The sequence below is a fragment of the Nocardioides pakistanensis genome (genome assembly GCF_054781215.1).
In genome coordinates this window covers 1-55,864 of sequence record NZ_BAAGUV010000015.1, presented here as the reverse complement: position 1 = coordinate 55,864, position 55,864 = coordinate 1, and the positions used below count along the sequence as shown (strand labels likewise).

At 71.1% G+C, this 55,864-nt stretch carries 54 protein-coding genes and 1 pseudogene (1 of these 55 cut by a window edge); 37 read left to right on the top strand and 18 right to left on the bottom strand.

Annotation, left to right across the window (positions count from 1 at the left end):
• Window positions 1–419, bottom strand: partial view of a DUF3093 domain-containing protein gene (locus tag ACYVIH_RS07265; RefSeq protein ID WP_460867660.1) — the 5' portion only. The gene continues 46 nt to the left of window position 1, outside the view; the window shows 419 of its 465 coding nt (coding positions 1–419); it begins with the start codon at window positions 417–419; its stop codon lies off the left edge, out of view.
• Between the two features lie 98 nt (window positions 420–517).
• On the opposite strand from ACYVIH_RS07265, the gene dut reads away from it, so the two are divergent.
• From dut to ACYVIH_RS07245, 4 genes are read left to right on the top strand one after another with little or no spacing between them, the layout of a single operon-like run.
• Complete coding sequence (gene dut, locus ACYVIH_RS07260; RefSeq protein WP_460867659.1) at window positions 518–1,000, top strand: dUTP diphosphatase; 483 nt, start codon at window positions 518–520, stop codon at window positions 998–1,000.
• Complete coding sequence (locus ACYVIH_RS07255; protein ID WP_460867657.1) at window positions 997–1,665, top strand: DUF3710 domain-containing protein; 669 nt, start codon at window positions 997–999, stop codon at window positions 1,663–1,665. Before dut ends, ACYVIH_RS07255 begins: the two co-directional genes overlap by 4 nt.
• An 18-nt stretch (window positions 1,666–1,683) precedes the next feature.
• Window positions 1,684–2,049 (top strand): OB-fold nucleic acid binding domain-containing protein, encoded by a 366-nt coding sequence (locus ACYVIH_RS07250; RefSeq protein WP_460867656.1) that lies wholly within the window; start codon window positions 1,684–1,686, stop codon window positions 2,047–2,049.
• A gap of 4 nt (window positions 2,050–2,053) precedes the next feature.
• On the top strand, window positions 2,054–2,758 hold the full coding sequence (locus tag ACYVIH_RS07245; protein WP_460867654.1) for a DUF3159 domain-containing protein: 705 nt from the start codon (window positions 2,054–2,056) through the stop codon (window positions 2,756–2,758).
• Here the strand turns inward: ACYVIH_RS07245 and ACYVIH_RS07240 are convergent.
• Both ACYVIH_RS07240 and ACYVIH_RS07235 read right to left on the bottom strand, forming a co-directional pair.
• Window positions 2,749–3,426 carry a potassium channel family protein gene (locus ACYVIH_RS07240; protein ID WP_460867652.1) on the bottom strand — a complete coding sequence of 226 codons (678 nt, stop codon included), beginning with the start codon at window positions 3,424–3,426 and terminating at the stop codon, window positions 2,749–2,751. The two genes, ACYVIH_RS07245 and ACYVIH_RS07240, sit on opposite strands and share 10 nt — an antisense overlap.
• Entirely contained in the window at window positions 3,426–4,088 is a 663-nt protein-coding gene (locus ACYVIH_RS07235; RefSeq protein WP_460867651.1) for a potassium channel family protein, read from the bottom strand. Before ACYVIH_RS07235 ends, ACYVIH_RS07240 begins: the two co-directional genes overlap by 1 nt.
• Before the next feature lie 71 nt (window positions 4,089–4,159).
• Here ACYVIH_RS07235 and ACYVIH_RS07230 point away from each other — a divergent pair, with 71 nt between their 5' ends.
• The 6 genes from ACYVIH_RS07230 to ACYVIH_RS07205 all read left to right on the top strand — a co-directional run bounded on the left by ACYVIH_RS07230 (window position 4,160) and on the right by ACYVIH_RS07205 (window position 12,730).
• Window positions 4,160–6,181 carry an APC family permease gene (locus ACYVIH_RS07230; protein WP_460867649.1) on the top strand — a complete coding sequence of 674 codons (2,022 nt, stop codon included), beginning with the start codon at window positions 4,160–4,162 and terminating at the stop codon, window positions 6,179–6,181.
• Window positions 6,178–7,404, top strand: coding sequence for a class I SAM-dependent RNA methyltransferase (locus tag ACYVIH_RS07225; protein ID WP_460867647.1), 1,227 nt, complete (start codon window positions 6,178–6,180; stop codon window positions 7,402–7,404). The genes ACYVIH_RS07230 and ACYVIH_RS07225 overlap by 4 nt, the downstream gene beginning before the upstream one ends.
• Window positions 7,405–7,472: 68 nt before the next feature.
• Window positions 7,473–8,447: an ERCC4 domain-containing protein gene (locus ACYVIH_RS07220; RefSeq protein WP_460867645.1), complete on the top strand. Its 975-nt coding sequence runs from the start codon at window positions 7,473–7,475 to the stop codon at window positions 8,445–8,447.
• Between the two features lie 145 nt (window positions 8,448–8,592).
• Window positions 8,593–11,472: an aconitate hydratase gene (locus ACYVIH_RS07215; RefSeq protein ID WP_460867644.1), complete on the top strand. Its 2,880-nt coding sequence runs from the start codon at window positions 8,593–8,595 to the stop codon at window positions 11,470–11,472.
• A 35-nt stretch (window positions 11,473–11,507) separates the two neighbouring features.
• The gene (locus ACYVIH_RS07210) at window positions 11,508–12,206 is read left to right on the top strand and encodes a TSUP family transporter (protein ID WP_460867642.1); all 699 of its coding nucleotides are present in this window, start codon (window positions 11,508–11,510) and stop codon (window positions 12,204–12,206) included.
• A 119-nt stretch (window positions 12,207–12,325) separates the two neighbouring features.
• On the top strand, window positions 12,326–12,730 hold the full coding sequence (locus tag ACYVIH_RS07205) for a secondary thiamine-phosphate synthase enzyme YjbQ (protein ID WP_460867640.1): 405 nt from the start codon (window positions 12,326–12,328) through the stop codon (window positions 12,728–12,730).
• Here the strand turns inward: ACYVIH_RS07205 and ACYVIH_RS07200 are convergent.
• Window positions 12,727–13,107, bottom strand: a pseudogene (locus tag ACYVIH_RS07200) (2'-5' RNA ligase family protein); the annotation flags it as partial. The gene ACYVIH_RS07205 and the pseudogene ACYVIH_RS07200 overlap by 4 nt on opposite strands.
• A gap of 72 nt (window positions 13,108–13,179) precedes the next feature.
• Complete coding sequence (locus tag ACYVIH_RS07195; protein ID WP_460867639.1) at window positions 13,180–13,377, bottom strand: hypothetical protein; 198 nt, start codon at window positions 13,375–13,377, stop codon at window positions 13,180–13,182.
• A 35-nt stretch (window positions 13,378–13,412) separates the two neighbouring features.
• Here ACYVIH_RS07195 and ACYVIH_RS07190 point away from each other — a divergent pair, with 35 nt between their 5' ends.
• The 3 genes from ACYVIH_RS07190 (at window position 13,413) to ACYVIH_RS07180 (ending at window position 17,398) form a co-directional block, all read left to right on the top strand.
• Window positions 13,413–14,348, top strand: coding sequence for an SMP-30/gluconolactonase/LRE family protein (locus ACYVIH_RS07190; protein WP_460867637.1), 936 nt, complete (start codon window positions 13,413–13,415; stop codon window positions 14,346–14,348).
• Between the two features lie 98 nt (window positions 14,349–14,446).
• Window positions 14,447–16,603 (top strand): MMPL family transporter, encoded by a 2,157-nt coding sequence (locus ACYVIH_RS07185; RefSeq protein ID WP_460867635.1) that lies wholly within the window; start codon window positions 14,447–14,449, stop codon window positions 16,601–16,603.
• 69 nt (window positions 16,604–16,672) lie between these two features.
• Entirely contained in the window at window positions 16,673–17,398 is a 726-nt protein-coding gene (locus ACYVIH_RS07180; RefSeq protein WP_460867632.1) for a hemerythrin domain-containing protein, read from the top strand.
• Here ACYVIH_RS07180 and ACYVIH_RS07175 read toward each other — a convergent pair.
• Entirely contained in the window at window positions 17,395–20,775 is a 3,381-nt protein-coding gene (locus ACYVIH_RS07175; RefSeq protein ID WP_460867630.1) for a BTAD domain-containing putative transcriptional regulator, read from the bottom strand. The two genes, ACYVIH_RS07180 and ACYVIH_RS07175, sit on opposite strands and share 4 nt — an antisense overlap.
• Before the next feature lie 94 nt (window positions 20,776–20,869).
• Here ACYVIH_RS07175 and ACYVIH_RS07170 point away from each other — a divergent pair, with 94 nt between their 5' ends.
• Both ACYVIH_RS07170 and dxs read left to right on the top strand, forming a co-directional pair.
• The gene (locus ACYVIH_RS07170) at window positions 20,870–21,241 is read left to right on the top strand and encodes a hypothetical protein (RefSeq protein ID WP_460867628.1); all 372 of its coding nucleotides are present in this window, start codon (window positions 20,870–20,872) and stop codon (window positions 21,239–21,241) included.
• A 92-nt stretch (window positions 21,242–21,333) separates the two neighbouring features.
• Entirely contained in the window at window positions 21,334–23,241 is a 1,908-nt protein-coding gene (gene dxs / locus ACYVIH_RS07165) for a 1-deoxy-D-xylulose-5-phosphate synthase (protein ID WP_460867625.1), read from the top strand.
• A gap of 109 nt (window positions 23,242–23,350) precedes the next feature.
• Here dxs and ACYVIH_RS07160 read toward each other — a convergent pair whose 3' ends face one another.
• The 3 genes from ACYVIH_RS07160 to ACYVIH_RS07150 form a co-directional block, all read right to left on the bottom strand.
• Window positions 23,351–25,456, bottom strand: coding sequence for a 3-hydroxyacyl-CoA dehydrogenase NAD-binding domain-containing protein (locus ACYVIH_RS07160; protein ID WP_460867623.1), 2,106 nt, complete (start codon window positions 25,454–25,456; stop codon window positions 23,351–23,353).
• The gene (locus tag ACYVIH_RS07155; protein ID WP_460867621.1) at window positions 25,456–26,682 is read right to left on the bottom strand and encodes a thiolase family protein; all 1,227 of its coding nucleotides are present in this window, start codon (window positions 26,680–26,682) and stop codon (window positions 25,456–25,458) included. The genes ACYVIH_RS07160 and ACYVIH_RS07155 overlap by 1 nt, the downstream gene beginning before the upstream one ends.
• Before the next feature lie 118 nt (window positions 26,683–26,800).
• A complete protein-coding gene (locus ACYVIH_RS07150; protein WP_460867618.1) occupies window positions 26,801–27,514 on the bottom strand; it encodes a DNA alkylation repair protein in 714 nt (237 codons plus the stop codon).
• Between the two features lie 98 nt (window positions 27,515–27,612).
• Here ACYVIH_RS07150 and ACYVIH_RS07145 point away from each other — a divergent pair, with 98 nt between their 5' ends.
• The 3 genes from ACYVIH_RS07145 (at window position 27,613) to ACYVIH_RS07135 (ending at window position 30,890) form a co-directional block, all read left to right on the top strand.
• Complete coding sequence (locus ACYVIH_RS07145; protein ID WP_460867615.1) at window positions 27,613–28,548, top strand: proteasome assembly chaperone family protein; 936 nt, start codon at window positions 27,613–27,615, stop codon at window positions 28,546–28,548.
• A gap of 8 nt (window positions 28,549–28,556) precedes the next feature.
• Entirely contained in the window at window positions 28,557–29,417 is an 861-nt protein-coding gene (locus tag ACYVIH_RS07140) for an acyl-CoA thioesterase (protein WP_460867613.1), read from the top strand.
• 156 nt (window positions 29,418–29,573) lie between these two features.
• A complete protein-coding gene (locus ACYVIH_RS07135; protein ID WP_460867611.1) occupies window positions 29,574–30,890 on the top strand; it encodes a peptidoglycan DD-metalloendopeptidase family protein in 1,317 nt (438 codons plus the stop codon).
• Window positions 30,891–30,915: 25 nt separating this feature from the next.
• Here the strand turns inward: ACYVIH_RS07135 and ACYVIH_RS07130 are convergent, their stop codons facing one another.
• Genes ACYVIH_RS07130 through ACYVIH_RS07120 form a run of 3 tightly spaced genes read right to left on the bottom strand, consistent with a single transcriptional unit; the run spans window position 30,916 to window position 35,004 of the window.
• Complete coding sequence (locus tag ACYVIH_RS07130) at window positions 30,916–32,739, bottom strand: CocE/NonD family hydrolase (RefSeq protein WP_460867609.1); 1,824 nt, start codon at window positions 32,737–32,739, stop codon at window positions 30,916–30,918.
• A gap of 17 nt (window positions 32,740–32,756) precedes the next feature.
• Entirely contained in the window at window positions 32,757–33,662 is a 906-nt protein-coding gene (locus tag ACYVIH_RS07125; protein ID WP_460867607.1) for a MaoC family dehydratase, read from the bottom strand.
• Window position 33,663: 1 nt separating this feature from the next.
• Entirely contained in the window at window positions 33,664–35,004 is a 1,341-nt protein-coding gene (locus ACYVIH_RS07120; RefSeq protein ID WP_460867605.1) for a 3-oxoacyl-ACP reductase, read from the bottom strand.
• 234 nt (window positions 35,005–35,238) lie between these two features.
• Between ACYVIH_RS07120 and ACYVIH_RS07115 the strand changes: the two genes are divergently transcribed.
• Entirely contained in the window at window positions 35,239–36,525 is a 1,287-nt protein-coding gene (locus tag ACYVIH_RS07115; RefSeq protein WP_460867602.1) for an acetyl-CoA C-acetyltransferase, read from the top strand.
• Between the two features lie 3 nt (window positions 36,526–36,528).
• Here the strand turns inward: ACYVIH_RS07115 and ACYVIH_RS07110 are convergent, their stop codons facing one another.
• Together ACYVIH_RS07110 and ACYVIH_RS07105 are read right to left on the bottom strand one after the other, a co-directional pair.
• Window positions 36,529–37,224 carry a TetR/AcrR family transcriptional regulator gene (locus tag ACYVIH_RS07110; protein ID WP_460867600.1) on the bottom strand — a complete coding sequence of 232 codons (696 nt, stop codon included), beginning with the start codon at window positions 37,222–37,224 and terminating at the stop codon, window positions 36,529–36,531.
• A gap of 45 nt (window positions 37,225–37,269) precedes the next feature.
• Complete coding sequence (locus ACYVIH_RS07105) at window positions 37,270–37,722, bottom strand: ATP dependent DNA ligase (RefSeq protein WP_460867598.1); 453 nt, start codon at window positions 37,720–37,722, stop codon at window positions 37,270–37,272.
• Here ACYVIH_RS07105 and ACYVIH_RS07100 point away from each other — a divergent pair.
• The 13 genes from ACYVIH_RS07100 to ACYVIH_RS07040 all read left to right on the top strand — a co-directional run bounded on the left by ACYVIH_RS07100 (window position 37,630) and on the right by ACYVIH_RS07040 (window position 46,621).
• Window positions 37,630–38,757 carry a recombinase family protein gene (locus ACYVIH_RS07100; RefSeq protein WP_460867596.1) on the top strand — a complete coding sequence of 376 codons (1,128 nt, stop codon included), beginning with the start codon at window positions 37,630–37,632 and terminating at the stop codon, window positions 38,755–38,757. The genes ACYVIH_RS07105 and ACYVIH_RS07100 overlap by 93 nt on opposite strands.
• 539 nt (window positions 38,758–39,296) lie before the next feature.
• Complete coding sequence (locus tag ACYVIH_RS07095) at window positions 39,297–39,668, top strand: hypothetical protein (RefSeq protein ID WP_460867593.1); 372 nt, start codon at window positions 39,297–39,299, stop codon at window positions 39,666–39,668.
• Window positions 39,665–40,417: a hypothetical protein gene (locus tag ACYVIH_RS07090; RefSeq protein ID WP_460867591.1), complete on the top strand. Its 753-nt coding sequence runs from the start codon at window positions 39,665–39,667 to the stop codon at window positions 40,415–40,417. Before ACYVIH_RS07095 ends, ACYVIH_RS07090 begins: the two co-directional genes overlap by 4 nt.
• A gap of 67 nt (window positions 40,418–40,484) precedes the next feature.
• Window positions 40,485–40,658, top strand: a complete 174-nt coding sequence (locus ACYVIH_RS07085; protein WP_460867589.1) for a hypothetical protein — start codon at window positions 40,485–40,487, stop codon at window positions 40,656–40,658.
• Between the two features lie 193 nt (window positions 40,659–40,851).
• On the top strand, window positions 40,852–41,136 hold the full coding sequence (locus ACYVIH_RS07080; protein ID WP_460867586.1) for an HNH endonuclease: 285 nt from the start codon (window positions 40,852–40,854) through the stop codon (window positions 41,134–41,136).
• Between the two features lie 34 nt (window positions 41,137–41,170).
• Window positions 41,171–41,758 carry a hypothetical protein gene (locus ACYVIH_RS07075; protein ID WP_460867584.1) on the top strand — a complete coding sequence of 196 codons (588 nt, stop codon included), beginning with the start codon at window positions 41,171–41,173 and terminating at the stop codon, window positions 41,756–41,758.
• Window positions 41,755–42,198, top strand: coding sequence for a hypothetical protein (locus ACYVIH_RS07070; RefSeq protein ID WP_460867582.1), 444 nt, complete (start codon window positions 41,755–41,757; stop codon window positions 42,196–42,198). The genes ACYVIH_RS07075 and ACYVIH_RS07070 overlap by 4 nt, the downstream gene beginning before the upstream one ends.
• Window positions 42,195–42,455, top strand: a complete 261-nt coding sequence (locus tag ACYVIH_RS07065; protein WP_460867580.1) for a hypothetical protein — start codon at window positions 42,195–42,197, stop codon at window positions 42,453–42,455. Before ACYVIH_RS07070 ends, ACYVIH_RS07065 begins: the two co-directional genes overlap by 4 nt.
• Before the next feature lie 489 nt (window positions 42,456–42,944).
• Window positions 42,945–43,478 (top strand): GNAT family N-acetyltransferase, encoded by a 534-nt coding sequence (locus tag ACYVIH_RS07060; protein WP_460867578.1) that lies wholly within the window; start codon window positions 42,945–42,947, stop codon window positions 43,476–43,478.
• Between the two features lie 70 nt (window positions 43,479–43,548).
• On the top strand, window positions 43,549–44,367 hold the full coding sequence (locus ACYVIH_RS07055; RefSeq protein ID WP_460867576.1) for a hypothetical protein: 819 nt from the start codon (window positions 43,549–43,551) through the stop codon (window positions 44,365–44,367).
• Complete coding sequence (locus tag ACYVIH_RS07050; RefSeq protein WP_460867575.1) at window positions 44,360–44,887, top strand: PIN domain-containing protein; 528 nt, start codon at window positions 44,360–44,362, stop codon at window positions 44,885–44,887. Before ACYVIH_RS07055 ends, ACYVIH_RS07050 begins: the two co-directional genes overlap by 8 nt.
• A 47-nt stretch (window positions 44,888–44,934) precedes the next feature.
• The gene (locus ACYVIH_RS07045; protein WP_460867572.1) at window positions 44,935–45,687 is read left to right on the top strand and encodes an AbiV family abortive infection protein; all 753 of its coding nucleotides are present in this window, start codon (window positions 44,935–44,937) and stop codon (window positions 45,685–45,687) included.
• A 10-nt stretch (window positions 45,688–45,697) separates the two neighbouring features.
• Complete coding sequence (locus ACYVIH_RS07040) at window positions 45,698–46,621, top strand: restriction endonuclease (RefSeq protein WP_460867570.1); 924 nt, start codon at window positions 45,698–45,700, stop codon at window positions 46,619–46,621.
• On the opposite strand, the gene ACYVIH_RS07035 is transcribed toward ACYVIH_RS07040, so the two are convergent.
• Window positions 46,618–47,025 carry a hypothetical protein gene (locus ACYVIH_RS07035; RefSeq protein ID WP_460867568.1) on the bottom strand — a complete coding sequence of 136 codons (408 nt, stop codon included), beginning with the start codon at window positions 47,023–47,025 and terminating at the stop codon, window positions 46,618–46,620. The two genes, ACYVIH_RS07040 and ACYVIH_RS07035, sit on opposite strands and share 4 nt — an antisense overlap.
• A 9-nt stretch (window positions 47,026–47,034) precedes the next feature.
• On the bottom strand, window positions 47,035–48,633 hold the full coding sequence (locus ACYVIH_RS07030) for an ATP-dependent DNA ligase (RefSeq protein WP_460867566.1): 1,599 nt from the start codon (window positions 48,631–48,633) through the stop codon (window positions 47,035–47,037).
• A 49-nt stretch (window positions 48,634–48,682) separates the two neighbouring features.
• Between ACYVIH_RS07030 and ACYVIH_RS07025 the strand changes: the two genes are divergently transcribed.
• The 3 genes from ACYVIH_RS07025 to ACYVIH_RS07015 all read left to right on the top strand — a co-directional run bounded on the left by ACYVIH_RS07025 (window position 48,683) and on the right by ACYVIH_RS07015 (window position 50,873).
• On the top strand, window positions 48,683–49,642 hold the full coding sequence (locus ACYVIH_RS07025; RefSeq protein WP_460867564.1) for a DNA-3-methyladenine glycosylase family protein: 960 nt from the start codon (window positions 48,683–48,685) through the stop codon (window positions 49,640–49,642).
• 80 nt (window positions 49,643–49,722) lie between these two features.
• Window positions 49,723–50,691, top strand: a complete 969-nt coding sequence (locus tag ACYVIH_RS07020) for an SCP2 sterol-binding domain-containing protein (protein WP_460867562.1) — start codon at window positions 49,723–49,725, stop codon at window positions 50,689–50,691.
• Between the two features lie 44 nt (window positions 50,692–50,735).
• Complete coding sequence (locus ACYVIH_RS07015; protein ID WP_460867560.1) at window positions 50,736–50,873, top strand: hypothetical protein; 138 nt, start codon at window positions 50,736–50,738, stop codon at window positions 50,871–50,873.
• A 6-nt stretch (window positions 50,874–50,879) separates the two neighbouring features.
• On the opposite strand, the gene ACYVIH_RS07010 is transcribed toward ACYVIH_RS07015, so the two are convergent.
• Window positions 50,880–52,034 carry a phospholipase D-like domain-containing protein gene (locus ACYVIH_RS07010; RefSeq protein ID WP_460867673.1) on the bottom strand — a complete coding sequence of 385 codons (1,155 nt, stop codon included), beginning with the start codon at window positions 52,032–52,034 and terminating at the stop codon, window positions 50,880–50,882.
• Window positions 52,035–52,197: 163 nt separating this feature from the next.
• A complete protein-coding gene (locus ACYVIH_RS07005; RefSeq protein ID WP_460867558.1) occupies window positions 52,198–53,031 on the bottom strand; it encodes an META domain-containing protein in 834 nt (277 codons plus the stop codon).
• Between the two features lie 137 nt (window positions 53,032–53,168).
• Between ACYVIH_RS07005 and uvrB the strand changes: the two genes are divergently transcribed.
• Complete coding sequence (uvrB, locus tag ACYVIH_RS07000) at window positions 53,169–55,283, top strand: excinuclease ABC subunit UvrB (RefSeq protein WP_460867556.1); 2,115 nt, start codon at window positions 53,169–53,171, stop codon at window positions 55,281–55,283.
• Complete coding sequence (locus tag ACYVIH_RS06995) at window positions 55,283–55,729, top strand: VOC family protein (protein ID WP_460867554.1); 447 nt, start codon at window positions 55,283–55,285, stop codon at window positions 55,727–55,729. The genes uvrB and ACYVIH_RS06995 overlap by 1 nt, the downstream gene beginning before the upstream one ends.
• The last annotated feature ends 135 nt before the right edge of the window (window positions 55,730–55,864 follow it).

Below are 55,864 nucleotides of genomic sequence, written 5' to 3'. Positions count from 1 at the left end.
TGTCGCGTCGAGACCATCCAGTACGGCGTCGGGTCCATCGGGTCGGTGACGGTGACCCGCACCGCGCGCTTCAGGTACGGACGCAGCAGCAGGTAGGCGTGGACGTTCGCCTCACGGCCGGCCAGCAGCCGGGTCTGTTCACGGTCGAGGGCGACGGGGTCGGCCAGCAGGCTGAGCGGGATCTGGGCGCGGCCCGCGTGGAGCACCCCCTCCACGATCCGGATCCGGGCCGAGCCGTAGGTCAGGAACAGCGCCACCACACCCACGGCGAAGGCTCCGGTCGCGGTCCAGGCCACTGCTGCCGGCAGCGCGACGATGAAGGCGAGCCAGATGCTGGCCAGGAACATCACGGCCTGCACCCACCAGCGCAGCGGGACGTGCAGGCGCTCGTCGTACTCCACGCTTGTCTTCGCACTCACGCCGGTCACTCGCTCACTCGTCCACTGGTCGGCCGCTGGTTCGTCGGGGACAAGCCTGCCACCGCCCCCGCCGCCGGCTGCCGATAGGGTCGGCGACCATGCAGGAGGACGTGGAGATCCAGATCCGCCGGCTCGACGCCGAGGTCCCGCTGCCGTCGTACGCGCACCCCGGTGACGCGGGTGCCGACCTGACCACCACGGTCGACGTCGAGCTCGCGCCCGGGGAGCGGGCGATGGTGCCGACCGGGATCAGCATCGCGCTCCCCGAGGGATACGTCGCCCTGGTGCACCCTCGCTCGGGGCTGGCGGCACGCAGTGGCATCTCGATCGTCAACGCTCCGGGCACCGTCGACGCCGGTTACCGCGGCGAGGTGAAGGTGATGCTGATCAACCTCGACCCCGCCGAGCCGGTGCGGCTGCGACGTGGTGACCGGATCGCCCAGCTCGTCGTGCAGCGGGTGGAGCACGCCAGGTTCGTCGAGGTGGAGCAGTTGCCGGACTCCGTGCGTGGTGCGGGGGGTTACGGTTCTACCGGAGGTTTCGGCACCAACGCGCGACCAGCGTTCGAGGAGAAGCAGTGAAGTTCCGTCGCAAGAACACCCCGGAGGGCCCGCCCGCGGAGGCCACGTCGGACGAGTCCGGCACGGCGGCGCCGTCCCCGGCAGGGGGACAGGATGCCCGCGCGCAGGGTCCGTGGGACTCCTCGGAGGTGGACCTCGAGGCGGAGACGGCTGCTCGGGTCGACCTCGGCGGTCTGCTGGTCAAGGGCCGGCCGGGGCTCGAGCTGCGGCTCCAGGTCGACGAGAAGACCCAGCAGGTGGCCGCGGTGATGCTGGTGAACCAGGAGGGCGCGCTGGAGCTGCGCCCGTTCGCGGCCCCGCGCAACGGCGGGATCTGGCCCGACATCCGCAAGCAGATCGCCGCAGAGACCGCCCGCCGTGGTGGGACCGCCACCGAGGCCGAGGGTGCCTTCGGCACCGAGCTGCGCGTGGCCATGCCGGCCAAGACGCCCGACGGCAAGCCGGCCACCCAGCCGTCCCGGGTGCTCGGCGTCGAGGGTCCGCGCTGGCTGCTGCGCGCCACCTTCCTCGGCCGGCCGGCGATGCAGCCGCAGGACGACGGGGAGCTCGAGACCGCGCTGCGCGACGTGGTCGTGGTCCGCGGCGCGGGCCCGATGGCCCCCGGGGAGCCGCTGCCGCTGGTGATGCCGGCCAATGCCCGTCAGGTCCAGCCCGGTGGCTCCTGACGTGACTAGGCTTGTCGTATGTCCGAGGTGAAGGGCCGGTTCCGGCGCACCCTCTCGCGCTGGGCCAGCAGTGACGACCTCGAGGCCAAGGAGCTGCGCAGCGACACGGCCCGGGCCGGTTGCTGTGCGATCGCCGATGCCGCCGACCGGGAGTGCGTCGACCTGCAGGGCAGCCTGCGCACGGTCACGCTGCGTCCTCGCGGTGGCGTGCCCGCGCTCGAGGCCGAGCTGTACGACGGCTCTGGCGTGATCACCCTGGTGTGGCTCGGCCGGCGCCGGATCGCGGGGATCGAGCCCGGCCGCTCGGTGAAGGTGCGCGGGCGGATCGGCGTGCACGACCGCACCCGGATCATGTACAACCCGCGCTACGAGCTCAGGTACTGAGACCGTGTCCCGGCCCGATGCGACCGAGACCGTCGAGGCGGTGGTCCGTGCGCAGCTCGCGAACGCGCTCGGCGGCCGCCGGGGGATGGTCGAGGCCGCTGTGCCCACCATCCTGTTCACGGTCAGCTTCATCCTCAGCAAGGACCTTCAGCGCTCCCTGGTCGTGAGCGTCACGGCAGCCGTGGTGCTGCTCGTCGTCCGGCTCGTGCAGCGATCGACCGTGCAGTTCGTGGTCAACAGCCTGTTCGGGATCGGGATCGGCGCGTTCTTCGCCTGGCGCAGCGCCCAGGGCGGCGGCGACGCCAATGACCAGGCCCTGGCCTACTTCCTGCCCGGGATCCTCTACAACGCCGCCTACGCCGTGGCGATCACGCTGTCGATCCTGGTGCGGTGGCCGATCATGGGCTTCATGGTCGGCAGCGTGGCGGGCGACCCGACCGCCTGGCACCGCGACCCGCAGGTGGTCCGTCTGACCAGCCACCTGAGCTGGATGCTCGTGGTGCCGTGCGTGGTTCGGGTGGTCGTGCAGCTGCCGCTCTACGCCGCCGGGCGCAGCGGCGCGATGGATCCGGACCTGGCCGTGGGCGTGCTCGGGTTCTCCAAGATCCTCATGGGCTGGCCGTTGCAGCTGGCCGCGCTCGCCGCGATGGTCTGGCTGCTCGCGCGCGACCGCACCCCGATCCGGGCGGAGGGCGTCGCTCAGCCCTGAGGGCGGTGCTCGACCGGGGCCAGCAGCGACTGCAGCTCGGCCTCGGAGTCGGCGGCCGCGACGAAGAGCAGCTCGTCACCGGACTCGATCGGCTGCTCCGCCGTCGGGGTGTAGACCATCCCGTCGCGCAGGATGGTCACCAGCGCGCAGTTCTCCGGCCAGGGGATCAGGCCGGTCGGCTTCCCGACGTACGGCGAGTCCTCGGGCAGGGTCATCTCGACGAGGTTCGCGTTGCCCTTGCGGAAGGTGAACAGGCGCACCAGGTCACCGACGGTCACGGCCTCCTCGACGAGCGCCGACATGATCCGCGGGGTGGAGACGTTCACGTCCACGCCCCAGGCCTCGGTGAACAGCCACTCGTTGTTCGGGTGGTTCACCCGGCCCACGGTCCTGGGCACGCCGAACTCGGTCTTCGCCAGGAGCGAGGTCACCAGGTTCGCCTTGTCGTCACCGGTGGCGGCGATCACCACGTCGCAGTGCTCCAGGCGGGCCTCCTCCAGCGACGACAGCTCGCAGGAGTCGGCGAGCAGCCACTCCGCCTTGGGCACCCGGTCCGGCTTGATGGACGCGGGGTTCTTGTCGATGAGCAGGACCTTGTGTCCGTTGGTGATGAGCTCCCGGGCGATCGAGCGTCCGACCGCTCCTGCTCCGGCGATGGCGACGCGCATCAGTCGGCCTCCGGTCCGTTCTCGAAGACCGAGTAGACCCGGTCGGCGTTCTCCTCGCGCATCACGAGGTGGAGCACGTCACCTTCCTGGATGACGCTCTCGCGGGTGGGGAGCATGCCCTCCCCGAGCCGGTCGATCCAGGCGATCCGGCTGCCGGACTGCTGCTGGAACTCGACGGTGCGGTGGCCGATCCAGGCCTCGTTCACCCGGAACTGGTCGAGCCGGATCGTGCCCGAGGGGTCGCGGAAGTCCGGCTCGGCGCCGGCGGGAAGGATCCGTCGCAGCACCTGGTCGGCGGTCCACTTCACCGTGGCGACCGTCTCGATGCCGAGGCGTTGGTACACCTCCGCCCGGCCGGGGTCGTAGATCCGCGCGACGACCTGCTGGATCCCGAAGGTCTCGCGGGCGACGCGCGCGGCGATGATGTTGGAGTTGTCACCGCTCGACACCGCGCAGAACGCGTCGGCCTTCTCGATCCCGGCGCGGTCCAGCACGTCCTGGTCGAACCCGATGCCGGTGACCTTGATCCCCTCGAACGACGGCCCGAGACGGCGGAACGCGTCGGGGTTGCTGTCGATGACGGCAACGGTGTGGCCACGGTCCTCGAGGCTGCGGGCGAGCGTGGACCCCACGCGGCCACAACCCATGATCACGACATGCACGAGGACGACGCTACACCGGCGTGTGCCCGCATCGCGCGAGCTTCCCCGGGTCGTGGACTAGCCTTCGGTCCGTGGGTGTCGGCGACGTGTTCAAGCGGATCCTCCTGGGCCGCAAGCTGCGCAGCGGCCAGGGGGGTGGGCACCTGCTCCCCAAGCGCGTCGCGCTGCCGGTGTTCTCCAGTGACGCCCTGTCGTCGGTCGCCTACGCCCCCGACGAGATCTTCATCATGCTGTCGTTCGTCGGCGTCTCCGCCTACGCGTACTCCTGGACCATCGCGCTGCTGATCGGCGTGGTGATGCTGGTCGTGGTGGCGTCGTACCGCCAGACCGTGCACGCCTATCCCAGCGGTGGCGGCGACTACGAGGTCGCCACGGTGAACCTCGGTCCGAACGCCGGTGTCACCGTGGCGAGCGCGCTGCTGGTGGACTACGTGATGACCGTCGCGGTGTCGATCTCCTCGGCGGTGCAGACCGCGGCGGCAGCGGTGTCCTTCATCTCCGGGCGCGAGGCGCTGTACGCCGGGGGCCTGGTCCTGCTGCTCGCCGCGTTGAACCTGCGCGGCGTCCGGGAGTCGTCGTGGGCGTTCGCGGCGATGACCTACGGCTTCATGGTCGCGATCTTCGGGATGGCGGCCTACGGCCTGCTGCGGATGCTCGGCGGCACCCTGCCCGAGGCGGAGAGCGCCGGCTTCTCCGTCGTGAAGGCCGAGGGCTACGAGGGCCAGATCACCACGGTGGCGCTGGTGTTCCTGCTGGCCCGCGCGTTCTCCTCCGGCAGCGTGGCGCTCACCGGCGTGGAGGCGATCTCCAACGGGGTGCCGGCCTTCCAGCGTCCCAAGAGCCGCAACGCCGCCAACACGCTGCTCCTGCTGGCGGTGATCGCGATCGCGATGATGCTCAGTGTCATCGCCCTGGCGCGGGAGATGCGGCTGAGGTACGTCGACCCGCACCACCTCGAGCTGCTGCAGACCGCCGACGGCAGCCCGTTGCCCGAGGACCACGACCAGCACACCGTGCTCGCCCAGATCGCCCGCGGCGTCTTCGACAACTTCGAGCCGGGCTTCTACTTCGTGATCGCGATGACGGTGGTCGTGCTGCTGCTCGCGGGCAACACGGCGTTCAACGGGTTCCCGGTGCTGGGCTCGATCCTGGCCCGCGACGGGTACCTGCCCCGCCAGCTCGCCTCGCGCGGCGACCGGCTCGCCTACAACAACGGAATCCTGATCCTCGCCGTGCTCGCGGTGGTGCTGATCGTGGTGTTCGACGCCGAGGTCACGCGGCTGATCCAGCTCTACATCGTGGGCGTCTTCGTGTCGTTCACCCTGGGCCAGCTGGGCATGACTCGGCACTGGTCACGCCTGCTGCGCACCGAGACCGACCCGGCGGCCCGGCGCCGGATGATCCGCTCACGCGCGATCAACGCCTTCGGGCTCGGGCTGACCGGGTTGGTGCTCGTGGTCGTGCTGGTGACGAAGTTCCTGCTCGGGGCGTGGATCGCGATCCTCACCATGGGCACGTTCTTCATGATCATGAAGGGCATCCGGCGCCACTACGACGAGGTCGCCGAGGAGCTCACCGTCGAGCAGGACGACCAGGTGCTGCCGACCCGCGTGCACGCGATCGTGGCGGTGTCGAAGCTGCACAAGCCGACGATGCGTGCGCTGGCCTACGCGAAGGCCTCGCGGCCCAGCACGCTCGAGGCGGTGTTCGTCGACACCGACCCGGTCGCGACCGCGCGGCTCCTGGAGGAGTGGGACGCGCGGGGGATCGACGTACCCCTGAAGGTCCTGTACTCGCCGTACCGGGAGATCGTGAAGCCGATCGTGGAGTACGCCCGCAGCATCCGGCAGGCCAACCCGCGTGGGGTGGTCGCGGTCTACATCCCGGAGTACGTCGTGGGGCGGCGCTTCGAGCAGATCCTGCACAACCAGACCGCCTGGCGGCTGAAGAGCCGGCTGCTGTTCAACCCCGGCATCATGGTGATCTCCGTGCCGTTCCAGCTGAGGTCCTCCGAGCTCGCCGAGGAGCGCGCCGAGCGGGTGCAGCGGGCGACCAAGGCCGGCGACGTGCGTCGTGGCGGGGCCCGCCGGTGAGGCGGCAACCGCGGCAGCGCAAGGCGCGCGGACGCTCCCTGGTGGGGGAGCGCTACACCGTCGATGTCGGGCCGGTCGCGCACGGCGGGCACTGCGTCGCCCGTCACGAGGGCCGGGTGATCTTCGTGCGCCACGCGCTCCCGGGCGAGCGCGTCGTCGCCCGGGTGACCGAGGGGGGCGAGGGCTCCAAGTTCCTCCGGGCCGACGCCGTCGAGGTCCTCACCGAGTCCCCGGACCGGGTCGAGCCACCGTGCCCGTATGCCCGGCCGGGCCGATGCGGCGGTTGCGACTTCCAGCACGTGCGGCTCGACGCCCAGCGTGAGCTGAAGGCCGCGGTCGTGCGCGAGCAGCTGCAGCGCCTCGCGCGGCTGGACGTGGAGGTGACGGTCGAGCCGGTGCCCGGTGACCACGACGGCCTGGACTGGCGCACGCGCGTGCAGTTCGCCGTCGACCGCTCCGGCCGGCCCGGCCTCCGCAAGCACCGGTCCCGGCAGATCGAGTACGTCGACCGGTGCCTGATCGCGCACCCCGACCTTCCTGCCGTGCTCGACCGCCGCTGGGCCGGGCACGAGAGCGTCGAGGCGATCGTGTCGGCCACCGGCGAGCGGTTGCGGGTGCTGGCCGACCGGGACACGATCACCCTCGACGGCCCCGACGTGCTGCACGAGCAGGTGGACGGGCGCGGCTTCGAGGTGTCCGGGTCGGGGTTCTGGCAGGTGCATCCGGGTGCGGCCGACGTACTCGTCTCGGCGGTCGTGGCGGCTCTGGAGCCGCAGCCGGGGGAGCGGGCGCTCGACCTCTACTCCGGGGTGGGGCTCTTCTCCGCCTTCCTCGCGGATCGGGTGGGCCCGTCGGGGGCCGTCGTCGCGGTCGAGTCCGACCCGGTTGCGGTGTCCGACGCCGAGCGCAACCTCGCCGGGCTGCCCCAGGTGACCGCGGTCGTGGACCGGGTCGAGCGGGCGTTGGAGCGCGGCTCGGTGGGGGAGAGCTGCGACGTGGTCGTGCTCGACCCGCCCCGGGTGGGCGCCAAGCGGGACGTCGTCTCGGCGGTCGTCGCCCTCGGCCCCCGCGCGGTGGCCTACGTCGCCTGCGACCCTGGTGCCCTGGCTCGCGACGTGGCGATCTTCGCCGAGCACGGCTACCGGCTGGACTCCTTGCGGGCCTTCGACATCTTCCCGATGACGCACCACGTCGAGTGCGTCGCCGTGCTGGTGCCGGCCTGAGGGTCGACCCACGGAAGGCTGGTCGTGGCAGCACTTCACCAGCCGTCCGGCCTCGCTATCGTGACTGCGTGCCGGAGGACTTCGTGATCGCCCGCAACGCCGAGCCCGGGTCGACGCTGCCGTACCTCCTCCGGCTGCCGCTCGGGGACGGGATCATCCTCAAGGCCAAGGACACCTGGCCGCGCACCGGCAAGGTCTACTGCCACCGTGTCGAGGACTGGCCCGCCGACGCCGAGATCATCGAGCGTGTGCCGGTGAGGTCCTGTGTACGACGGGGGGCGGCGATCGACCTCGTGCTTGACCGCAGCCGGGAGAACCGCTCCCAGATTGTCGTCACCAACGCCCGAGGTCGGCAGATGATCTTCTGGCAGACCGCCCGCACCGCCAAGCAGGCACGGCCGGCGGTGACCCTCCCCGGCGCCCGCGCCAGCGGAATCGGCGACCTCGAGATCGCGGTCGACATCCGCGAGCGCTATCCGTTCACCTTTGCCGACCGGCAGGCTACAGTCCGGCGCGAGCCGCTCAGTGCCGGCGACTACGGACTCATCGTCGACGGGCGGTTGCAGGCGACGGTGGAGCGCAAGTCCTTGGCAGACCTCGTCTCCTCGCTGACCACGGGCAAGCTCAAGTTCCAGCTCACCGAGCTGTCCGCAGTTCCACGAGCCGCGGTGGTCGTCGAAGATCGCTACTCCCAGGTCTTCAAGCTCGACCGGGTCCGGCCCAGCGTCGTGGCCGATGCGATCGCAGAGTGTCAGGTGCGGTTCCCGACGGTGCCGATTGTGTTCTGCGAGACCCGCAAGCTTGCCCAGGAGTGGACCTATCGCTTCCTCGCAGCCGCTCGGGTCATGCTGTCGGAGGAGAAGATCGGCGACCTCGCCGTACGCGGGCTCGAAGCCGCGCCGCCGCTCGCACCCGCACCGCCAACACCCGCCGACGTACGCCGCTGGGCGACGGCGAACAACGTCGTCGTCTCCGACAGGGGCAGGATCCCGGCAGCGGTGATGGATCAGTACCTCGAGGCTCGCGCCCGAAGCGAGACCTGAGACGGCGGGGCGGATGGTCCTGCTTGCTTGACGTCATGTATCTTGACATCAAGAGATATCGGGCCGGTCGAGCCGAGCCGTTGACGGCGACGGCAAGATGGGTACCCGAAGACGGACGTGACAGCCAGAGGTGAGGAGACGGCAGATGCCGAGCCCCAAGAGTGTGGACAGCTTCGGTGCCAAGGGCACCTTGGACGTGAACGGAAAGTCCTACGAGATCTACCGTCTGGCCTCGGTGGCAGGTGAGGGGCTGGACGTCGAGTCCCTGCCCTACTCGCTGAAGATCCTGCTGGAGAACCTGCTGCGGACCGAGGACGGCGCGAACATCACCGCCGACGACATCCGCGCGCTCGCCGGCTGGGACGCCGATGCCGAGCCCAGCAAGGAGATCCAGTTCACGCCGGCACGCGTGATCATGCAGGACTTCACCGGTGTGCCCTGTGTCGTCGACCTCGCCACGATGCGCGAGGCGATGGCCGAGCTCGGCGGCGACCCGTCGAAGATCAACCCGCTCGCGCCTGCCGAGATGGTCATCGACCACTCCGTGATCGCCGACGTCTTCGGCAGTCCCGAGGCGTTCGAGCGCAACGTCGAGATCGAGTACGAGCGCAACCGCGAGCGCTACCAGTTCCTGCGCTGGGGCCAGGGCGCCTTCGACGACTTCAAGGTCGTCCCGCCCGGCACCGGCATCGTGCACCAGGTCAACATCGAGCACCTGGCCCGCGTCGTCTTCACCCGTGACGACGAGTCGGGTACGACGGTCGCCTACCCCGACACCTGTGTCGGCACCGACTCCCACACCACGATGGTCAACGGCATCGGCGTCGTCGGCTGGGGCGTCGGCGGCATCGAGGCCGAGGCCGCGATGCTCGGCCAGCCGGTGTCGATGCTCATCCCGCGCGTGGTCGGTTTCAAGCTCTCCGGCGAGCTGCCCGAGGGCGCGACCGCGACCGACCTCGTCCTCACGATCACCGAGATGCTGCGCAAGCACGGCGTGGTCGGCAAGTTCGTGGAGTTCTACGGCTCCGGTGTCTCCGCGCTGCCGCTGGCCAACCGCGCCACGATCGGCAACATGTCGCCGGAGTTCGGCTCGACGATCGCGGTGTTCCCGCTCGACGAGGAGACCGTGAACTACCTGCGGCTCACCGGCCGGTCCGACGAGCAGCTCGCCCTGGTCGAGGCCTACGCCAAGGAGCAGGGCCTCTGGCACGACCCGGACGCCGAGCCGCGCTACTCCGAGAAGCTCGAGCTCGACCTCGCGACCGTCGTACCGTCGCTGGCCGGCCCGAAGCGGCCGCAGGACCGGGTGTCGCTCAGCGACGCCAAGGCGGCGTTCCGGACCGCGCTCGCCGACTACGTCACCGAGGACGAGACCGGTGGCGAGTCGCGCAAGCCCGGTGTCCCGGGTCAGGAGAAGCCGTTCGGCGTGGTGTCCGCCGCCGACGAGGCGTCCGCCGAGTCGTTCCCGGCCAGCGACGCCCCGGCGTACTCCGCCGACAGCAACGGCGGCGGCGAGCCGGCCGACTGGCACAACCACGCGCCCGCGGCCGCCGACGGCCGTCCCTCGAACCCCGCCGCGGTGAAGCTCGCCGACGGCACCGAGTTCGAGATCGACCACGGTGCCGTCACGATCGCGGCGATCACCTCGTGCACCAACACCTCGAACCCCTCGGTGATGATCGGTGCGGCCCTGCTCGCCAAGAAGGCCGTCGAGAAGGGCCTCCAGCGCAAGCCGTGGGTGAAGACCACGCTGGCGCCGGGCTCGAAGGTGGTCTCCGACTACTACGAGCGAGCCGGCCTCACGCCGTACCTCGACAAGCTCGGCTTCAACCTGGTCGGCTACGGCTGCACCACCTGCATCGGCAACTCCGGTCCGCTCATCCCCGAGGTGAGCAAGGCGGTCAACGACAACGACCTCGCGGTCGTCTCGGTGCTCTCGGGCAACCGCAACTTCGAGGGCCGGATCAACCCCGACATCAAGATGAACTACCTGGCGTCCCCGCCGCTGGTCGTGGCCTACGCGCTGGCCGGGTCGATGGACGTCGACCTGTTCAACGACAGCCTCGGCAAGGACACCGAGGGCAACGACGTCTTCCTGAAGGACATCTGGCCCTCGCCGCAGGAGGTCGAGGAGGTCATCGGCCAGGCGATCACCTCCGAGATGTTCACCAAGGACTACGCCGACGTGTTCGCCGGCGACGAGCGCTGGCAGTCGCTGCCGACGCCGGAGGGCGACACCTTCGCGTGGGACGAGAGCTCGACCTACGTCCGCAAGGCGCCGTACTTCGACGGGATGCCCGACGAGCCGGCCCCGGTCGAGGACATCGAGGGCGCCCGGGTGCTGCTCAAGCTCGGTGACTCGGTGACCACCGACCACATCTCGCCGGCCGGTGCGATCAAGAAGGACTCGCCGGCGGGCAAGTACCTCGCCGAGCACGGCGTGGAGCAGCGGGACTTCAACTCCTACGGGTCGCGGCGCGGAAACCACGAGGTGATGATCCGCGGCACGTTCGCCAACATCCGGCTGCGCAACCAGCTCGCGCCGGGCACCGAGGGCGGCTTCACCCGTGACTTCACGAAGGACGGTGAGGTGACGACGGTGTTCGAGGCGTCGGAGAGCTACCTCGCCGCCGGCACCCCGCTCGTCGTGCTGGCCGGCAAGGAGTACGGTTCCGGCTCGTCGCGCGACTGGGCGGCCAAGGGCACCGCGCTGCTCGGCGTCAAGGCCGTGATCGCGGAGTCCTACGAGCGGATCCACCGCTCCAACCTGATCGGCATGGGCGTGCTCCCGCTCCAGTTCCCCGAGGGCGAGAACGCCGAGTCGCTCGGTCTGACCGGCGAGGAGACCTTCTCGATCACCGGCGTGACCGCCCTGAACGACGGCTCCATCCCGAGCACGGTGAAGGTCACGGCCGGCGACGTCGAGTTCGACGCCAAGGTCCGCATCGACACCCCCGGTGAGGCGGCGTACTACCGCAACGGCGGGATCATGCAGTACGTCCTGCGCAGCCTGCTGAAGGGCTGACGATCCTCGGTGTAGAGACCTGGGTGGCGGCCGTCATGGCCGCCACCCTTGTCGTTGCCGCAGGCGTGCAGGGGCTGATCGGGCTGGGCCTCGGCCTGGTCGCCGCACCGGTCGTCGCGCTGGTCGCCCCCGAGCTGATGCCGGAGTTCATGCTCTGGCTGGGGCTGATGATGCCGTTCGTGACCCTGGTGCGTGAGCACCACGAGATCGACTGGCGCGGGCTGGGCCTGTCGATCCCGGCGCGGATCGTCGGCACCGCCGTCGGTGTCGCTCTCGTCGCCGCCATCCCCACCGCAGGGCTCGGTGTCGCGGTCGGACTGATGGTGCTGCTCAGCGTGCTGCTGACCGCGCGCGCCGTCGAGATCCGGGTCACCCCGGTGACGCTGTCGGCCGCCGGCTTCCTCTCCGGAGTGGCTGGTACGGCGACCTCGGTCGGCGGACCTCCGATGGCGATCCTCTACCAGCACCGGCCGCCGCGGCAGATCCGCTCGACACTGGGACTGTTCTTCATCGTCGGGGCGGGAATGAGCCTGGCGGGACTGGCCCTGGCCGGCCGGGCGGAGCTCACGACCTTCCTGCTGGCGTTGACCATGGTGCCCGCCCTGGTGCTGGGCTTCGCCCTCTCGCGCCTCGTCGACCGGCGGATTCCACGGCACCACATCCGCACCGGTGTGCTCGTCGTGTCGGCGCTGTCGGCGGTCGCCGCGCTGGTCCGGTCGCTGCTCACCCTGTGACCCCACCGGTGCCGTCGAACATGCAGCTACGGCCTCGCGCCCGCCGGGCTCCGCGGCCCGACGCCGGCGGAAGGCCCAGCTGCATGTTCGACGGGCGCTGAACGGGCAGGATGTGGCCCATGCGCTCCGAGACGTACTCCTACACGACCGGTGGCCGGGACACAGTCCTCGACATCACCCGCGACTGCGCCAGCTTCGCCGCCGGGCACGGCGACGGCCTGCTACACGTCTTCGTCCCGCACGCCACCGCCGGGATCGCGATCCTGGAGACCGGCGCCGGCAGCGACGACGACCTGCTCGCGCTGCTCGCTGACCTGCTTCCCGCCGACGACCGGTGGAAGCACCGGCATGGCTCGCGCGGACACGGCCGCTCGCACGTGATGCCGGCGCTCGTGCCGCCGTACGCCACCGTCCCGGTGATCGGTGGTGAGCTCGCGCTCGGCACGTGGCAGAGCATCTGCCTGGTCGACCTCAACGTCGACAACCACGAACGCGAGGTCCGGCTCAGCTTCCTAGCGGGCTAGGTGGGCCCGACGCCCGATCGCCCCAGCGGAAGCTCGGCGACGGTGCTCCATGAGTCCGGCGCCGATGTGCCCTGGATCAGCACGGCGCGGTCGACGCGCGCCCTCACCGGGAGGCCGCTGTCGAGGGTGGCCGCCACGCGCCGTAGGTCTGAGGGCGATCCCAGCCGGGACTCGCCGACGGTGAGGTGTGGCACCACATCGTCGTGTGCGCCGCCGTACGGCGGATGCTGGGGGAATGCGTGCCACACCGCGTCGGTCAGTGCTCGGAACGGCTCGTCCGGATCGGGGACGAGCCACAGCACGTCCTGCCCGAACCAGCCCCAGCGCCTGAAGCTGCACTCGAAGACCGGCACAGAGGCCACCGCCGAGGCCAGCCTGCCGACGACTGCTCGGCCTCGGGCACCGGCACGATGACGGCGGTCTTGGTCGGCTGCGGTCGCACGCTCGTCTTACCTGACCGGCCGGTATCGCGAGCGCGGGTGCTCGTCGCGGACGTACCAGACTGCCCAGGTCAGCGGGAAGAGAACGCCGCTCAGCACGGCGAGCAGCCAGCCCGCACCTCGTCGGCGGCCGCCGACCACGGTCAGTGCCACCACCGCCAGTAGCGGGGCAGCCAGGGCCGCGACCAAGAGGGCTTCGGATGTCACACGGCCCATTCTGCAGCCCTGTAACCTCCGGTGCCATGACGAAGCACGCTGCCGCCGCCGCCCCGCTGACCGTGGTGCCCGTGCCGGGGCACGGAGCCGAGGACGTGCTGGTCGGCGCGGACGGCGCCGTCTACACCGGCACCGAGGACGGCGCGATCTGGCGGATCCGCGACGCGGGTGCGCGTCTGGAGCGGGTGGCCGACACCGGCGGGCGCCCGCTGGGCCTGGAGTGGCTGCCCGACGGACGGATGCTGGTCTGTGACGCACGCCGGGGCCTGCTCGCGCTCGACACCGCTACAGGTACGACCGAGATCCTCACTGAGCTGGTCCACGGCCGCCGGATGGCGTTCTGCAACAACGCGGCCGTCGCGGCCGACGGCACGATCTGGTTCACCGACTCCTCCCGAATCTACGGGATCGACCAGTGGAAGGCCGACATGGTGGAGAACACCACCTCGGGCCGGCTGCTTCGTCGCGACCCCGACGGCACGGTGACCGTGGTCCTCGACGGGCTCCGGTTCGCCAACGGTGTCGCCCTGTCCGCGGACGAGTCCTTCGTCGCGGTCGCCGAGACGGCCGGGCGGACCGTCGTACGCCACTGGCTGACCGGCGACCGCGCCGGGCAGCGTGACCACCTGGTCGCCGACCTGCCGGGCTACCCGGACAACATCGCTCGCGGCAGCGACGGACTGGTCTGGGTGACCATCGCCTCGCCGAAGGACCCGGTGGTCGAGGGTCTGATGCGGGGCCCGATGCCGTTGCGGCGCGCGGCCTGGCGACTTCCGGCTCCGCTGCAGCCCAAGCCGAAGCGCACCGCCCGGGTGATGGCCTTCGACGAGGCCGGCCGCACCGTGCACGACCGGTCCGTCGACGCCTCGTCGTTCCACATGGCGACCGGGGTGCGCGAGCACGACGGCCGGGTGTGGCTGGGCAGCCTCGTCGAACCCGCCGTCGCCATGTTCGAGGTCTGAGCCCGGCGGCCACGGCCGTCCCCAGTCAGCCCCCAGAGACGCTGCAGCGCCTCGTCCCAGGCTGGTCGCGACCTTCCACGACCACCTGGAGATGAAGCATGTCACGTTTCCTGTACCGACTCGGGCTCGGCACCGCCGCACACCCCTGGCGGACGATCCTCGCGTGGCTCGCCGTGGCCACCGCCGCCTTCGCACTGGCCGCCGGCTACGGCGGGTCGCCCCAGGACGACTACGACGTCCCGGACGCGCGCGCCCAGGCCGGCGTCGAGCTGCTGCGCGACCACGCGCCCGAGTCGGGCGGTGCGCACGCCCGCGTCGTGGTGCACGACCCCGACGGTGGCCCCCTGCCCGTCGCGCAGCTGGAGCAGCTGAGCCGTGGGCTCGCCCAGCTCCCGCACGTCGGTGCCGTGCTCCCGCCCCGGCTGTCCGACGACGGGGACACCGCGATCGTGATGGTGCACTACGACGTGCCGGTCACCCATCCGGATCTGATGGGGGAGACCGAGGCGATCGAGGCCGCGATCGCGCCCGTCCAGGACGCGGGGTTGCAGGTCGAGCTGAGCGGGGACCACCCCGAGAGCGCCGCCCAGGAGATGTCCGGACGCGGTGAGCTGGTCGGCGTCCTGGTCGCGATCGTCCTTCTGGTGTTGGCGTTCGGCTCCGTGGTGAGCGCAGGACTTCCGCTTGCTGTCGCGCTGGTCGGGCTCGCCGTGGGCTCCGGGGGCGTCACCCTGCTGGCGGCGGTGATGGACGTGAGCACCGCCGCGCCCACCGTGGCCACGATGGTCGGGCTCGGGGTCGGTATCGACTACGCCCTGTTGCTGGTCACCCGCCACGTCGAGAACCTCCGTGAGGGGTACGACGTACGGCGGTCCGCCGCACGCGCGACCGCGACGGCCGGCCGGTCGGTGGTCTTCGCCTCGGCGACCGTGCTCGTCTCGCTGATGGGCCTGCGCCTGGCCGGCCTGTCGGTGTACTCCTCCTTCGGCTTCGCCACCGCGATCGCCGTGGTCGCCGTCGCGGCCGCCGCCGTCACGCTGTTGCCGGCGCTTCTGGGGCTGGCCGGGATGCGAGTGCTGCCCAGGCGGGACCGGAGGGGGACGCGCTCGGCGACCCGGCGTCCGCTGACCGAGCGCTGGGCCGGCCGGGTCGGGCGCCGGCCGCTGCCCTGGGCCCTGGCGGCGCTGCTGGTGATGCTCGTCCTGGCCGCACCGGCGCTGGCGATGCGCACCTGGCCGCAGGATGCGGGCACTCGGCCGACCGACCAGACAGCCCGCAAGGCCTACGACCTGGTCAGCGGGGAGTTCGGGCCCGGCGCCAACGGGCTCATGCTGGTCGTCGCCGAGCAGGACAAGGTCTCGCCCGCGGGTCTGGACGAGGTCGTGTCCGATCTCAACGCGCTGCCGGGCGTGGCCGGGGTGGGCCCGATCGGCCGGTCCTCGGACGACGCGCTCGCGTTCTTCGAGGTGCAACCCGACTTCGCTCCCACCGACGAGCGGACCGGCCCGTTGGTCGAGCAGATCCGCGCCGAGGTCCTGCCCGACGGTGTCGAGCTCACCGGCATCACCCCGATGTTCGCCGACATCGCCGACCTGCTCACCGAGCGGATCCTGCTGGTGATCGGCTTCGTGGTCGGCGTGTCGGTGATCCTCCTCGCGATGGTGTTCCGCTCGGTCGTGGTCCCGGTCAAGGCCGCGGTGATGAACCTGCTGTCGATCGGGGCCGCCTACGGCGTGGTCACCGCGGTCTTCCAGTGGGGCTGGGGCAGCGACCTGCTCGGCATGGACCACGCCGTCCCGGTCTCGAGCTGGTTGCCGGTGCTGATGTTCGCGATCCTCTTCGGCCTGTCCATGGACTACGAGGTGTTCCTGCTGTCGCGGGTCCGCGAGGACTGGCTCGCCACGGGGGAGGCGCGGGCGAGCGTCGTACGCGGCCTCTCCTCGACCGGCCGGGTGATCTCGGCGGCCGCGGCGATCATGATCGCGGTCTTCCTCGGCTTCGCGACCGAGGCCGACGTGGTCGTGAAGATGCTCGGCTTCGGTATGGCGGTCGCGATCCTGCTCGACGCCACGGTGATCCGGATGGTCCTCGTCCCGGCGACCATGGCCCTCCTGGGACACCGCAACTGGTGGCTTCCCGCCTGGCTGGACCGCCTCCTGCCGAGCATCGAGGCCGACGTGGCGCACCTCGACTGGGACGACTTCCCTGCAGCTCCCGACGCGGAGCACGACGACCGCACGCCCGTGGGCGTCTGACCTCGATCCGCCGACAACGCAGATCCGTGACGCCCGCGCCGCGGGCGACCTACCAACCAGGAGACACAGATGGACAGCACGACCAAGCAGCAGACGTGGCCGACCCAGCTCGACCTGCCCGGCCAGGCGAGCGTGGCCGAGGGGCCGGTGGCGCTCGACGCGATGTACCTGATGCATCACGCGTTCCGTCGCGACCTCACCGCTTTCACGGCGGCCGCCCGCAGCACCCCGGTGTCGGACCGGGCCGCGTGGCGGGCGCTCGCCGAGCGCTGGACGCTCTTCTCCGAGACCCTCCACCATCACCACAGTGGGGAGGACGCCGGCCTCTGGCCCTTGCTGCTCGACCGGGCCGACCAGGAGGGCCGGGAGACGCTGGAGGCGATGGAGGCCGAGCACGCCGAGATCGACCCGCTCCTCGAGGGCTGCGCTGCCGGCTTCCGCCGGTTGGCCGCGACGGCGGACGAGGACGCCCGCGTGGCGCTGGCAGCACGCCTCGAGGCGGCTCGTGACAGCCTCGGACGGCACCTGGTGCACGAGGAGACCGAGGCGCTGCCGCTGGTGCAGCGACTGATGTCGCAGGCGGAGTGGGAGCGCATGGAGGAGGAGCACTTCAAGAAGGGCCTGCAGCTCTCCCGGATCCTCCAGATCGTGCCCTGGGCGAGCTACGGTGTGCCCGCGCACGTCCGCGAGCGCCTGCTTCGGGAGTCCGGCTGGCTGTTCCGGGTGGTCTGGCGGCTCACCCGCCGCAGGTTCGCCCGGCGGGAGCAGGTGGCCTTCGCCCACATCGGGGGCTAGAACCGGTACCGGTCCCGCTGGTCGTGCAGCCACTGCTCGGCCAGCGGGATCCGCCATGCCCGGCACAGCTCGAGCGCCGACTCGGCGTGCTGCGTTGCGAGCTCGGTCTCCCCGAGCGCGGCTGCCGACATCGCCAGGAAGGCGTCCACCGGCCCGAACGCCATGCCGGACCCCGCCATGCAGGGACGGCCGGCATACGGCGCCAGCAGGTCGTAGCTGGTCCGGGCCAGGTCGGTGTCCTGGAGAGCGAGGGCGGCTTCGGCGGCGAGGCTCCACGGCAGCATGGAGAACCAGTTGTCCGCGGTCAGGTCGACCGTGCGCGCCGCCCGGTGGGCGCGTGCCTCCTCGATCCGGCCCGCCCGCACGAGCAGCGCGAGCACGGCCGGGGTGACGGACAGGTTGCTGTGGTCCTCGGCCTCCAGCACGCGCGGGAGCAGCTGCTCGGGGACGCGCTGCCACATGCCGATGCTGAGCTCGGCGCCCGCGACGGCGTTGTCCAGCTGGGCGAGCGCCATCCGCTCGCCGGTCGCCACCAGGTGGTCGGTCAGCCGCCGGGCGAGGTCCCACTCGCCGCGCATGGCGTGCCAGGGCACCTCGAGGCTGTCCAGTACGACGAGGGGGTACAGCTGCCGGTGCTGCTCGGCCCGGCGCCGTGCCTCGGCGGCGACGGTCTGCATGGTGTCGACGTCACCGAGCTCGCCTGCGACCACGGCCCGCACCGTCAGTGCGGCGGTCAGCGCCGACGGGTCCTCGATCTGGTGGGCCAGCCGGACCGCCTCCTCGGCGAGGGCCCGGCGATGCTCGGCGGTCGCGGCCCGCCAGATGCTGACGAACGCGGTCTGACAGGCCTCCAGACGGAGAGAGGGGTCGCCGATCCTGCGTGCCATGGCGAGTCCCTCGCGCGCGAGAGCCTCGCGCTCCTCCGCACAGGCCCCGTAGTACGTCTCGGTGGCGAGGCCGAGCAGCGCCCGGCAGCGCAGCACGCTGTCGCCCGGCGGCAGCTCGTCGAGTGCTCGACGCAAGGCGTCGATCGTGACCTCGTCCCGCTCCCCGTGGTAGGCGGCCTGCCAGAGCGCGCCGCTGCTCGGCACGGTGGCCGCTCGAGCGAGCAGCTCGACGTCGCCGACCCAGTCGGCGAGCTCGATCATCCGGTGCACGACCCGCCGCAGATCGACCCACTTGCCGGCAAGGCGCAGCGTGGTCGCCAGGCTCATCAGCACGTCGTACTCGTCGACCGTGCTCGCCGAGGCGTCGTCGTCGAGCAGCGCGACGGCCTGCTCCAGCAACAGCTGCGCCTCGTCGTAGGCGTAGACCAGGCGGGCCTCGTGGGCCGCGGCGACGGCGGCCCGCCAGGCGTGGCCGGCGTACGTCGGACCGGCGGCGAGCCAGTGCCGGGCGACCTCGGTCTCCCGGCCGGCGTGACCCTCGAGTGCCTCGGCGACCAGCCGGTGCGCGCGGCTCCTGCGCGAGGGGGACAGTGCGGTGTAGACGGTGTCGCGCACCAGCGCGTGCGCGAACCGGAACCGGTCTGCCCCGGCGTCGAGGACCAGTCCGGCGGAGATCGCGCTGTCGAGGGCGTCGAGCGCCTCGTCCTCACCGGTGCCGGTGGCGCGTGCCAGGGTGCCGAGGTCGAAGTCGCGGCCGATGACCGAGGCGGTCCGCAGCAGCCGCGCGCTGTCGGCGGGAAGGCGCTCCACCCGGCGGGCGAGCACGTCCTGGACCGCCGCGGGCGGGTCGGGCTCCGCGAGCAGCCCGGCCAGGTCGCCGCCGTGCTCGACGAGCCGGGCGTACTCGACCAGGAAGAACGGGTTCCCCTCGGTCCGGGCGCGCAGCGCGGCGGCCTGCTCGGCGGTGGGTTCGGTGTCGGCGACGGTGTGGACCATCTCCGCGACCTGGTCGGCGTCGAGGCCCGCCAGGTGCAGGCGGAGCGCGTGACGCCGGGCGAGGCCGTCGGCGACCGCGGCGAGCGGGCCGGTCGGCGGTGGCTTGTCCCGCCAGGTCGCGACCACGGCGAGTGCACCTTCGCGAGCGGTCTCCAGGAGCAGTCCGAGCACCCGCAGGGAGGAGACGTCGGCCCAGTGCAGGTCGTCGAGCACGACCAGCAGCGGCTGCTCCCGGGACGCCTCGAGCACGCGGGTGCAGATGTCGTCCCAGACGCGGAACCTCGTGCTCTCGTCCTGGGTGCCGGCCTCGACCGGCAGGCTGTGGCCCAGCTCGGCCAGGACGTCGGCCCAGGGCCACAGCGGTGGTGCTCCCTCGTCCTGGGAGCAGCGTCCGAGCAGCACCCGCACGCCGCGTGCGGTCGCCACGGCGGCGAGCTCCTCGGTGAGCCGGCTCTTGCCCATGCCGGGCTCACCGACCACCACCGCGAACTGCGGGATGCCGCCGGCGGCTCCGTCGAGCGTCGCGACCAGTGCTGTCAGCTCGCCGGCCCGGCCCACCAGCGGCCAGCTCGGCCGCGGGTGGCCGGTGGCCCGGCGCGGTGCGTCCGGTCGGGGCTCGCGGACCAGCCCCGCCGGGGCGCCGGACAGGGTTGTCGCAGCAGGTCCGCCGGCCGGAGGGACGAAGGCCAGGTCCGGGTCCTGGCGGAGTACGGCGGTCTGCAACCGCTGCAGCTCACCGCCCGGCTCGATGCCCAGCTCCTCGGCGAGCAGCCGCCGCACCTGGCCGAGCACGTCGAGCGCATCGGCCTGCCGACCGGACCTGGTCAGCGCGATGGCACGCAGCGCCCACAGCCGTTCCCGGAGCGGGTAGGCCGAGGTCAGCGCCTCGAGGTCCGCGGCGACCGGGGCGTGGTGGCCCAGCGCGATGCCGGCGGCGGCCTTGTCCTCGAGCGCGACCAGCCGGAGCTCCTCCAGGCGGACCCGTTCCGCCACGGCCGCCGGAGCGTCCTCGAGCTCCAGGAACGGGCTGCCGCGCCACAGGGCGAGCGCCTCGTCGAGCGTCGCCACGCTGTGGGCGAGGTCGGCGGCCGACGTGGTGGCGGGGGTCGTGCCGCCTGCCGGGACCGCGGCCATCGGTGCCAGCACGCGGTGTGCCGAGGAGACGGCCGCCTCGAAGCGGGTGACGTCGAGAGCCGTGTCGGGGAGGGCGAGCGCATAGCCGGGGGCGACCGTGACGAGCACCCGGGACGCCGTACGCGCCGGCCGCTCCGGCTCGAGAGCTCGCCGCAGCCCGGCGACGTAGGACTGCAGCGTCGCCGTGACGCCGCCCGGCGCCCGGCCGGCCCAGAGCAGGTCGACGAGGGTGTCGGCGGACACCGGCCGACCACGGTGCAGCGCCAGGGCAGCCAGCAGCGCGCGCTGCTTGCGCGTGCCCAGGTCGACGCGGGCGTCGCCGCGCCAGGCCTCGGTGGGACCGAGCGTGCCCACTCGCATCCTCGGAGGATAAGGGGGAGTGCCCGGCCGGAGGGCGGGATTTCCGACTGGACTAGCTCGAACAGGTGTTCGAAAGATGACGTATCCTGGACGCATGGTCCAGCACGTCGCCCCTCCGGGCTGGCCGCGCCAGGTGCGGCCACCCGACGCCCCCGACTGGGAGCGGACCGCCCAGGCCTGGCTGCTTGACATCTGCCCGCCGGAGTACCGCTCCTACCCGGTGCTGCGCCGGCACCCGGTCGTGCTCGCCCGCTTCGCGGTGCTGCACGTCGAGGCGTCCCAGGCCGCGGTGCGCCGAGGGTTGAGCGAGGCGCGGTGGATCCTGCGCGACGTCGCCGACCCCGACACCGTCGAGCGGGCGATCGAGACCTGGCACGAGGAGTCGGCGCGGCTCGCCGCCGAGCGGCGTGCGGTCGGGCTGGTCGAGGAGGCACTGCGCGGCAAGCGGTTCGTGGCGCGTCTGTAGCGCGACTCACGCACGGGCTCGCCGCTTTCGGGGTCTGGTCCCGGGGCGACTAGACTCATCGGGTTGTTCGTCGAGGTTGGGAAGATGCACTGATGGGACACCTGGAGTCGATCACCGGGCCGCGCGACCTGCGGGGCCTCGACGACCACCAGCTCGACGAGCTCGCCGCCGAGCTGCGCGACTTCCTCGTCACGAAGGTCTCCCGCACCGGCGGCCACCTCGGCCCCAACCTCGGCGTCGTCGAGCTCACCATGGCGATCCACCGCGTGTTCGACTCGCCCACCGACCGGATCGTCTTCGACACCGGTCACCAGGCCTACGTGCACAAGGCGCTGACCGGTCGCGCCGCGCAGTTCGACACGTTGCGGCAGGAGGGCGGGCTGTCCGGCTACCCGAGCCAGGGCGAGTCCGACCACGACGTCGTGGAGAACTCGCACGCCTCCACCGCGCTGTCCTACGCCGACGGCCTCGCGAAGGCGTACTCGATCCGTGGCGAGGACCGTTACGTGGTCGCGCTGATCGGCGACGGTGCGCTCACCGGCGGCATGGCGTGGGAGGCGTTGAACAACATCGCCGCCGACCAGGACCGCAAGCTGGTCATCGTCGTCAACGACAACGGCCGGTCCTACACCCCGACCGTCGGCGGTTTGGCCAACCACCTCACCACGCTGCGCACCAACCCCCGCTACGAGCAGGTCCTCGACCTGGTCAAGAAGCGCCTCAACGGCGTGCGCGGGGTCGGCCCGGCGGTGTACGACGCGCTGCACGCGGTGAAGAAGGGCATGAAGGACGCCCTCGCCCCGCAGGGCCTCTTCGAGGACCTCGGCCTGAAGTACGTCGGTCCGATCGACGGCCACGACCGACCCACCGTGGAGCAGGCGCTCGCCCAGGCCAAGCGGTTCGGCGGGCCGGTGATCGTGCACGTGATCACCAAGAAGGGCTTCGGGTACGACGCCGCCGAGCGCCACGAGGCCGACAACTTCCACTCGCCCGGGCCGTTCGACGCCCTGACCGGCGTGGAGAACCCCAAGGGCCGGATCTGGACCGACATCTTCGCCGAGGAGATGGTCGCCCTCGGTGACGAGCGCCAGGACATCGTCGGGATCACCGCGGCGATGCTGCACCCGGTCGGGCTCGACCAGTTCGCCGCCCGCTTCCCCGAGCGGACCTTCGACGTCGGGATCGCCGAGCAGCACGCCGCCACCTCCGCGGCCGGCCTCGCGATGGGCGGGCTGCACCCCGTCGTGGCGATCTACGCCACCTTCCTCAACCGCGCCTTCGACCAGGTGCTCATGGACGTGGCGCTGCACAGGTGCGGTGTCACGTTCGTGCTCGACCGCTCCGGGGTCACCGGTGACGACGGCGCCAGTCACAACGGCATGTGGGACATGTCGATCCTCCAGGTGGTGCCCGGCCTGCGCCTCGCGGCTCCCCGCGACGGTGCCCGGCTGCGTGAGCTGCTCCGCGAGGCGGTGCAGGTCGACGACGCCCCGACCGTCGTACGGTTCCCGAAGGGGCCGCCGACCGCCGACATCGAACGGGTCGACAAGGCCGGTTCGATGGACGTGCTGGTGCGCCGGGGCGACAAGGACGTGCTGCTGGTCGGGGTCGGCTCGATGGCTGCGACCGGCGTCGAGGTCGCCGAGCGGCTGGTCGCCCAGGGGATCGGCGTCACCGTCGTCGACCCGCGGTGGGTCAAGCCGCTCGACCCGACGCTGGTCGACCTCGCGCGCGAGCACCGGCTGGTGATGTGCGTCGAGGACAACGGCATCGTCGGCGGGGTCGGCTCCGTGCTCCTGCAGACCCTCAACGACGCCCGGGTGGAGACTCCGGTGCGGCTCCACGGGATCCCGCAGCGCTTCCTCGAGCACGCCAAGCGCGCCAAGATCCTCGACGAGATCGGGCTGACCGCGCAGAAGCTCGCGCGCAGCGTCGTCGAGGACGTCACCGCGCTCGACAACGGCGAGACGCTGGTCGACGTCGAGATCGACCAGCCCTGACTCCTGCGCGGCCTGCTGACCGGTTCGCGGGCCGCCCCTGGCGCACACGAGAAGACCGCCGGCCCCCGGGCACGCAGCACCCGGAGACCGGCGGTCGGTGACCCGAGGGTCAGTGGAACTTCTTGCCGGTGACCTTCTCCGAGATCCCGGTCCGGTCGAGCAGCATGGTGAGGCCGCCGTTCCAGAAGGAGAACCCGGCGCCGGTGATCATGCCGAGGTCGATGTCCTCGGGGCCGACCACGACGCCCTCGTCGAGCATCAGCCGGGCCTCCTCGGCCAGCGCCGAGAGCACCCGCTCGCGCACCTCCTCGGCGCTGAGCGCGGTGTCGCCGGACTCGAACATCGCCGCGACCTCGGGGTCGACCGCGCCGTCGGGGCCGTAGAGGGCCGGCTTGCCCGCGGCGACGAGCTTCTCGAGGTTGGGCGAGACGTAGAACCGGTCCGGGAAGGCCCGGTGCAGGGTCTCGCTGTTGTGCAGCGCGATGGCCGGGCCGACGAGGGAGAGCAGCACGAACGGCGGCATCGGCGCGACCCCGGCGAAGGCGCCGTCGGCGACCTCGATCGGGGTGCCCTCGTCGACGATCCGGCTGACCTCGCCCATGAACCGGCCGAGCAGCCGGTTGACGATGAACGACGGGCTGTCCTTGACCAGGATCGTCGTCTTCTTCAGCGCCTTGCCGGTGGCGAACGCCGTGGCCAGCGTGGCGTCGTCGGTCTGCTCGCCCTTGACGATCTCCAGCAGCGGCATCACCGCGACGGGGTTGAAGAAGTGGAAGCCCACGACCCGCTCGGGGTGCTCGAGGTCCGCGGCCATCTCGGTGATCGACAGCGAGGAGGTGTTCGTCGCCAGGACGCACTCCGGCGAGACGATCGCCTCGACGTCGGCGAAGACGGACTTCTTGACGCCCATCTCCTCGAAGACCGCCTCGATCACGAAGTCGGCGTCGGCGAAGACGTCCTTCTTCTCCACCGACCCGGTGACCAGCGCCTTGAACCGGTTGGCCTTGTCCTGGCTCAAACGACCCTTGAGCAGCAGCTTGTCGAGCTCGTCGTGGACGTAGGCCACGCCCTTGTCCACGCGGGCCTGGTCGAGGTCGGTGAGTACGACGGGCACCTGCAACCGGCGAGCGAACAGCAGCGCCAGCTGGCTGGCCATCAGGCCGGCGCCGACGATGCCCACCTTCGTGACAGGGCGAGCCAGCTTCTTGTCCGGGGCACCGGCGGGCCGCTTGGCACGCTTCTGCACCAGGTCGAAGGAGTACAGGCCGGCCGCCAGCTCCGGGGTCAGGATCAGGTCGGCGAGCGCCTCGTCCTCGGCGGCGAAGCCCTCGTCACGGCCGGTGTCCTTGGCCGCAGCGATCAGGTCCAGGGCCCGGTAGGCGGCCGGCGACGCGCCGCCGGTGCGGGAGTCGGCGATCGAGCGGCCCCTGGCCACGGCGGCGTCCCAGGCCTCGCCCCGGTCGACCTCGGGTCGTTCGACGGTGACCTCACCGTTGAGCACCCGCGCGGCCCAGAGCAGAGACTGCTCCAGGAAGTCCGCGCCGGAGAACTCGGCGTCGGCCAGCCCCATCTCGAACGCGGCGTGGCCGGTGAGGGTCTTGCCCTGGTTGAGCGGGTTCTCGACGACGAGCTTGACGGCCTTCTCGGCGCCGACGAGGTTCGGCACCAGGTACGCGCCGCCCCAGCCGGGCACCAGGCCGAGCATGACCTCGGGCAGGCCGATCGCCGGAGCGCTGTCCTGGACGGTGCGGTAGGTGCAGTGCAGCGCCACCTCGAGGCCACCGCCGAGCGCGAGACCGTTGATGAACCCGAACGACGGCTTGCCACCGTCGACGAGCTTGCGGAACACGCCGTGCCCGATCTGGGCGATCATCTTGGCGTCGTCGCGGCCCGAGAGACCGGTCATCCCGGACAGGTCCGCGCCGGCGGCGAGGATGAACGGCTTGCCGGTGACGCCGATCGCCGCGACGTCGTCGCGTGAGAGCGCCTCGTCGATCGCGGTGTTCAGCGCGGCCAGCCCCTTGGGGCCGAAGGTGTTCGGCCGGGTGTGGTCGAGCCCGTTGTCGAGGGTGATCAGCGCCATCGTGCCGGCGCCGTACGGCAGGTCGACGTAGCGCAGCTTGGCGTCGGTGACGACCTCGTCGCCGGAGAGCGCGGCCCCGCGGTCGAGGAGCGCCTGGAGCTCGCTTCCGGTGGGTGAGCTTGTCGAAGCCATCAGGCAGCGCCTTCCTCGGTCTTGTCCGACGCGGCGGCGCCGGTCCAGTGCGGGTTCTCCCAGATCACGGTGCCGCCCATGCCGAGGCCGATGCACATCGTGGTCATGCCGTAGCGGACCTCGGGGCGCTCCTCGAACTGGCGGGCGAGCTGGTTCATCAGGCGCACGCCGGAGGAGGCCAGCGGGTGACCCATCGCGATCGCGCCGCCGTAGGGGTTGACCCGGGCGTCGTCGTCGGCGATGCCGAAGTGCTCGAGGAAGGCGAGCACCTGGACGGCGAAGGCCTCGTTGATCTCGAACGCGTCGATGTCGTCGATGGTCAGCCCGGCCTGCTTGAGCGCCTTCTCGGTGGCCGGGATCGGGCCCGCGCCCATGACCTCGGGCTCGACACCGGCGAAGGAGTAGGACACCAGCCGCATCTTGACCGGGAGGCCCAGCTCGCGCGCGGTCTCCTCGTCGGCGAGCAGGGCCGCGGTGGCTCCGTCGTTCAGGCCGGCGGCGTTGCCCGCGGTGACCCGGCCGTGCGCGCGGAACGGCGTCTTGAGCCCGGCGAGGCTCTCCATCGTGGTCCCCGGTCGCGGCGGCTCGTCCACCGTGGCCAGGCCCCAGCCGCCGTCGGCGGAGCGGGTCGCCACCGGCACCAGGTCCGGCTGGATCTTGTTGTCCGCGTAGGCCTTGGCCGTCTTCTCCTGGGACCGGACGGCGTAGGCGTCGGCGCGCTCCTTGGTGATGCTCGGGTAGCGGTCGTGGAGGTTCTCGGCGGTGTTGCCCATCGAGAGCGCCTCGGGGTCGACGATCTTCTCGGAGATGATCCGGGGGTTCGGGTCGACGCCCTCGCCCATCGGGTGGCGGCCCATGTGCTCGACCCCGCCGGCGATGGCGATGTCGTAGGCGCCGAAGGCGATGCCGCCCGCGGTCGTGGTGACCGCGGTCATCGCGCCGGCGCACATCCGGTCGATGGAGTAGCCGGGCGTGGTCTGCGGCAGCCCGGCCAGCAGCGCAGCGCTGCGGCCGATGGTCAGGCCCTGGTCACCGATCTGGGTCGTGGCGGCGATCGCGACCTCGTCGACGCGCTCCGGCGGCAGGTCGGGGTTGCGCCGCATGAGCTCGCGGATGCACTTGATCACCAGGTCGTCGGCACGCGTCTCGGCGTACTGGCCCTTGGCCTTGCCGAACGGCGTACGCACGCCGTCGACGAAGACGACCTCTCGCAACTGTCGGGCCACGAAGGCTCCTTCATGCGTCGTAGGGGAATGACTCGGGAAACAACACCCGGATGCTACCCGCTGGTAACAAAGCAGAGGAAGGACCTCCGGTGTGCCGGTAGTCACCCCTCTGGACCAGTCAGCCCAGGTGCTTGAGGGCCTCGCGACGCGTCAGCCCGGACAGCGCGGCGGCGTGCTCGTCGACGAAGGCCCGCACCCAGTCCGGGTCGGTGCGGGCGTGCTGTCGCAGCGCCCAGCCGACGGCCTTGCGGATGAAGAAGTTCCGCCCGTGCCGCGAGCCCTCCAGGTTCGCCTCGAGCACGTCCCGGAGCAGGGCTGTGTCGGTGGCGGCCTTGCTCTGCAGCTGGCTGAGGATCGCGGTACGACGGACCCACAGGTGCTCGTCGTGGGCCCACGCCCGGATCGCCGGCGCGACGGCACCGGGACTCCCGCGCAGGATCGGCCCGACCCGGTTGGCCGCGATGTCGTCGACCACGTCCCACCACGCACCGGTCTCGACGAGATGGCGGTACAACGAGAGAGCCGCCGGGTCCTGGTGGGCCCGGTAGTGGCGATGGCCGGTCAGCGCGAGCGCGGCGTACCACTCCTCCCGGAAGCCCGCCTCGTCCCAGAGCAGGCACACCGCACGCTCCCACGTGGTCCGGTCGGGCAGCGGGTGCGCGTCGAGGACGCCCCGCACGGCCTTGCGGAGCTCCGGGGCCCGGACGCCGCGGTAGGGCAGCGTCGACTTCATGTAGGCCTGCATCGCCGGGGCGCGCTCCGGGTCGGCCGCGGCGGCGATCGCGGCACGCAGGTCGGCGACGAGGGTCGCCGCCGGGTCGTCCTGCGACAATGGGGAACGGTCAGGCGGTTGCTGCACGCGGCGACGTTAGCCCGATCCGGCCCACATACCCTGGGTCTCCCGAACGAGTCGAGCCGAAAGGTTGTGTGATGGCAGAAGCCCATCGCTTCGTGCACATCGTCGACGACGTGCCCGAGCTGGAGGGCCAGGCGGACGGTCCCGTCCTGATCCACTCCCTGGACGGGTTCCTCGACGCCGGCAACGCCGCCAACCTCGCCGTCCGCCACCTGCTCGCGCAGTCTCCGGGCCGGGTGGTGGCCAGCTTCTCGATCGACGACTTCTACGACTACCGCGCCCGGCGACCACCGATGTCGTTCGTGGAGAACCACTACGAGGCCTACGAGGCGCCCCGGCTCGTCGTCCGCCTCAACCACGACGACCGCGGCCGACCGTACCTGCTGCTGCACGGGCCCGAGCCGGACGTGCACTGGGAGGCGTTCGCGCAGGCCGTCCGCACGGTGGTGGAGCACTTCGGCGTCCGGCTGACGGTAGCCATCGGCGCGGTCCCGATGGCCGTGCCGCACACCCGGCCGGTGATGCTGACCAACCACGCCACCTCCCCGGACCTGCTGACCCAGGCGAACGTGTGGCGCGGCGGGATCCGCGTGCCCGCCAGCGCCCAGGCGCTGCTGGAGTTCCGCCTGGGGGAGTGGGGCCACCTGGCGGCCGGCTTCGTCGCGCACATCCCGCACTACGTCGCACAGTTCGACTACCCGACGGCCTCGGTGTCCTTGCTGGAGTCGGTCGCGCAGCTCGCCGGTCTCGAGTGGGACCTCGCCGAGCTGCGGGTGGCGGGCGAGGCGAAGATGGTCGAGATCGCGGCGCAGATCGAGGACTCCGCGGAGGTCCGGGACGTGGTGGCCGGCCTGGAGCAGCAGTACGACGCGTTCCACCGGCCCGAGGAGGGCGACGGCTCGGCGCTGCCGCTCGCCGAGGAGCGCGACCTGCCCACCGGCGAGGAGCTCGGCGCCGAGTTCGAACGTTTCCTGGCCGGCCTCGACCGGCGCGACCGACCCGAGGAGTAGGAAGACCTGTGCCCAGTTCTGCCAAGGAGCTCATCGACCTCCTCGACCTCGAGACCATCGACGTCAACCTGTTCCGCGGCACGCAGCCCGACACCCTGCTGCAGCGCGTCTTCGGCGGCCAGGTCGCCGCGCAGGCCCTGGTCGCCGGCGCCCGCACCGTCGAGCCCGAGCGGGAGGTGCACTCGCTGCACAGCTACTTCCTGCGCCCCGGCGACACCGCGGTCCCGATCGTGTACGACGTGGAGCGGATCCGCGACGGGAAGTCGTTCTCGACAAGGCGGATCGTCGCGCGCCAGCACGGGCGCGCGATCTACTTCATGACCGCGAGCTTCCAGGTCCCCGAGGAGGGGTTCGAGCACCAGGACCTGATGCCGCAGGTGCCCTCGCCGGCCGACTCGGTCGACCTCGGTGAGCTCTTCCGGAAGCGGGCTCCGGAGAACGGCGACGAGTGGATGCGGGAGTGGGCGGCGCTGGAGCTGCGCTTCGTCGGCGACTCGCGCCCGGGCGGGGTGCTGCCCAACGACGAGCACCCGTCGCAGTCGCGACTGTGGATCAGGGTCAACGGCGACCTCGGCGAGGACGACCTGCTGCACCGGGCGGCGTTCACCTACGCCAGCGACATGACCCTGCTCGGTTCGACCCTGGTCGCGCACGGCACCCACGTCTCGCACCCGACGATGCAGTCGGCCTCGCTGGACCACACGATCTGGTTCCACCGGCCGTTCCGCGCCGACGACTGGCTGCTCTACGACCAGGTCTCGCCGTCGGCCTCGGGTGCGCGTGGCCTGGCGCTGGGCCGGCTGTTCAGCGAGGACGGGGTGCTGGTGGCGACCGTGGCGCAGGAGGGCCTGATCCGCCGTCGCGGCTGATCGACGTACCACACTTTGTCCGAATCGCCGGACAGACACGCCGTGCCCTCGTTACGGTTGAGCGTTCCTGAGACACCGTTCCAGTGCTGGGGCCGCTGAGGTCCAGTGTGACATCTGGGACGTGGTCTCGTCGCTGAGCCCGAGAGGACCCACGGCATGCCGCTGCGCCGGCCCGTCACGCTCACCGCGGCGCTCGCCGTGCTGCTCGGCGCGCTCGCCGTGCCGGCCGGTGCGTCGGCCGACGACGCGACCATCCCGGAGCCCACCGGCGCGACCGACGGCACGACCGGCGGGACTCCGACCGACGAGGTGCCCGAGGTCGTCAGTCCGTTCGCCGGCCATCAGCTGCCGTTCGGTTGCGGTGAGGGCTGGACCGGCACCACGCGCCGCAAGCACAGCCCGAGCCGGTGGTCGATCGACTTCAACCGGGACCGCGACCTGGGCCGCCTCGTGGTCGCGTCCGCGGCCGGCGTGGTGTCCCGAGTCCAGGACACCGGCAACCGCTCCTACGGCAAGTGGGTGCAGGTCACCCACGCCGGCGGGTACTCGACGGTGTACGCGCACCTGTCGGCGCAGTGGGTGGCGCCGGGCCAGTTCGTCGACCAGGGGACACCGATCGGCCGGGTCGGCGCGACCGGCGGCGTGAGCGGCCCGCACCTGCACTACGAACAGCGACTGGGCAACGACGTGATGGAACCCTGGTTCGCGCAGCTGCCGTTCACGTTCGGTGGGTCGGCGGGCTCGCAGAACTGCCCGGACGTGCCGCTGGCCGGGGACTGGAACGGCGACCGGGCGGCCGAGGTGGCCGTCTTCCGGCGTCAGCCGGGCGCGGGGACCTTCGAGCTGTACACCGGCGCGGGCGAACCCGCCGCTGTGCGGCTCGGCCGGTCGGTCGACCTTCCGGTGACCGGGGACTGGGACGGCGACGGGGTCACCGACGTCGGGGTCCGCCGTCAGCTGACCCGGGTGTTCTTCCTGCGCACCGCCGACGGCGCCGTGACCCGCAAGCGCTTCGGGATCGTCAAGGACGTCCCCGTGGCGGGGGACTGGGACGGCGACGGCAAGGCCGAGGTCGGCGTCTGGCGTCCGGCGGCCGCGCGGTTCCGGCTGCTCCAGGCGGACGGCACCCAGCGCGTGGTCCGGCTCGGCAGTCCCTCCTCGCAGCCGCTGACCGGGGACTGGAACGGCGACGGGACCACCGACGTCGGCGTCTTCGACAGCAGCACCGCCACGTTCACGCTCCGTGCGGTCTCCTCCGACGGCCGGGTCGCGCTGACCAGCGTCCTGCTCGGAGCGAGCACCGACCTGCCGGTGACCGGTGACTGGAACGGCGACGGGATCACCGACGTGGGCACCTGGACGCCGAGCACCGCCACCTACACCTTGCGGGTCACCCCGCCGCTGACCAACGCCCGGCAGCCCGCCGGCTCCGCCGCCGAGCTGCGCACGCTCACCTTCGGCACGCCTCGCTAGTCGCAGCCCCCGCGATCGGTCCGGTTCACCTGCGGACCGGGAGGACCAGGCGGCTCAGGTGCTCGGGCGAGTGGTGCACGGTGATCACGCCGGCCGCCTGGTCGAGCAGCTGAGGTGCGGTGGGCAGCAGGTGCGGGGTGTCGAAGGCCTGCACGGTGATCCGCAGCCGGTGCCCCTTCTTCAGCATCGCCGCCGTCGGGAACACCTCGACATCGACCGCCATCACCTCGCCCGGCTCGACCGGCAGCTCGGCGGCCTTGGTGAACGGGTGCCACGGGGCGATCACCTCGCCGTCGAGGCGTCGCGACCGGCTGCGGTCGAGCTTGCGGTGGCTGAGCACCTGCCAGCCGCCGGTGAGTCGGTCGACGCTGCCATCGGGGGCGACGTCCTCGACGTGCACCGACAGCATCCCGTTGCGCGCGGTGGTCGAGACGAACAGCCGTGCGTTCAGCGGCCCGGCCACGCGCAACGGCTCGGTCAGCGGGGCGGTCTCGTAGGAGGTCCCGGTCGTGTCGTTGAGCCGGTTGTCGGTCTCGCATGGGGTGCCGGACACGATTCCGGCGGTCCACTGCGAGGCGCTCCGGGTGCACAGCCCCGCGACCGGCACCGGGAGGACCGGGTCGCCGCCGGCGCTGCGCGGTGTGCGGCGTACCAGCCTGCCGGGCGTTCCCGGGGTCGCCGTGCCGTCGAGGTGGAGCACGCGCGCGGTCGTGCCGGGGGCGATCCACCGGGAGGCCGTCCGCCAGCGGCCGGACCCGATCTCGTAGTAGGTGACCGGCTTGATGTCGCGGTCCAGGGTCCGGTCGGCCCGGCCGCGCAGGTAGCGGTCGAACCAGCGGACGGCGAGGGCGGCCAGGGAGTGCAGGTCGGGGGCGATGTCCGGCGCCGCGGCCGCCTGGAGGTGCGTCCACGGTCCGGTCAGCAGCCGGGCCGGCACGCCGTTGCGCTGAAGTCGCTCGAAGAGCATCGGGGCGCCGCGCTGGAAGAGGTCGTAGTGGCCGGCGGTGACGAACGTCGGCACCCGCACCTTGTCGACCACCGACAGCGGCGAGCGCTTGCGGTAGAACGGCCCGTCGTAGGCCATGTGCCCGCCCGCGGTGGCGCTCACGAGCGTGGGCAGCTGGAAGGACAGGGCGCCGCCGGCGTGCTGGAGCAAGGTGACCAGCCCGCGGTCGGGCTCGACGGCGGTGTACGCCGGGGGCACGACGCCCGTCGCGGTGACCAGGCCGAGCCACAGCGGGATGAACCCGGCGTCGACCTGGCCGCCGGAGGCCACGACGTCGCGGTACACGTCGCCGGCCGGGACGATCGGGAACATCGCCTTGAGCCCCGGCGGCTGCTGCGCCGCGGTGAAGAACTGGTTGATCGCGGCGTACGAGATGCCCCACAGGCCCACGTCGCCGTTGCTCCACGGGCGCTTGCGGGAGTGCGCCCAGCGGACGAGCTCGAAGGAGTCGCGCTGCTCGCGGTCGTCGAAGGAGGCCCAGGTGCCACCGGAGGAGCCGGTGCCGCGCACGTCGGCCTCGACCTGCACGTAGCCGCGCTGCACGAGGTAGTCGTTGCGGAACGCGCCGGTGGACTTGTTGTACGGCGTCTGGGTCAGGATCACCGGGAACCGGCCCCGCACCGGCGTACCGTCCTCGCGGGCCGGCCGGTAGACGTTCACGCTGAGCACGACCCCGTCGGACATCTCGACCGGCACGTCCTCGGTGACGTGCACCGCGGGGAACTGCGCCGGCCGGGGCTTCCACGTCGCCCGCGGTGCAGCCGTCGTGGGGGAAGAGAGCCCCGCGAGCGCGGTGCCTGTCGCCATGAGCAGGAGGAGGATCAGGGCGAGGGTACGACGCACGCGGGGCTCCCGAGGGTCTAGAGGGCGGAGGTCCTCCCGACCAGGTGAGGGGCTCCGTTCTTCGGACTGGTCAACGAGAATGCCCAGTCCTGGTTACGGTTTCCGGCCTCCCGGGGCAGCGCGCGCGACCCGAAAGCGACAGTGCTCGGCAGCAGGATCGGCTTCTTGAACGCTACGTCGACCCGCACCGCGTCAGGCAGTCGCGGCTCCAGCATCGCCACGCACCGGGCCTTGCTCCACATGCCGTGGGCGATCTGCCGGGGGAAGCCGAACGCCTTCGCGGTGACCCCGTAGAGGTGGATCGGGTTGTGGTCGCCGGAGACCGCGGCGTACCGGCGGCCGAGGTCCCCCGGCAACCGCCACTCGATTCCGGACGAGGGCACCGTCTCCAGCTGCAGGCCGGTGTCCTTCGCGCCCTCGTCGGACCGGCCGCGACGCAGGAACGTCGAGGTCTCCTCCCACACGGGCTCGCCCGCGGAGTGCACCTGCGTGACGATGTCGAAAACCTGGCCCTTGGGGTGGGCCCGCAGCGCCTGCGGCCGGGCGGTCACCTGCAGCCTCTCCGAGGCGGCGATCGGCCGGTGCTGGGTGATGGAGTTCTCCAGGTGCACCGTGCCGATCGCGGCGAAGGGGAACGCCGAGTCGGTCATGATCGCCATGTGCAGGCCGAAGGCGAGCATGTGCGGGTAGGTCAGCGGCACGGTCTCCTTGAGCCCGAAGCCACAGACCTCGGCGTACGCCGCGACGTGCTCGCGGTCGATCGGTACGTCGTACCGGGTCAACGTCAGCTCGGGGAGGGCCGACCCCGTCTTGCGCACGCCGGGCAGTGACGAGACGCCCGGGATCGCCGGCAGGGCGGCCTTGAGCATCATCGGCAGCGCTGCCGGCTCGCCGGTGACCTCCCGTGTGGTCGGCTCGGTCATCTCAGGCCCCGAGCATCATCTGGCCGCACACGCGGACCACGTTGCCGTTGACCGCGGTGGAGGCGGGGTTGGCGTACCAGGCGATCGCCTCGGCCACGTCGACCGGCTCGCCGCCCTGGGACATCGCGTTGAGCATGCTGCCCACCTCGCGGGTCATGAACGGCACGGCGGCGGTCATCTTCGTGTGGATGAAGCCCGGCGCGACGGCGTTGATCGTGATCCCGTCCTCGAGCTCACCGGCGAGCGACTGGACCAGGCCGATCACGCCGGCCTTGGAGGCGGCGTAGTTGGTCTGCCCGACGTTGCCCGCGATGCCGGCGATCGAGGAGACCCCGACGATCCGGCCGTTGGGCCGGACCAGGCCCTGGTCGAGGAGCTCGCGGGTGATCCGCTCCGGGGCGGTGAGGTTGACCGCGATCGCCGAGGACCAGCCGTCCTCCTTCATGTTGGCCAGCTTCTTGTCGCGGGTGATGCCGGCGTTGTGCACGACGATGTCGACGCCGCCGTGCTTGTCGGCGACGTGCTTGGCGATCCGCTGCGGGGCGTCCTTGGCGGTGATGTCCAGCATCAGGTGGTCCCCGTCGAGGTCCTTCATCACGGCCTGGAGCTCGTTGGCGGCCTGGGGTACGTCGATCCCGACGACCGTGGCGCCGTCACGGTGCAGCACTCGGGCGATCTCCTCGCCGATGCCGCGGCTGGCGCCGGTGACGAGGGCGACCTTGCCGACCAGCGGCCTGGTCCAGTCCTCGACCTGCTCCGCGGCGGCGGTGGCGCCGGTGGCACCGATCCGGATCACCTGGCCGGAGACGTAGGCCGACTTGGGGGACAGCAGAAACGCCAGCGTCGACTCCACCGCAGCGTCGGCCGCGGGGGCGACGTAGACCAGCTGCACGGTGCCGCCTCGGCCGATCTCCTTGCCGAGGGAGCGGGTGAAGCCCTCGAGCGCGCGCTGGGCGACCCGCTCCTCGGCGCTGTTCGTCATCTCCGGGGGAGTGCCGAGCACCACCACCCGGGGGTTGGTCTCCAGGCTGCGCATCAGCGGTGTGAAGAACCGCTGGAGCTCCACGAGCCCGGCGGAGGTCGTGATCCCCGTGGCGTCGAAGACCAGCCCCTTGTAGCGCTGGTCGGCCGGCGCCTCGGTGACCGCCGCGACGCCGAGGTCGTCGAGCAGGTCGACCACGGTCTTGGCCAGGCGGCCCTCGCCGCCGACGGCGACGGTGCCCTGGACCAGCGGGGCACCTTCGGTGTAGCGCTCGAGTTTGACCGGGTTGGGCAGGCCGAGGTTCTTGGCGAGAAGCTGCCCGACGGGCGTGCTGATCAGGGACTGGTAGCGCGTGCTCATGCGGCGGGTCTCCTCCGGTTGGGGGCACCGGGGGCGCGTCCGGTGCGAAGGGTCTGCAGGCTCATGTAACTATGGGTGTAACTCAGAGTCCACTTTTCGTGATGTGGCACTCACTACGTTCCCTACAGCACCCGCGTTGGGGCAAGGTTCTGCGGGTAGGCACTTTCCGTGGCCAGCCGGCCCGCCCCGACCCTCCAGCGGGGACGACAACAGGCACCGATCAGGAGCGACGACATGCCGAACAACCAGTCCGTGCGCAGGGTGGCCGTCATCGGCGGCAACCGGATTCCCTTCGCCCGGTCCAACACCGTCTACTCGAACGCGTCCAACCAGGACATGCTCACCGCCGCCATCGACGGGCTGGTCAGCCGGTTCGGCCTCGAGGGCGAGCGGCTCGGCGAGGTCGTGGCCGGTGCGGTGCTCAAGCACTCCCGTGACTTCAACCTGACCCGGGAGTCGGTGCTGGGATCCAAGCTCGACCCGCACACCCCGGCGTACGACATCCAGCAGGCCTGTGACACCGGGATCCAGGCGACGATCGCGGTGGCGAACAAGATCGCCCTCGGCCAGATCGAGGTCGGCATCGCCGGCGGCACCGACACCACCTCCGACGCCCCGATCGCGGTCAACGAGCGGCTGCGCAAGATCCTGCTCGAGGCCAACCGGGCCAAGACCATGCAGGGGCGTCTCGCCGCGCTGGCCAAGATCCGCCCCGGCCACCTGGCCCCGGCGATCCCGGCGAACAAGGAGCCCCGCACCGGGCTGTCGATGGGCGACTCGGCCGCGCTCACCGCGCTGGAGTGGGGGATCGGCCGCGAGGAGCAGGACGAGCTCGCCGTGGCGTCGCACAAGAACCTCGCCGCGGCGTACGACCGGGGCTTCCTCGACGACCTGGTGACGCCGTTCAACGGGCTCGAGCGCGACCAGAACCTGCGCGCCGACTCGTCGGTGGAGAAGCTGGCCAAGCTCAAGCCGGTGTTCGGCAAGGGTGAGGCCGCCACGATGACCGCCGCGAACTCGACGCCGCTGACCGACGGCGCCTCCGCTGTGTTGCTGGCCTCGGAGGAGTACGCCGAGGCCAAGGGCCTGCCGGTGCTCGCCTACTTCACCTTCGCCGAGACCGCGGCCGTCGACTACGTGCACGGTGGCGAGGGCCTGCTGATGGCGCCGGCCTACGCGATGCCGCGGATGCTGGAGCGGGCCGGGCTGACCCTGCAGGACTTCGACTTCTACGAGATCCACGAGGCGTTCGCCTCGCAGGTGCTCGCGACGCTGAAGGCCTGGGAGGACCCGATCTTCTGCAAGGAGCGGCTGGGTCTCGACGCCCCGCTCGGCTCGATCGACCGCGACAAGCTCAACGTGGTCGGGTCGTCGCTGGCCGCGGGTCACCCGTTCGCCGCGACCGGCGGCCGGATCGTGGCCACGCTCGCCAAGCTGCTGAACGAGAAGGGCTCGGGCCGCGGCGTGATCTCGATCTGCGCGGCCGGCGGCCAGGGCGTGACCGCGATCTTGGAGAAGTAGCCCTCAGGAGCCGGTGGCCATCGCCAGCGCGGTGGCCACCATGTGCTCCCTGACCTGGTCGGGGGAGAGCGGCGCGACGGTGGGTACGCCGGGCGCCGCCTCCTTCACCAGCATCCCGACCCGGGCCAGCTGCATGCCGCCCAGACCCGTGGCGTAGAGGGTGTTGGCCATCAGGTGCACGTCCTGGTCACGGAAGGTCCCCTCCGCGATGCCGTCCTCGAGCACCGCGGTGACGTGTGCCAGGCAGGTCGCGATCTCCTTGCCGAGCCGGTAGACAGCCCCCTCGCTGACCTCCTCCAGCAGCTCGGGGCCGGGGCGCCGCATCAGCGTCTGTGCGCAGTCGACGAACGCGGGGAACTCGATCCCGAAGTCCATGAACGCCTCGGTGATCCGGCGCAGCCGGGTGCGCGCGTCCGCCGCCGGGTCGTCGGCCTCGGACAGCCGGGCGTCGAGCTCGTCGAGGTAGCCGACCAGGGTGAGCGCGAAGAGCTCCTCCTTGCCGGAGAAGTGCCGGTAGATGATCGCGCGGTTGATCCCGACCGCCCGGGCGATGTCCTCGATCTGGGCGTCACGCACGCCGCGCTCGTCGAAGAGCGCACGGGTGGCGTCGAGGATCTCCTTCTCCCGCGCCCGCCGGCGCACCGCGGCCGCCGAGCGACGGCCGTCGGTCTTGTCACGGGGCACGGACTCGGTCGTCATGGCGCCCATGCTACGCCGCGGTGTGACGCCCAGTGGCACAGGCGGTTACACCGGCTCGTCACGGACGTGGAGCGCCCGGACGGTGTCGATCGTGTCCGCCTCGTCGGCGGTCTTGTCGTCGCGGTAGCGCAGCACGCGCGCGAAGCGCAGCGCCATCCCGCCCGGGTAGCGCGTGGACGTCTGGATCCCGTCGAAGGCGATCTCCACCGCCTGCTCGGGGCGCACGTGCACGACGTACGACGTCCGCGAGGTCTCCAGCTCCAGGAACCGCTCGGTCTGCCACTCGAGCATCTCGTCGGTCATCCCCTTGAACGTCTTGCGGAGTCCGCAATGACTGAGCCGGTGAGCACCACCGGCCCCGCTGGCGGATTCCTCCTCAGGACGACGACACAAGGGGAGTGACCAATGACCGACCGCGCCTACGCCCGGATCTCGCTCGACACGAAGGCGAGCGGGTCGATCACGAAGCAACGGTCCGCCCTCACGAAGGCGGCACACGACGAGCCCGTCTTCTACGTGGACGAGAGCGTCTCCGGCTCGAAGGTGCCATTCGCCGAGCGCCCGGCCGGAGGACGGCTCCTCGCCGACCTCGAACGGGGCGACCGCGTCCTCGTGACGAAGATCGACCGCGCCGCTCGCAACGTGCGCGATCTCCTCGGCCTCGTCGAGCGGATCGAAGCGGCCGGGGCCTCGATCGTCTTCACGGAGCAGAACATCGACACGGCCGGGCCGATGGGCCGACTCCTCCTGACGCTCCTCGGGGCGATCGCCGAGTTCGAGGCCGCGCTGATCGCCGAGCGCCGCCGCGAGTCGCTCGCGTCCTTCCGGGACGAGGGGCGGCACGCCGTCGGCCGCGCCCCGTTCGGGCTCCGTTCGGTCCCGAACCCGAAGGGTCGCGGGCTGGTCCTCCGGCCGGACCCGGACGAGGCCCCGCTCCTCCGCGAGGCCGTCGAGGACATTCTCGCGGGCGGCTCTCAGCGGGCATGGTCGGCGGAGTGCGGCATGGGACACCCGGCCTTCGGTCGGCTCCTCCGGAACGAGCGCCTCGCCGGGATCATCGGCCGCGACGAGGACGGGACGCCGCGCCTCGACCCTGAGCAAGCCGTCTTCTCGCGGCTGACGCCGCCACGCCCCCGGACGGACGGCTACGGCCCGGCCCTCGCGTGCGCGATCTGTGGCGACCGGCTCTACCTGAACATCGCCCGGCGCTCCGGTCCGACCGGCCGCGACTACTCCGGCTACCGATGCCGGGCCGTCCGGCACGCGCCCGGCGAGCCCTCCGTCTCCGTGATGCGCGTAAACGCGGACGCCCTCGTCGAGCGAGAGTTCCTCGCGCTCTTCGGAGCACCTCGCGGTCGTCGAGGAGATCACGACGGACTCCTCGGCCGTCCGGGACGAAGCGATCGCCCGCGCCCGGCTGACCCTCGACGCGATCCGGGCCGCGCAGGACGAGGCCGAGGACGAGGACGAGGAGGAGCGGCTCTTCGACGCCCCCTCGGCGTACTGAGGGGTGTAGCGGGTGCAGAGGTGTAGGTGTCTTCTAGTTCTCTCTCAAGAGTTCCTCTCTTGAACAAGTAACTAGGAACGACTGCAACTTCTACACCTGCTACACCCCTGCCCCTTCGGCGCTTCGTCCGGGAGTCCGCCCGTCGCAGACGTCCCGAGACGCCTCCGGACGGACCCGGCATCCGCCACGGTCGAGGCGGATTACTTCTACAGACGAAGCGGGAGTCCGGCCTCCTGCGGGTCTGTCGGTTGAGGACGCCCCCCCTCGCGATCCGCGTCGTACCTGAACGGATACGACGTGCCCGAGGTGGGGCTCTTTCGTCGCGCAACAAGCGCAAGTCACACATTCACGCCCACCCGGAAGGAAGCCCGCACGTGGCCCTCTACACCCTGCAATGCGAGTCCTGTCGCGAGTCCTTCGAGGCATCCCGGCCCCACGCTGAGACGTGCTCCGGCCGCTGTAGGGCCCGTTTGTCCCGCGAGCGCCGAGAGGCCCGCCACGCCGCCGCGATCGAGAGGGCTGCCGCGACGCTCGCGAGCCTTCGCGTCCTGAAGGAGGCCCGCCCATGACCGCCCCGAACCTCGCCGAGGCCCTCGTCGCACTCATGCACGAGACCCGGCTCGCCGAGCAACACCTCGCCGACCGGCAGGCCAGCGCCGGAGGCGAGGCCCTCTCGGCGCTCTTCGCCGCGCCCGAGCCCGAGGCCCAGGTCGAGCCCGTCGCGCCCGCGTGCGGCTCCTCGGAGCCCGTTCCGGCGTCCTCCGGCGCGGCCGACGAGTGGGCCGAGACCGACGCCCGGATCGAGGCCGCTCGCAAGGCCGAGACGCCCGCTCCCGCCCCGACGCCTGACCCGGCCCCGGCCGCGTCCAGCGAGCCCGGCACCGACGCCGCGCTCCTCGCGATGCTCAACACACCGACAGGAGAGACCCCCGCATGACCGTCGCTACCCCCGAGACCCGCCTCCGCCCCGTGACCGCCGCTCTCGGCGTCCTCCGCGAGTACGGCGGCACGCCGCCCGAGGCGCTCCGCGATGCTCACGCCGTGATCCGTGAGGCCCGGCAGATCGCCGCCGAGGCCCTGCCCGCTCCGGCGCTCGTGTACGCCCGTGAGGTGATCGCCGCCGAGGACAGGCCGAAGGCCCTGACGGCTGCCGCGAAGCGCCGTGCCGCCGACCGCGACCGCGCCGAGATCGCCTCGGCGCTCTTCGAGGCCGCAGTCGAGCGCGCCGTCTCCGCGTTCGCCGAGCATGCCGACGAGATCGCCGACGCGATCCTCGCCTCGGACGTGCTGGCTCGTGCGTTCGCCGACGTCGAGCGCGCCGTCGCCGACGTGCCCGCGTCCGCTCTGGCCGAGCCCCGCTCGGACGACCTCGACCTCCTCGCGAGCGTGGCCGTCCTCCGGCGCGCCGTCGTCCCGTTCGAGCGAGTCCTCGTCAGCCTGACGGCCTCCGGCCTCGTCGCCGAGCACGACCTCCCCGGCGCGTCCGGGCTCCTGTTCGCCGACCCGGCCGAGGCCGACCCGGAGGCCGTGCGCCGTGCGCTGAAGGGGCTCCGGCCCGGCGTCCCGGACGTCTCGGTTACACGGTCTCGGCGACCGTGGCACCGCACGCCGCGCCGTTCGCGCCGTCCGGCGTGCCCGCCGCGATCCTCGCCGGGACGCCCGGCGTCGTGTTCCGGCAGGCCGTGACCCTCGACGAGTTCGAGGCCCGCGCCCGTCGCGTGCTCTCGGCGTCGGCCCTCGTGGGGGTGCTCTCGTGACGTACGCACGCGACGAGTCCGGCCGTCTGCTCGACGTGCCGGAAGACGCAAGCCCCGAGGAGATCGCCGAGGCCGTGGCCCGGCGTGACGCCGAGGACGCACGCAACCGAGCGGACCTCGCTCGCCTCGGCATCCGCAACGGCATCGGTCCCGGCTGGTCGGAGGTCTGACGGCCGCTCGCCGTCGTGGTCGCTCGGCCTCGTCGCCGCTCCACCCGAGCCCGACGAGGTCGAGCACCTCGGCAAGGGGTGGGGGGATGCCCCTCGGGGGGCCGGTCTCCCGCCCTCTCGGCATTGCCGATTTACACACACGGCTTCCCCGATCCACAGGAGGCAGGTAGCCCCGAAGCCCGAAGGAGGCCCCGTGGCTACCTCTCGCACGGGCACGACGGCCTACCTGAAGGCCCGTGCCCGCCTCCTCCGGCGTGCCCGTCGTGACCGGCTCCCGTGCCACCTGTGCGGGCTCCCGATCGACTACTCGCTCCGGTCGCCTGACCCCGGCTCGTTCGAGGCCGATCACGTCACGCCGCACTCGCTCGGAGGTGCCGACGTCCTCGCGAACCTCCGCCCGGCTCACAGGTCGTGCAACCGCGACCGCTCGAACCGACCCGACCCTCGGCCCCGTCTCCCGACGACGCGCCGATGGTGACCCGCCTACACCTCAACCGAAGGAGTAACGCCCCATGAATGCCCGCCCGAACGGCCCCGCCGTCGTCCTCGACCCGCCTCCGGCGTACCTCGCCGCGCTGCCTGACTTCGTCTTCCACGACGGCAACGGCGCGGCCGAGAGCATCCTCGACGGCCTCCGTCGTCGCGGGATCTACGCCCGGCCGACCTTCGCCGAGGTCGAGGCAGAGCGCGCCCGTCGAGGTCTCCGCTCCGGCGTCGTGATCTCCGCGAGCCGCCCGGCTCGGATCGTGCTCCCGATGGGACCGTGGCGCACGGCCCGGCAGGAGCCCGGAGAGGTCTCCGAGAGCGCGCGGCAGAACCGCGAGAGGGTCGAGGCCGACCTGGGCGGAGTCTCGACGACGCAGGCCCGCCGCGCCCGAGAGGACTCCCGCCTCGACCGCTCGACCCGCCGCGTCCTCGCCGCGCTCGCTGGCGGTCGCTGGCAGGAGCGGGCGACGCTGATCTCGCACGGCGTGAACGCGGCCGACCGGAGCGCCATTCACAAGGCCCTCGTCCGCCTCGTCGCCGAGGGTCGAGTCGAGGAGCGCCAAGCCAACGGCGACGCGCACGGCGAGTTCCGTCTCGTCGAGGTCGCGGCATGACGCACCGCGACCGCTCGCCCTACTCCGTCCTCCCTCCGGCAGTGCCCGAGTCGCGGCGGCTCTACCGCGTGCCCGGTCGAGAGATCCGCGAGGCCGTCGCCGAGTTCGGCCCGTCGGCGATCGAGGTCACGCTTCGCGATCTCCTCGGCCCCGTTGTGGCGGGCCGAGCCTCGACGCCTGAGGAGGTCCGGCTCCTCCGCGAGTGGCTCGACGTCGAGGTCTCCGACGGCGTCGCCTACTGGACGGCGCGCCTCGCCGGGCAGGATGCCCCGGACGCGCCCGAGGACGACGCCGAGGAGCCCGAGGAGCCCGTCGAGGCCGCTCTCCTGACCTGCACCTCGTGCGGCTCGCTGTTCGGCCGTCCCGCCGCCTCTCGTGGCCGCCCTCGGACGCGCTGCTACTCGTGCTCGCCGCCTCGGTCCGGCAGGCTGGACGCGTGACAGACGAACACGACGACGACAGCGAAGCCCGGCTCGACGAGGCAATGCGCATCCTTGACGCCCTGCCGCCCGAGATCGTGAAGCAAGCGATCCTCGACATGGGCGGGACGGAGATCGCGCTCGACGTGCTGAAGGAGATCGCGACGACCTCCGACGACGTCGAGGCTCGCGAAGAGGCTCGGCGCTACATCAAGGAGAACGGCCTCGGCGTGTTGCTCCTCTCGGAGGACGACGAGCCGGACGCCGGTCAATCCTGAGCAACACGGAGCCCCCGTCCTCTCCGGCATCACGCCGAGGAGGAGCGGGGGCTTCGTTGCGTTTACACGGCGTCGCCCTACGCCGCCATTGCCGCGAGCGACCTCCGGAGCCGGTCCTCGGCGATCGCGCCGACGACGGTGTGGCGAAGACGTCCGCGTCTCCGAGGTCTCCGAGGTCGGTCTCGACCTGATCGGCGATCACCTCGACGACATCGAACACGAGGCGATCGACCTCGTTCGCGAAGGCGATCGGGTCCACGTTCTCGGCGCGGTCGGAGCGGTGCAGGAGTTCGGCGGCGAGTGCCTGAAGAGTCGTCATGCCGGAGGACGCTAGGCGGCTTCCAGACGTTCCGAAACCCATGCGTAAGACGCGTCGAGGCCGTCTTACGTGGCGACGCGGTCTGACCTCGGTGGACGCCGGACGGCCCTCCCAGAATCTTTCGTGTCTAGCGCACCTCGTGTGAGCCGCGCACCCTCTATCGTCGCCGCGTGACGATCACTCTTGCCGAGTCCGAAGCCGACCGCCGCGACGCTCTCGAACTCTTCCTCGACACGTTCGCCGACATCGCAGAGAACGCCGTCCCGATGCCCGAGCACGATCGCCTCTTTGCACCTCTGATCGCTCAGGTACGGGACAAGGACGGCGCTCTTCTCGGCGCGGCGCTGACCTGCCGCCCTCAGATCGCCGCAGGCATGGCGCTCATGCCCGGTTACGACCTCGGCAAGGCCGACCGTGTGAGCGAACTCGACCTCATGGCCGTACACCCCGACCGCCGAGGGGAAGGCATCGGCCGTCAGATGCTCGACTTCCTAGAACCGCTCCTAGCGGCACGCGGGGTCCGCTCATGGTTCGGTAACGCGACGCACGACCTCGACCTCGCCCGCCTCCGCAACTTCTACGCCAACGCCGGTTTTCAAGTGCTTGCGGAGGGACAGCCGTTGCCGCCGTTTGCCGGGCAGGACTGGACTCCGCCGTTCGCGGAGGCCCCTGCGTTCTACTTCTGGAAGCGCGTTCGCGCTTGACCGGCTCCCGTCCGTCGTCGCCCTCCTGAATCGGTGCGAACCGTCGGTACGGAGCGGTAGCGTTCGAGGCATGGCAGGGGTGACCGCGCTCGAAGTGCGCATGATGCAGGGCGAGACGCGCCCGGCGCTCGCGCACTTCACGAGCACGCTCGGCCAGTTGTCGAGCGCGCTCCGGGAGATCGACCGTGCCGCCGTCGTCGAGCGCGTCGAACGGCCCAAGTGGGTAGTAGACGACCTCAGCCACGAAGGCATGTTCTACACCGTGCGATTGACCGCTAGGCCGAGCCGTCGGCGCGATCCGGAGTCGCTCCTCCGGCCGGTCGCGGCCCTCGTGGACGGAGCGCGGGACCTTCAGTCCGAGCCTGAGTTGCCGCCCTTCTACAGCGAGGCGACCGTGACGCGCCTCCTCAAGGTCGCCGAGCCGAAGGACGGCATCCGCGAGGTCTCGCTTGCGACCGTCAATGGCACCGTCGGCGACCGGGTAGGGCTGAACGACGCCCTGATCGAGCACGCACGCTCGGCGGTACGCGAGGCCGAGGTCTCGATCGGCTCGATCACAGGAACGCTCGACGTCATCAGCACTCGTGCGAAGCACGGGGTACGCGTGAGCGTCTTTGATCCTGTGAACCGTCGCGCCGTGACGGGAACGGCGTCGGGCTCGATGAGCGACAACCTTCGGAACTTCTGGGGGCACCGGGTGACCGTGCGAGGGCGCATCACGAGGAACGCACGCGGGCAGGCGATCCGCATCGCGATCTCCGATCTCGAACTCCTGCCGGACGACGACAGCGGACGGCCCTCGACGACCGCTCTGCTCGGCGCTGACCCGGAGTGGACCGGGGGCCTGAGCGTGGACGAGTTCATGAACCGAGCGCGGCGTCGTGCCTAGCGGCAAGGCGGTTCAGCCGCTCGTCTACGTGGACTCGTGCGTTTACCTCGACCTCGTGACGAAGAACAAGGATGCGCACGCCGACACGGGCGAGGAAAGGTGGACCTCGGCGAGGGCCGTCTTCGACGCGGTCAACGAGAACGACATTCGACTCGCGTCGTCCTCGCTCGTCGAGGCCGAGGTGTGCTGCAACGGCGAAGCCCGGAAGGACAAGCAGCGGATTCGGGATCTCCTCGCGGGCTGGTTCACTGCCCGGTCGACCGAGTGGGTCGAGATCGACCGTTACCTTGCCCGCGAGGCCGTGCGGCTCACGAACGTGTGGCAGGGCAAGGGCGAAGGTGCGAAGCGTCTCAGCGCCGCAGACGCGCTACACCTCGCCGCCGCGCTCCGCCTCGGCGCTGACTACTTCATGACTCACGACGGCGGCTTCCCTATGGGGCAACGCGTTGACGGGATGCTCGTCACGCGCCCGGACGTCGTCTGGCAAGAGTCGCTCCTGAAGCACGCATCGGGGGAGTAGTGGCAAAGGGCCACGACAAGACCCCTAGACGCCTGACGCCCGCGCAGATGGCCGAGTTGTCGCTGAAGGCGCTCGCCAATGCTCGCGCTCTCTTCGACGACGCGACTGCGCTCTACGAAAGAGGGCGGATCGCGAGCGCGTTCACTCTCGTTGGACTCGCGGCCGACGAACTGGGAAAGCACGTGCTCGTCACGTCGTTCTACGGCGGGCGGGACGAATCGGACGACGAGTGGCGCAAGTTTTGGAAACGCTTCCGGCACCATGAATCCAAGTTGGGGGACGCCCTCTGGGGAGCATGGGCGGGTGACCTCCTCAGCGAGGACCCACCGCCGAACGTCAAGGCCTTCCACGAGCGCCGCTTGTCGGCGACCTACGTCGACATTGCAGACGACGGGACGGTCCAGACTCCTGCCGACTCGATCACCGCTGCGGACGTCGAAGCCGCGTTGGGCCTCGTGAGCGGCGAAGTCAAGTTCTGCGAGGAAGCACTTCGAGGTGCGACACCGGAGACGCTCGGGCGTCACATGGAATCGATGCGGACGTCGGGCATCGCCGATGAGTTCCGCAGGCTTTTGACTGACGCCGGGCCGACGGCATCGATGGGCTTCGTCATTGGCATGCGAGCCGGACTGCCGCCCGACGAGGCACTCGCGTTCGCCCGCTTCGCCGAGGAGAACATCAAGCCGCCGCAAGATACCCGCCCTACGCCCGCCTGCGACGCAGACGAGAGTTCGCGTGATGCCGATCGGTCGTCCGGCACGGGCTTCTCAATCGGCGAGGCCGACGCCTATCGCTCGTAGGATCGCGTACGTGAAGCGACTGAGCACGGAGGCGTATCAAGCGCTCCGCGATGCCTTGGCCGTGATGACGTGGTTCAAGAAGCCGTTCCAGTCGTTTCTCCGCACGGCGCTCCGGGACCACCCGGAACTCCTCGCAGGGCTCGACTTCGACGGCCACACGAAGCGCGAGGTCGCCGACGATCTCGTCTCACGGCTGATCGCCGACGAGGCCCGCTTCCAAGACGTCACGATTCGCCTGATGTTGGAGGTCGCCGCCCTCGACCGCTTCCCCGATATCGAGCGGCTCGAAGAGCCCGACCGATCGCTCCGCCTCGGCGAGGCGAAGGACGCCGTTGCACACATGCGGGCGATGACGGAACGCTTCGCAGATCGGATCGCCGAACAGGAGCGCCTCGAAGCCGAACGCGCCTCGCACAAGGCGCAGGCAGTAGCCCTCCGGCAGTTCGAGGACGACCTCGCCGATCTAAAGGCGCGCTTCCTCGAACTCAGCGCGGCGACCGATGCCCGGCAGCGGGGCTACGACTTCGAGAAGTTCCTCGCCGACCTCTTCAAGACCTTCGACATGGAGCCGCGCCTCGGCTACTCGACCGACCTCGAACAGATCGACGGCTCGCTTACCTTCGACACCGACGACTACATCGTCGAGGCGAAGTGGATCTCGGCGACCGTGAGCCGCGAGACCGCCGACGCGTTCGCCGCGAAGGTGCGCCGGAAGGGGAAGAACGCTCTCGGCCTGATCATCGCCGTGAACGGCTTCTCAGGCCCCGCCCTCCGTGCCTACGAGGAAAAGACGCCGTTCCTCGCGATCGACGGCGGAGACCTGTTCCTTGTGCTCGACAGTCGAGTCCGGCTCGATGATCTCCTGAAGGCGAAACGTCGGCACGCGAACGAGACCGGCTCCTGTCACCTTCCGGCGTCCGCCGTCGTGAACTAGGCCTTCTCGGCAGAGCGACGGGCGACCATTTCTTCGAGCCTCTCCCGATATGGCCTCGCAAGCGCGACCCACTGATCGAGCGGCCGATCGCTCAGCGCCTCGGCGGCTTCCTCCGGCGTGCGGTCGCGAATGTCGATCTCGTAGTCGGCTCCGTCTTGCCGCCACGTCACGTAGGCCCACTTCCGGCGCTCAGACTTCGTGACGCCGATCCAGAACTCGTTGTCGGGCTTCGGCGCACGCCCGATCGAGGGGTAGTCACCCGAGTGCGCCCACTCCCGCCATGCGTGCGAGAAGGAGAACTCGATATCGAGTTTCCACGAGGACACCCGATCAACCCCGAGCGCGACAAGCCCGAGCCCGAGCCCCTCGACAACCTCCGCAACCTGATCCTGTTTGCTCGACATGCCACGACCCTATGAGGCTGGGGGAGCGAGGAAGGCACGAACCGCGTCGATCGTGTCTGCCTCTTCGGGGCTCTTGTCTTCTCGATAGCGCACGACGCGGGCGAATCGCAGGGCCACACCGCCCGGATAGCGCGTGGAGCGCTGGACTCCGTCGAAGGCGATCTCGACGACCTGCTCCGGCCGGACGTAGACGACGTGCCCCGAGCGGCGTGTCTCCAACTCCAAGAAGCGCCGGGTCTGCCATTCGAGCATCGCGTCGCTGAGCCCCTTGAACGTCTTACCGACCATGATCCAGCCGGGCTCGTATCCGTTCTGTGAGTCCGGTACCTTCAAGGTCTTGCCGAGCATCACGAAGCCGCCCTCCCCATCGCGGGCGCCGAGATGGATGTTGGACAGCTTCCCCGCGCGCCGGCCGCTGCCCCACTCGACGGCGAGCACGACGAGGTCGAGGGTGTGCCGAGGCTTGGCCTTCACCCACGACGCCCCGCGCCGGCCCGCCTCGTAGGGGGTGTCGAGGCCCTTCACGACCACGCCCTCGTGCCCGGCCGCGACCAGCTCCGCGAAGAACCCCGCGGCCTCGTCGGCGTCGTCGGTGACCCGGCGCGGCACGACGAGCTCGGCCGGGAGCGTCGCTTCCAGGGCCGCGAACCGCTCCTGTGCCGGCCGGTCGAGCAGGTCGGTGCCGTCGACGTGGAGCACGTCGAAGAAGTACGACGTCAGCGGCACCGCCTTTCGGAGCGTCGCCGGATCGGTGCGCGACGCCGTCCGGGCGGCGGTCTCCTGGAACGGCCGCGGCCGCCCCGAGGCCTCCAACGCGATCGCCTCACCGTCGAGGACGAGGGCCCGCGCCGGCAGCGCGGCCACGGACTCAACGACCTCGGGCAGCCGGTCGGTGATCTCCTCCAGCGTCCGGGTGTAGACCGACACGGCCCCGTCGAGCTTGTGCACCTGCACCCGGATCCCGTCGAGCTTGCAGTCGACCGCGACCTGCTCGCCGGTGCCGAGCTTCTCCAGCGCCGCGGGCAGGTCCGGCGCACTCGAGGCGAGCATGGGCCGCACCGGCCGGCCCACCTCGAGGCCGAACTCGGCCAGGGCCGGCTCGCCGCCGGCCATCGCCGCGGCAGCGACCGGCAGGGTGCTCCCGGCCAGCATCGCCGCACGTCGCACGGCGGTGGCCGGCACCTGCGCCGCGACAGCGATCGCCTCGAGCATCACCCCGTCCAGCGCCCCCTGCCGCAGCTCGCCGGTCGCCAGTCGCCGCAGGTAGTCCTGCTCCTCGGCGGTCGCCCGACCGAACAGCTCCGCGACCAGGTCGGTGCGGGCCTGCCGGGAGCCGCTACCGGACACGGCGCCGATCTGCTCGAACAGCTCGTGCACCTCGGCCACCGTCAGCGTGCTCTCGAGCGCGGGCGGTGGCAGCTCGGTGAGGCTGCGCCAGCCCAGCCCGGTGCGCCGCTGCCGGAGCACTCCGGACAGGTACGCCGTCGCGGTCTCGACCTCCTCGGGCGCCGCCTGCTCCAGCGTGGCGGCCAGCGCCTCGATCTTCGCCTTGCGGGAGCGCGTAGCGGCGAGCGCGCGGGAGGTGGCGACGAGGTCGGCGAGCTGCATGGACCCAGTGTGCCGGTGCCTGTCGGCGGTGCGGGTTAGCCTTGCCGCGATGTCGACCACCCCCACCCCGACGGCCGAGCGGCTCTGGCGTCCTGCCTGGCCGTGCCCGGTCGAGGTCGTGCTGAGGCCAGGCCGCCGCGGCGCGGGTGACCCCACCTTCCGCACCGACCCCGACGGCACCATCTGGCGCGGGCTGCGGACCCCCGAGGGCGTGGTGACGCTCCGCGTCCGCAGGCCGTACGACGGACAGGTGCACGCCGCGGCGTGGGGCCCCGGCTCCGACTGGGTGCTCGAGCAGCTGCCCGCCATGCTGGGCGCCGACGACGACCCGAGCGGCTTCGAGCCCCGCCACCCGGTCATCGTCGAGGCGCACCGCCGCCACCCGCACTGGCGGGTCGCTCGCAGCGGCCTGGTGATGGAGTCTCTGGTGCCGGCGATCATCGAGCAGAAGGTCACCGGCCAGGAGGCATTCGCAGGCTTCCGGATGCTCGTGCGTAGGTTCGGAGAGCGGGCTCCGGGGCCGGGCGCGGACCGGGACCTGTGGGTGCAGCCGTCGCCGGAGCAGCTGCGCGCGATCCCGTCCTGGGAGTGGCTGCGGATGCACATCGACCCGGCCCGCTCGCGCGCCCTGGTCCGCGCCGCGCAGGTCGCGCCGGCCCTCGAGCGCACCGTCGGCCTGGAGCCGGCGGAGGTGGAGCGACGGCTGTGCTCGCTGCCGGGCATCGGGGTCTGGACGGCGGCGGAGGTGCGCTTCCGGGCGCACGGCGATGCCGACGCGGTGAGCTTCGGGGACTACCACATCGCCAAGCACGTTGGCTGGGCGCTCACCGGAGAGGCGGCGGACGACGACGGCATGGCGGAGCTGCTCGAGCCCTACCGGCCGCACCGGCACCGGGTGCAGCGGCTGGTCGAGCTCGCCGGTCTCGGTCGGCCGCGCCGGGGGCCCCGGATGGCGCCGCGCCGGCACCTGCCTGCGTCCGTGGAGCGGGGCCGGCGCTACGCCGGGTGAGACGTTTCACGTTGCCTGGTTGACGATGCGGGCCGCGCCAGGGAGAGTCATGCCACTGTCCGCCGCACCCGGGAGCTGCCGTGACCGACCTCGTCTCGATGCTCGACGGCATGTCCGCGCGGGAGCTCGACGCGTTCTTCCACCAGACCGACGCCGAGACCGTCGTGGCGCTGGCCCACGGCACCCCCGACGCCGACCTCGAGCGGCTGCTGGCCGACGAGACGGTCCGGACCGCCGCGATCGGCAGCGTGCTCGCCCGGCTCGACGAGTACGCCGTGCCCGAGCGCCTCGAGAAGGTCGACGGCCGGGTCGGATTCCGGCTCCTCCTCCCGCGGCGCGGCGAGGAGACCTACCTGCTGCTGTTCCAGGACGGTCAGGTGGCCGTCGTACCTCCTGCGGAGGTCGGCCGGCACGCGGCGGACGTGACCATCGGCTGCGGGGCGGTCGACTTCGTCCGGATGGTGACCGGCGGGGCGAACGCCGCGCTGCTCCACCTGGCGGACCGGCTGTCGATCGACGGCGACGAGCTCCTGGCGCTCGACGTCGGTGGCGTGTTCCGGGTCCCGGGCACCGACGGGGTGGCGGTGGACCCCACCGCGCTCGACCCGGTCGACGTCGCGGTCGCGATCGCGAAGGTCAGGGATGCTCACCTGCACGCCGTGATGGCCGGCGGCCTGCGCGAGATCGTGCTCGGCGAGGTCTTCCGCCGGCTGCCCGACTTCGTCGACAGCGCCAAGGCGCGTCGGCACGAGATCGCGGTGGGCTTCCGGATCGGCGGGCGGCCCGACGGCGAGGTCGACCGCTACGTGGTCCGGCTGGCCGGGGGAGAGGCGGTCGTGGAGCGGATCGACGGCGAGGGCGGTCGCGGTGACCGGGACGCCACCCTGTCCCTCGACGGGGCGCAGTTCCTCAAGCTGGTCACCGGACACCTCAACCCGGTCACCGGCGTCATGCGCGGGCAGCTCAAGGTGCGCGGCGACGTGAAGGCGGCGCTGACGTTCAGCGGGCTGATGAACATTCCGAGTGCCACCGCTCGCGCGCAGGCGTAGTGTGCGAAGCAGGAAGCCATCCCGGCTTCGCATTGGGAGCGACCATGCACGAGAAGTCACGCCCCGGCCATTCGGCGAAGAAGACCGGCAAGTCCATCAAGGAGAAGCGGGCGGCCAAGCACGCCAAGGAAGCCGCCAAGTCAGCCCACGTCGAGATCATCCCGCACGACAAGAAGCACTGAGCCGGATCAGAGGAACGGGCGCAGCGGGGCGAGCACCAGCTCGGTGAACTTGCGGTGCAGGCCGCGTCGGTCCCACTCCTCGGCGGTCAGCTCGACGGCGTTGCTCAGGTCGGTGGCGAAGATCTGCTCCATCTGCGCCGCCATCTCGGGGTCGATGAACTCGACGTTGATCTCGTAGTTGCCGGTCATGCTCAGCCGGTCGATGTTGGCGGTGCCGACCGTGGACCACCGGCCGTCGATCGTGGACGTCTTCGCGTGCACCATCGCGCCCTGGAAGCGGAAGATCCGCACGCCCGCGTCGAGCAGCTCCCCGTAGTAGCCGCGTGAGAGCCAGTCGGCCACGACGTGGTTCGACGTCGCCGGAAGCAGCAGCCGGACGTCCACGCCGCGCCGTGCCGCTGCCTTCAGCGCCTCGACGAAGTCGGAGTCGGGGATGAAGTAGGCGTGGGTCATGTAGATGTGGTCCTGGGCGCGGTTGATCGCCTCCAGGTACATCGCCCGGATCGGGAACATCCACAGCCGCGGCACGTTGCGGTGCATCCGGATCCGCGGCTCCCAGTCCGGGGAGGCCTCGAGCAGCAGCGGACCCCCGTTGCCGGCACCGCGGTGCAAGTTCCAGAAGTCGGCGAAAGCTCTTTGCAGGTCGAAGACCCCGGGACCGGTGATCCGCACGTGGGTGTCGCGCCATTCGGTGGCGTAGGCGCTGCCGACGTTGTAGCCACCGACGAAGCCGACGCGGTCGTCGACGACGAGGATCTTGCGGTGGTCGCGGCCGTAGCGGCGGATGTCGAAGAACCGCCACCCGGCGCTGTAGACGGGGTACTCCAGCACGCGCAGCCGCGGCCCGAACTTCTTGAAGCGGGGCGGCACCACGAGGTTGGCGAACCCGTCGTAGATCGCGTACACCTCCACCCCGCGCGCCGCCGCCTCGGTGAGCGCCTGCTTGAACTGCTCGCCGACCTCGTCGCCCTTCCAGATGTAGGACTCGAACAGGATCCGGTGCCGGGCCGACGCGATCGCGTCGAGCATGTCGTCGAAGAGGTCCTGGCCGTAGGTGTAGGTGCGCACGCTCCCGTCGCCGATCACCACCTCACCGGGCGGGTCGGTGGGGAACGGGGCGGGCTTCTTGCCGCGGCGGCGGTACGAGTCGACTACCGTCATCACGACCGCGACCACGAACGGGACGCCGAAGAAGGCCAGCAGGGCGCGCTTGACGAAGGTGCTCACCGTGTCGAGCGCCAGGAGGTCCGGCATGCGGCGCGGGGGACGGCGAGGGCTCACGGGGCAAATCTAGTCACTCGGGCAACTCGAATCCCGACAACGCTCACTGCGCTCGATACTCGAGCCCCCTGCCGTCGGCTGCGGTGATCCGGAGGCGGTCCCCGTCGACGGCCACCTCGAAGCTGCCGGAGAGTACGCCGGCCACCTGCGCGTGCTGGGCGAGGGCAAGCTCGCTGCATGCTCCGTCGGCCACCTGGACTCGTCGCTCGGTCACGGTGACCGAGCTTCCGGACAGGCGGTAGCCGCCGCGTAGGTCGCCACACCCGCTCGACGCTCGCCAGGTCCCGTCGTTTGACAGCACGAGCAGCCCGCCCGGCTCCGTGCTCGACACGGACTCGCCGTCGACGAGCGACTCCAGTCGCCAGGTCGTCCCGGTCAGTCGGGCGTCGGCGACCGGCGGGTCGAGGGAGAAGGTCAGCGTCGCGTCGCTGCCGGTCAGGGTGAGCGTGTCCGCGGAGCGACGGGCCCGGTCCATGCTCTCGAGCGCGGCCAGGTAGCGCTGCTCGAGCTCCATCACCGCGGGTTCGCACGCCATCTCGGTGCCGCCGAGGCCGGTGACCGCGACCCCGCCCGCCTCGACCGACACGTTTCCGCTGTAGCTGTTGCACGCCGACGTCCCGCTGACCGTGGCGCCGTCCACGATGAGGGTCACCGCCGGCGCACCGTCGAGCGGGAGGTCGCCGGCCGGGTCAGCGCCGGCCTGGAGGTGCCAGCTGCCCGCCAGGTCGACCACCTCGGTCGCCGTACCGGACCCGGAAGGGGCGCCGCCGCTCCCGGTGTCGGTGCCGCAGCCCGCCAGCACGCCCGCGGAAGCGACGGCAACGACGGCACGGCGGAGGGACGTGCGCCCCGGCCGGCTCGGACGGAAGAGGTTCATCGCACCGCTCTGGTTCTTGGGAGGTGGGCACCTGTTTGGACGCTCCGGCCCGCGTCCGGGTTCCCGGTCCGCCGGCCTCGGCGGCAGGAGACTGACGCCGGAGGAAACTGTCGGCGGCACGCCGTAGGCTCGATGACATGAGGCCCGTGACCGATCTCGAGCGCCGTGTCGCGCCGTTCAAAGTCGTCTCCGAGTTCCAGCCCTCGGGTGACCAGCCGACCGCGATCGAGGACATCGAGCAACGCATCAAGGCCGGGGAGAAGGACGTCGTGCTGCTCGGTGCGACCGGCACCGGCAAGACCGCCACGGTCGCGTGGGCGGTCGAGAAGCTCCAGCGACCGACCCTGGTGCTCCAGCCCAACAAGACGCTCGCCGCCCAGTTCGCCAACGAGCTGCGCCAGCTCTTTCCCGACAACGCGGTGGAGTACTTCGTCTCCTACTACGACTACTACCAGCCCGAGGCCTACGTCCCGCAGACCGACACCTACATCGAGAAGGACTCCTCGATCAACGAGGAGGTCGAGCGGCTGCGGCACTCCGCGACGAACTCGCTGCTCACCCGGCGTGACGTGATCGTGGTGTCCACGGTCTCCTGCATCTACGGCCTGGGCACCCCGCAGGAGTACGTCGACCGGATGATCCGGCTCAAGGTCGGCGACGAGCACGACCGCGACTCGATCCTGCGCCAGCTCGTCGGCATCCAGTACTCCCGCAACGACATGTCGTTCACCCGCGGCACGTTCCGCGTGCGCGGGGACACCCTCGAGATCTTCCCGGTCTACGAGGAGCTCGCCGTCCGGGTCGAGTTCTTCGGCGACGAGATCGAGCGGCTGATGACCCTGCACCCGGTCACCGGCGAGGTCGTGACCGAGGACGAGGAGCTCTACATCTTCCCTGCGACGCACTACGTCGCGGGGCCCGAGCGCATGGAGCGCGCGATCGCCGGCATCGAGCACGAGCTCGAGGAGCAGCTGGCGACCTTCGAGAAGCAGGGCAAGCTGCTCGAGGCACAACGGCTCCGGATGCGCACCACCTACGACGTCGAGATGATGCGCCAGGTCGGCTCCTGCTCGGGGATCGAGAACTACTCGATGCACATCGACGGCCGCATGCCCGGCTCGGCGCCGAACTGTCTGCTGGACTACTTCCCCGAGGACTTCCTGCTCGTCGTCGACGAGTCCCACGTGACGGTGCCGCAGGTCGGCGGCATGTACGAAGGCGACATGTCCCGCAAGCGCAACCTGGTCGAGCACGGCTTCCGGCTGCCCAGCGCGATGGACAACCGGCCGCTGAAGTGGGAGGAGTTCCTCGAGCGGATCGGCCAGACCATCTACCTCTCGGCGACCCCTGGCAACTACGAGCTGTCGAAGGTCGGCGGTCTCGACAACGTCGTGGAGCAGATCATCCGCCCCACCGGCCTGGTCGATCCCGAGGTGATCGTCAAGGCGACGAAGGGCCAGATCGACGACCTGATCCACCAGATCAACGAGCGGGTCGCGAAGAACGAGCGCGTTCTGGTCACCACGCTGACCAAGAAGATGTCGGAGGACCTCACCGACTACCTCCTCGAGGCCGGCATCCGCACCCGCTACCTCCACAGCGAGGTCGACACGCTCCGCCGCATCGAGCTGCTGCGCGAGCTGCGGATGGGGGAGTACGACGTCCTGGTCGGCATCAACCTGCTCCGCGAGGGCCTCGACCTGCCCGAGGTGTCCCTGGTGGCGATCCTCGACGCCGACAAGGAAGGGTTCCTGCGCTCGGACAAGTCGCTGATCCAGACCATCGGCCGTGCGGCCCGCAACGTGTCCGGCCAGGTGATCATGTACGCCGACAAGATCACCCCCTCGATGGAGTTCGCCATCGAGGAGACCAACCGCCGCCGCGAGAAGCAGATCGCCTACAACAAGGCCAACGGCGTCGACCCGCAGCCGCTGCGCAAGAAGATCGCCGACATCACCGAGATGCTGGCCCGTGAGGACGAGAGCACCGAGGAGCTGCTGCGCACCTGGCAGAAGGCCGGCGGTGACAAGAAGAAGGCCCCCGTCCCGGGGCTCTCCCGCGAGGCCGGCAAGCACGCCGCCGACCTGGCCGGGCTGCCCTCGCAGGATCTCGCCGACCTCGTCCAGCAGCTCACCGACCAGATGCACGCCGCGGCCGCCGAGCTGCAGTTCGAGGTCGCGGCCCGGCTTCGTGACGAGATCTCGGAGCTGAAGAAGGAGCTGCGCCAGATGGTCGAGGCAGGGGCCCGCTGATGGTCGACGTACGCACGATCCAGGTCACCTTCGACTGCGCCGACCCGGGCGCCCTCTCTGCGTTCTGGCGCGGGCTCCTCGGCTACGTCGAGGAGCCACCGCCGGCCGGCCACGACTCGTGGGACGCCGCCTTGGAGGCGTTCGGTGTTCCCCGTGAGCTGTGGAACTCCCGGTCGGCCTGCCGTGACCCCCGCGGAGCCGGCCCGCGGCTGTTCTTCCAGCAGGTGCCCGAGCCGAAGACCGCCAAGAACCGGGTCCACATCGACGTGCGGGTGGATCCGGAGCTGCGGGGCGAGCGGCGGATGGCCGCGCTCGAGCAGGAGGCGGAGCGGCTCGTGGCGCTCGGGGCCACGCGGGTCAAGCGGTTCGACCCGGACTCGAGCCCGGGCGAGATCGGGTTCATCGTGATGCAGGACCCCGAGGGCAACGAGTTCTGCCTGGACTGACGTCGGCGAGTTCTCGGTCAATGTCCCGGGGAGCGGCAGTTCTCGTCGAAACTGTCGGTGGTCGAACGTATGTCCTGCATCTCTGCTTGAGTGCAGTAGCCTCGGTGGCTGTGGAGAATCAGCGCCCGGTCGGCG

Bases quoted from the DNA above. Each gene is read 5' to 3' on its own strand.
- ACYVIH_RS07160 (WP_460867623.1), bottom strand. From the start codon at position 25,456: ATGGCTTCGACAAGCTCACCCACCGGAAGCGAGCTCCAGGCGCTCCTC.
- ACYVIH_RS07145 (WP_460867615.1), top strand. From the start codon at position 27,613: ATGGCAGAAGCCCATCGCTTCGTGCACATCGTCGACGACGTGCCCGAG.
- ACYVIH_RS07180 (WP_460867632.1), top strand. From the start codon at position 16,673: ATGGACAGCACGACCAAGCAGCAGACGTGGCCGACCCAGCTCGACCTG.
- ACYVIH_RS07110 (WP_460867600.1), bottom strand. From the start codon at position 37,224: ATGACGACCGAGTCCGTGCCCCGTGACAAGACCGACGGCCGTCGCTCG.
- ACYVIH_RS07120 (WP_460867605.1), bottom strand. From the start codon at position 35,004: ATGAGCACGCGCTACCAGTCCCTGATCAGCACGCCCGTCGGGCAGCTT.
- ACYVIH_RS07030 (WP_460867566.1), bottom strand. From the start codon at position 48,633: ATGCAGCTCGCCGACCTCGTCGCCACCTCCCGCGCGCTCGCCGCTACG.
- ACYVIH_RS07100 (WP_460867596.1), top strand. From the start codon at position 37,630: ATGACCGACCGCGCCTACGCCCGGATCTCGCTCGACACGAAGGCGAGC.
- ACYVIH_RS07005 (WP_460867558.1), bottom strand. From the start codon at position 53,031: ATGAACCTCTTCCGTCCGAGCCGGCCGGGGCGCACGTCCCTCCGCCGT.
- ACYVIH_RS07250 (WP_460867656.1), top strand. From the start codon at position 1,684: ATGTCCGAGGTGAAGGGCCGGTTCCGGCGCACCCTCTCGCGCTGGGCC.
- ACYVIH_RS07015 (WP_460867560.1), top strand. From the start codon at position 50,736: ATGCACGAGAAGTCACGCCCCGGCCATTCGGCGAAGAAGACCGGCAAG.
- ACYVIH_RS07205 (WP_460867640.1), top strand. From the start codon at position 12,326: ATGCGCTCCGAGACGTACTCCTACACGACCGGTGGCCGGGACACAGTC.
- ACYVIH_RS06995 (WP_460867554.1), top strand. From the start codon at position 55,283: ATGGTCGACGTACGCACGATCCAGGTCACCTTCGACTGCGCCGACCCG.
- ACYVIH_RS07090 (WP_460867591.1), top strand. From the start codon at position 39,665: ATGACCGTCGCTACCCCCGAGACCCGCCTCCGCCCCGTGACCGCCGCT.
- ACYVIH_RS07070 (WP_460867582.1), top strand. From the start codon at position 41,755: ATGACGCACCGCGACCGCTCGCCCTACTCCGTCCTCCCTCCGGCAGTG.
- ACYVIH_RS07210 (WP_460867642.1), top strand. From the start codon at position 11,508: ATGGCCGCCACCCTTGTCGTTGCCGCAGGCGTGCAGGGGCTGATCGGG.
- ACYVIH_RS07125 (WP_460867607.1), bottom strand. From the start codon at position 33,662: ATGACCGAGCCGACCACACGGGAGGTCACCGGCGAGCCGGCAGCGCTG.
- ACYVIH_RS07135 (WP_460867611.1), top strand. From the start codon at position 29,574: ATGCCGCTGCGCCGGCCCGTCACGCTCACCGCGGCGCTCGCCGTGCTG.
- ACYVIH_RS07010 (WP_460867673.1), bottom strand. From the start codon at position 52,034: ATGACGGTAGTCGACTCGTACCGCCGCCGCGGCAAGAAGCCCGCCCCG.
- ACYVIH_RS07055 (WP_460867576.1), top strand. From the start codon at position 43,549: ATGGCAGGGGTGACCGCGCTCGAAGTGCGCATGATGCAGGGCGAGACG.
- ACYVIH_RS07175 (WP_460867630.1), bottom strand. From the start codon at position 20,775: ATGCGAGTGGGCACGCTCGGTCCCACCGAGGCCTGGCGCGGCGACGCC.
- ACYVIH_RS07170 (WP_460867628.1), top strand. From the start codon at position 20,870: ATGGTCCAGCACGTCGCCCCTCCGGGCTGGCCGCGCCAGGTGCGGCCA.
- ACYVIH_RS07185 (WP_460867635.1), top strand. From the start codon at position 14,447: ATGTCACGTTTCCTGTACCGACTCGGGCTCGGCACCGCCGCACACCCC.
- ACYVIH_RS07115 (WP_460867602.1), top strand. From the start codon at position 35,239: ATGCCGAACAACCAGTCCGTGCGCAGGGTGGCCGTCATCGGCGGCAAC.
- ACYVIH_RS07075 (WP_460867584.1), top strand. From the start codon at position 41,171: ATGAATGCCCGCCCGAACGGCCCCGCCGTCGTCCTCGACCCGCCTCCG.
- ACYVIH_RS07025 (WP_460867564.1), top strand. From the start codon at position 48,683: ATGTCGACCACCCCCACCCCGACGGCCGAGCGGCTCTGGCGTCCTGCC.
- ACYVIH_RS07215 (WP_460867644.1), top strand. From the start codon at position 8,593: ATGCCGAGCCCCAAGAGTGTGGACAGCTTCGGTGCCAAGGGCACCTTG.
- ACYVIH_RS07035 (WP_460867568.1), bottom strand. From the start codon at position 47,025: ATGTCGAGCAAACAGGATCAGGTTGCGGAGGTTGTCGAGGGGCTCGGG.
- uvrB (WP_460867556.1), top strand. From the start codon at position 53,169: ATGAGGCCCGTGACCGATCTCGAGCGCCGTGTCGCGCCGTTCAAAGTC.
- ACYVIH_RS07190 (WP_460867637.1), top strand. From the start codon at position 13,413: ATGACGAAGCACGCTGCCGCCGCCGCCCCGCTGACCGTGGTGCCCGTG.
- dxs (WP_460867625.1), top strand. From the start codon at position 21,334: ATGGGACACCTGGAGTCGATCACCGGGCCGCGCGACCTGCGGGGCCTC.
- ACYVIH_RS07240 (WP_460867652.1), bottom strand. From the start codon at position 3,426: ATGCGCGTCGCCATCGCCGGAGCAGGAGCGGTCGGACGCTCGATCGCC.
- ACYVIH_RS07095 (WP_460867593.1), top strand. From the start codon at position 39,297: ATGACCGCCCCGAACCTCGCCGAGGCCCTCGTCGCACTCATGCACGAG.
- ACYVIH_RS07045 (WP_460867572.1), top strand. From the start codon at position 44,935: ATGGCCGAGTTGTCGCTGAAGGCGCTCGCCAATGCTCGCGCTCTCTTC.
- dut (WP_460867659.1), top strand. From the start codon at position 518: ATGCAGGAGGACGTGGAGATCCAGATCCGCCGGCTCGACGCCGAGGTC.